Annotated in this window: 52 protein-coding genes and 1 other annotated feature; of the genes, 14 read left to right on the top strand and 38 right to left on the bottom strand. The window is 39.4% G+C overall.

Annotated elements, in window-relative coordinates:
* Positions 1 to 606 precede the first annotated feature (606 nt).
* Positions 607 to 1,068 (bottom strand): YtxH domain-containing protein, encoded by a 462-nt coding sequence (locus NON16_RS22225; protein WP_257351589.1) that lies wholly within the window; start codon positions 1,066 to 1,068, stop codon positions 607 to 609.
* 2 nt (positions 1,069 to 1,070) lie between these two features.
* The gene (locus NON16_RS22220) at positions 1,071 to 1,526 is read right to left on the bottom strand and encodes a DUF948 domain-containing protein (protein ID WP_257351588.1); all 456 of its coding nucleotides are present in this window, start codon (positions 1,524 to 1,526) and stop codon (positions 1,071 to 1,073) included.
* Positions 1,527 to 1,894: 368 nt separating this feature from the next.
* Between NON16_RS22220 and NON16_RS22215 the strand changes: the two genes are divergently transcribed.
* The gene (locus NON16_RS22215; RefSeq protein ID WP_257351587.1) at positions 1,895 to 3,010 is read left to right on the top strand and encodes an aminopeptidase; all 1,116 of its coding nucleotides are present in this window, start codon (positions 1,895 to 1,897) and stop codon (positions 3,008 to 3,010) included.
* A gap of 161 nt (positions 3,011 to 3,171) precedes the next feature.
* On the opposite strand, the gene murC is transcribed toward NON16_RS22215, so the two are convergent.
* From murC to NON16_RS22180, 7 genes are all read right to left on the bottom strand, one after another.
* Entirely contained in the window at positions 3,172 to 4,473 is a 1,302-nt protein-coding gene (gene murC / locus NON16_RS22210) for a UDP-N-acetylmuramate--L-alanine ligase (protein WP_257351586.1), read from the bottom strand.
* 274 nt (positions 4,474 to 4,747) lie between these two features.
* Entirely contained in the window at positions 4,748 to 5,845 is a 1,098-nt protein-coding gene (locus tag NON16_RS22205) for a nicotinate phosphoribosyltransferase (RefSeq protein ID WP_257351594.1), read from the bottom strand.
* A gap of 117 nt (positions 5,846 to 5,962) precedes the next feature.
* Complete coding sequence (locus NON16_RS22200; protein ID WP_257351585.1) at positions 5,963 to 8,416, bottom strand: DNA translocase FtsK; 2,454 nt, start codon at positions 8,414 to 8,416, stop codon at positions 5,963 to 5,965.
* Positions 8,417 to 8,643: 227 nt separating this feature from the next.
* Positions 8,644 to 9,258 carry a YtpR family tRNA-binding protein gene (gene ytpR / locus NON16_RS22195; protein WP_257351593.1) on the bottom strand — a complete coding sequence of 205 codons (615 nt, stop codon included), beginning with the start codon at positions 9,256 to 9,258 and terminating at the stop codon, positions 8,644 to 8,646.
* A 31-nt stretch (positions 9,259 to 9,289) separates the two neighbouring features.
* Positions 9,290 to 10,084 (bottom strand): DUF1444 domain-containing protein, encoded by a 795-nt coding sequence (locus tag NON16_RS22190; protein WP_372508863.1) that lies wholly within the window; start codon positions 10,082 to 10,084, stop codon positions 9,290 to 9,292.
* 140 nt (positions 10,085 to 10,224) lie between these two features.
* On the bottom strand, positions 10,225 to 10,638 hold the full coding sequence (gene queF, locus NON16_RS22185; RefSeq protein WP_257351584.1) for a preQ(1) synthase: 414 nt from the start codon (positions 10,636 to 10,638) through the stop codon (positions 10,225 to 10,227).
* Between the two features lie 81 nt (positions 10,639 to 10,719).
* Positions 10,720 to 11,034, bottom strand: a complete 315-nt coding sequence (locus tag NON16_RS22180) for a thioredoxin family protein (RefSeq protein WP_257351583.1) — start codon at positions 11,032 to 11,034, stop codon at positions 10,720 to 10,722.
* Positions 11,035 to 11,298: 264 nt separating this feature from the next.
* Here NON16_RS22180 and NON16_RS22175 point away from each other — a divergent pair, with 264 nt between their 5' ends.
* Positions 11,299 to 13,455, top strand: coding sequence for a methyl-accepting chemotaxis protein (locus NON16_RS22175; RefSeq protein ID WP_257351582.1), 2,157 nt, complete (start codon positions 11,299 to 11,301; stop codon positions 13,453 to 13,455).
* 333 nt (positions 13,456 to 13,788) lie between these two features.
* On the opposite strand, the gene mltG is transcribed toward NON16_RS22175, so the two are convergent.
* Positions 13,789 to 14,793: an endolytic transglycosylase MltG gene (gene mltG, locus NON16_RS22170; protein ID WP_257351581.1), complete on the bottom strand. Its 1,005-nt coding sequence runs from the start codon at positions 14,791 to 14,793 to the stop codon at positions 13,789 to 13,791.
* Positions 14,794 to 14,973: 180 nt separating this feature from the next.
* Between mltG and NON16_RS22165 the strand changes: the two genes are divergently transcribed.
* Positions 14,974 to 15,420 (top strand): YtoQ family protein, encoded by a 447-nt coding sequence (locus tag NON16_RS22165; protein WP_257351580.1) that lies wholly within the window; start codon positions 14,974 to 14,976, stop codon positions 15,418 to 15,420.
* 38 nt (positions 15,421 to 15,458) lie between these two features.
* Here NON16_RS22165 and NON16_RS22160 read toward each other — a convergent pair whose 3' ends face one another.
* The 5 genes from NON16_RS22160 to queD form a co-directional block, all read right to left on the bottom strand.
* A complete protein-coding gene (locus NON16_RS22160) occupies positions 15,459 to 15,965 on the bottom strand; it encodes a DUF84 family protein (protein ID WP_257351579.1) in 507 nt (168 codons plus the stop codon).
* A gap of 25 nt (positions 15,966 to 15,990) precedes the next feature.
* On the bottom strand, positions 15,991 to 17,061 hold the full coding sequence (locus tag NON16_RS22155) for a M42 family metallopeptidase (protein ID WP_257351578.1): 1,071 nt from the start codon (positions 17,059 to 17,061) through the stop codon (positions 15,991 to 15,993).
* Between the two features lie 75 nt (positions 17,062 to 17,136).
* Positions 17,137 to 17,811 carry a 7-cyano-7-deazaguanine synthase QueC gene (queC, locus tag NON16_RS22150; protein ID WP_257351577.1) on the bottom strand — a complete coding sequence of 225 codons (675 nt, stop codon included), beginning with the start codon at positions 17,809 to 17,811 and terminating at the stop codon, positions 17,137 to 17,139.
* A 1-nt stretch (position 17,812) separates the two neighbouring features.
* Positions 17,813 to 18,544: a 7-carboxy-7-deazaguanine synthase QueE gene (locus tag NON16_RS22145; RefSeq protein ID WP_257351576.1), complete on the bottom strand. Its 732-nt coding sequence runs from the start codon at positions 18,542 to 18,544 to the stop codon at positions 17,813 to 17,815.
* Positions 18,537 to 19,013 (bottom strand): 6-carboxytetrahydropterin synthase QueD, encoded by a 477-nt coding sequence (queD, locus tag NON16_RS22140; protein ID WP_257351591.1) that lies wholly within the window; start codon positions 19,011 to 19,013, stop codon positions 18,537 to 18,539. Before queD ends, NON16_RS22145 begins: the two co-directional genes overlap by 8 nt.
* 322 nt (positions 19,014 to 19,335) lie before the next feature.
* Here queD and NON16_RS22135 point away from each other — a divergent pair, with 322 nt between their 5' ends.
* The gene (locus NON16_RS22135) at positions 19,336 to 19,626 is read left to right on the top strand and encodes a PepSY domain-containing protein (RefSeq protein WP_257351575.1); all 291 of its coding nucleotides are present in this window, start codon (positions 19,336 to 19,338) and stop codon (positions 19,624 to 19,626) included.
* A gap of 55 nt (positions 19,627 to 19,681) precedes the next feature.
* On the opposite strand, the gene NON16_RS22130 is transcribed toward NON16_RS22135, so the two are convergent.
* From NON16_RS22130 to trmB, 3 genes are all read right to left on the bottom strand, one after another.
* Positions 19,682 to 20,239, bottom strand: a complete 558-nt coding sequence (locus NON16_RS22130) for a hypothetical protein (protein WP_257351574.1) — start codon at positions 20,237 to 20,239, stop codon at positions 19,682 to 19,684.
* A 154-nt stretch (positions 20,240 to 20,393) separates the two neighbouring features.
* A complete protein-coding gene (locus tag NON16_RS22125) occupies positions 20,394 to 21,236 on the bottom strand; it encodes a YtnP family quorum-quenching lactonase (protein WP_257351573.1) in 843 nt (280 codons plus the stop codon).
* A 133-nt stretch (positions 21,237 to 21,369) separates the two neighbouring features.
* Complete coding sequence (gene trmB, locus NON16_RS22120; protein ID WP_257351572.1) at positions 21,370 to 22,017, bottom strand: tRNA (guanosine(46)-N7)-methyltransferase TrmB; 648 nt, start codon at positions 22,015 to 22,017, stop codon at positions 21,370 to 21,372.
* 288 nt (positions 22,018 to 22,305) lie between these two features.
* On the opposite strand from trmB, the gene NON16_RS22115 reads away from it, so the two are divergent.
* From NON16_RS22115 to NON16_RS22110, 3 genes are all read left to right on the top strand, one after another.
* The gene (locus NON16_RS22115; protein WP_257351571.1) at positions 22,306 to 22,473 is read left to right on the top strand and encodes a hypothetical protein; all 168 of its coding nucleotides are present in this window, start codon (positions 22,306 to 22,308) and stop codon (positions 22,471 to 22,473) included.
* Positions 22,474 to 22,854: 381 nt separating this feature from the next.
* Positions 22,855 to 22,941, top strand: coding sequence for a cytochrome bd oxidase small subunit CydS family protein (gene cydS / locus NON16_RS25760; RefSeq protein ID WP_372508866.1), 87 nt, complete (start codon positions 22,855 to 22,857; stop codon positions 22,939 to 22,941).
* 60 nt (positions 22,942 to 23,001) lie between these two features.
* A complete protein-coding gene (locus NON16_RS22110; RefSeq protein ID WP_257351570.1) occupies positions 23,002 to 23,277 on the top strand; it encodes a YtzH-like family protein in 276 nt (91 codons plus the stop codon).
* Between the two features lie 37 nt (positions 23,278 to 23,314).
* On the opposite strand, the gene NON16_RS22105 is transcribed toward NON16_RS22110, so the two are convergent.
* The 5 genes from NON16_RS22105 to thpR all read right to left on the bottom strand — a co-directional run bounded on the left by NON16_RS22105 (position 23,315) and on the right by thpR (position 26,914).
* On the bottom strand, positions 23,315 to 24,106 hold the full coding sequence (locus NON16_RS22105; protein ID WP_257351569.1) for a phosphotransferase family protein: 792 nt from the start codon (positions 24,104 to 24,106) through the stop codon (positions 23,315 to 23,317).
* Positions 24,107 to 24,292: 186 nt separating this feature from the next.
* Positions 24,293 to 25,186 (bottom strand): hypothetical protein, encoded by an 894-nt coding sequence (locus NON16_RS22100; RefSeq protein WP_257351568.1) that lies wholly within the window; start codon positions 25,184 to 25,186, stop codon positions 24,293 to 24,295.
* 97 nt (positions 25,187 to 25,283) lie between these two features.
* Positions 25,284 to 25,973: an LrgB family protein gene (locus NON16_RS22095; protein WP_257351567.1), complete on the bottom strand. Its 690-nt coding sequence runs from the start codon at positions 25,971 to 25,973 to the stop codon at positions 25,284 to 25,286.
* Positions 25,966 to 26,343: a CidA/LrgA family protein gene (locus NON16_RS22090; RefSeq protein WP_257351566.1), complete on the bottom strand. Its 378-nt coding sequence runs from the start codon at positions 26,341 to 26,343 to the stop codon at positions 25,966 to 25,968. The genes NON16_RS22095 and NON16_RS22090 overlap by 8 nt, the downstream gene beginning before the upstream one ends.
* The gene (gene thpR, locus NON16_RS22085) at positions 26,333 to 26,914 is read right to left on the bottom strand and encodes an RNA 2',3'-cyclic phosphodiesterase (RefSeq protein ID WP_257351565.1); all 582 of its coding nucleotides are present in this window, start codon (positions 26,912 to 26,914) and stop codon (positions 26,333 to 26,335) included. The genes NON16_RS22090 and thpR overlap by 11 nt, the downstream gene beginning before the upstream one ends.
* Positions 26,915 to 27,101: 187 nt before the next feature.
* On the opposite strand from thpR, the gene cysK reads away from it, so the two are divergent.
* A complete protein-coding gene (gene cysK / locus NON16_RS22080) occupies positions 27,102 to 28,040 on the top strand; it encodes a cysteine synthase A (protein ID WP_257351564.1) in 939 nt (312 codons plus the stop codon).
* 47 nt (positions 28,041 to 28,087) lie between these two features.
* Here cysK and NON16_RS22075 read toward each other — a convergent pair whose 3' ends face one another.
* From NON16_RS22075 to NON16_RS22065, 3 genes are read right to left on the bottom strand one after another with little or no spacing between them, the layout of a single operon-like run.
* Positions 28,088 to 29,236 carry an MFS transporter gene (locus tag NON16_RS22075; RefSeq protein WP_257351563.1) on the bottom strand — a complete coding sequence of 383 codons (1,149 nt, stop codon included), beginning with the start codon at positions 29,234 to 29,236 and terminating at the stop codon, positions 28,088 to 28,090.
* A gap of 38 nt (positions 29,237 to 29,274) precedes the next feature.
* Positions 29,275 to 30,684, bottom strand: coding sequence for a dipeptidase PepV (gene pepV, locus NON16_RS22070; protein ID WP_257351562.1), 1,410 nt, complete (start codon positions 30,682 to 30,684; stop codon positions 29,275 to 29,277).
* 17 nt (positions 30,685 to 30,701) lie between these two features.
* A complete protein-coding gene (locus NON16_RS22065; RefSeq protein ID WP_257351561.1) occupies positions 30,702 to 31,721 on the bottom strand; it encodes an ion channel in 1,020 nt (339 codons plus the stop codon).
* A gap of 377 nt (positions 31,722 to 32,098) precedes the next feature.
* Between NON16_RS22065 and NON16_RS22060 the strand changes: the two genes are divergently transcribed.
* Positions 32,099 to 32,317: a DeoR family transcriptional regulator gene (locus tag NON16_RS22060; RefSeq protein WP_257351560.1), complete on the top strand. Its 219-nt coding sequence runs from the start codon at positions 32,099 to 32,101 to the stop codon at positions 32,315 to 32,317.
* Between the two features lie 635 nt (positions 32,318 to 32,952).
* Here the strand turns inward: NON16_RS22060 and NON16_RS22055 are convergent.
* Together NON16_RS22055 and NON16_RS22050 are read right to left on the bottom strand one after the other, a co-directional pair.
* Positions 32,953 to 33,588: a PRC-barrel domain-containing protein gene (locus tag NON16_RS22055; RefSeq protein WP_257351559.1), complete on the bottom strand. Its 636-nt coding sequence runs from the start codon at positions 33,586 to 33,588 to the stop codon at positions 32,953 to 32,955.
* Between the two features lie 81 nt (positions 33,589 to 33,669).
* Positions 33,670 to 34,392, bottom strand: coding sequence for a pseudouridine synthase (locus NON16_RS22050; protein ID WP_257351558.1), 723 nt, complete (start codon positions 34,390 to 34,392; stop codon positions 33,670 to 33,672).
* Positions 34,393 to 34,486: 94 nt separating this feature from the next.
* Between NON16_RS22050 and NON16_RS22045 the strand changes: the two genes are divergently transcribed.
* Positions 34,487 to 34,924, top strand: a complete 438-nt coding sequence (locus NON16_RS22045; protein WP_257351557.1) for a DUF6884 domain-containing protein — start codon at positions 34,487 to 34,489, stop codon at positions 34,922 to 34,924.
* 140 nt (positions 34,925 to 35,064) lie between these two features.
* Here NON16_RS22045 and NON16_RS22040 read toward each other — a convergent pair whose 3' ends face one another.
* Positions 35,065 to 36,699 carry a putative polysaccharide biosynthesis protein gene (locus NON16_RS22040; RefSeq protein WP_257351556.1) on the bottom strand — a complete coding sequence of 545 codons (1,635 nt, stop codon included), beginning with the start codon at positions 36,697 to 36,699 and terminating at the stop codon, positions 35,065 to 35,067.
* 178 nt (positions 36,700 to 36,877) lie between these two features.
* On the opposite strand from NON16_RS22040, the gene NON16_RS22035 reads away from it, so the two are divergent.
* A complete protein-coding gene (locus NON16_RS22035) occupies positions 36,878 to 38,137 on the top strand; it encodes a BaiN/RdsA family NAD(P)/FAD-dependent oxidoreductase (protein WP_257351555.1) in 1,260 nt (419 codons plus the stop codon).
* A 35-nt stretch (positions 38,138 to 38,172) separates the two neighbouring features.
* Here NON16_RS22035 and NON16_RS22030 read toward each other — a convergent pair whose 3' ends face one another.
* The 6 genes from NON16_RS22030 to NON16_RS22005 all read right to left on the bottom strand — a co-directional run bounded on the left by NON16_RS22030 (position 38,173) and on the right by NON16_RS22005 (position 43,980).
* The gene (locus NON16_RS22030; protein ID WP_257351554.1) at positions 38,173 to 38,652 is read right to left on the bottom strand and encodes an NUDIX hydrolase; all 480 of its coding nucleotides are present in this window, start codon (positions 38,650 to 38,652) and stop codon (positions 38,173 to 38,175) included.
* A 46-nt stretch (positions 38,653 to 38,698) separates the two neighbouring features.
* Positions 38,699 to 38,881: a sporulation protein Cse60 gene (locus NON16_RS22025; RefSeq protein WP_372508865.1), complete on the bottom strand. Its 183-nt coding sequence runs from the start codon at positions 38,879 to 38,881 to the stop codon at positions 38,699 to 38,701.
* Between the two features lie 116 nt (positions 38,882 to 38,997).
* Positions 38,998 to 39,336, bottom strand: a complete 339-nt coding sequence (locus NON16_RS22020; RefSeq protein ID WP_257351552.1) for a rhodanese-like domain-containing protein — start codon at positions 39,334 to 39,336, stop codon at positions 38,998 to 39,000.
* A 59-nt stretch (positions 39,337 to 39,395) separates the two neighbouring features.
* The gene (locus NON16_RS22015; protein WP_257351551.1) at positions 39,396 to 39,704 is read right to left on the bottom strand and encodes a rhodanese-like domain-containing protein; all 309 of its coding nucleotides are present in this window, start codon (positions 39,702 to 39,704) and stop codon (positions 39,396 to 39,398) included.
* Positions 39,705 to 40,243: 539 nt separating this feature from the next.
* Positions 40,244 to 42,661: a leucine--tRNA ligase gene (gene leuS, locus NON16_RS22010; protein ID WP_257351550.1), complete on the bottom strand. Its 2,418-nt coding sequence runs from the start codon at positions 42,659 to 42,661 to the stop codon at positions 40,244 to 40,246.
* Between the two features lie 535 nt (positions 42,662 to 43,196).
* Positions 43,197 to 43,433: a binding site (T-box leader), on the bottom strand.
* A 109-nt stretch (positions 43,434 to 43,542) separates the two neighbouring features.
* Positions 43,543 to 43,980 (bottom strand): phosphatase PAP2 family protein, encoded by a 438-nt coding sequence (locus NON16_RS22005; RefSeq protein WP_257351590.1) that lies wholly within the window; start codon positions 43,978 to 43,980, stop codon positions 43,543 to 43,545.
* A 562-nt stretch (positions 43,981 to 44,542) separates the two neighbouring features.
* On the opposite strand from NON16_RS22005, the gene mnmM reads away from it, so the two are divergent.
* Positions 44,543 to 45,115 (top strand): tRNA 5-(aminomethyl)-2-thiouridylate-methyltransferase MnmM, encoded by a 573-nt coding sequence (gene mnmM / locus NON16_RS22000; RefSeq protein WP_257351549.1) that lies wholly within the window; start codon positions 44,543 to 44,545, stop codon positions 45,113 to 45,115.
* A gap of 74 nt (positions 45,116 to 45,189) precedes the next feature.
* On the opposite strand, the gene NON16_RS21995 is transcribed toward mnmM, so the two are convergent.
* Both NON16_RS21995 and NON16_RS21990 read right to left on the bottom strand, forming a co-directional pair.
* Positions 45,190 to 46,254, bottom strand: a complete 1,065-nt coding sequence (locus NON16_RS21995; protein WP_257351548.1) for a tetraprenyl-beta-curcumene synthase family protein — start codon at positions 46,252 to 46,254, stop codon at positions 45,190 to 45,192.
* 144 nt (positions 46,255 to 46,398) lie between these two features.
* On the bottom strand, positions 46,399 to 47,178 hold the full coding sequence (locus tag NON16_RS21990) for an alpha/beta hydrolase (protein WP_257351547.1): 780 nt from the start codon (positions 47,176 to 47,178) through the stop codon (positions 46,399 to 46,401).
* Positions 47,179 to 47,260: 82 nt separating this feature from the next.
* On the opposite strand from NON16_RS21990, the gene NON16_RS21985 reads away from it, so the two are divergent.
* The gene (locus NON16_RS21985) at positions 47,261 to 47,779 is read left to right on the top strand and encodes a gamma carbonic anhydrase (RefSeq protein WP_372508864.1); all 519 of its coding nucleotides are present in this window, start codon (positions 47,261 to 47,263) and stop codon (positions 47,777 to 47,779) included.
* Between the two features lie 6 nt (positions 47,780 to 47,785).
* On the opposite strand, the gene NON16_RS21980 is transcribed toward NON16_RS21985, so the two are convergent.
* Complete coding sequence (locus tag NON16_RS21980) at positions 47,786 to 48,154, bottom strand: VOC family protein (RefSeq protein ID WP_257351545.1); 369 nt, start codon at positions 48,152 to 48,154, stop codon at positions 47,786 to 47,788.
* A gap of 194 nt (positions 48,155 to 48,348) precedes the next feature.
* Here NON16_RS21980 and NON16_RS21975 point away from each other — a divergent pair, with 194 nt between their 5' ends.
* A complete protein-coding gene (locus tag NON16_RS21975) occupies positions 48,349 to 48,876 on the top strand; it encodes a phosphatase PAP2 family protein (RefSeq protein WP_257351544.1) in 528 nt (175 codons plus the stop codon).
* The last annotated feature ends 211 nt before the right edge of the window (positions 48,877 to 49,087 follow it).

Here is a 49,087-nt window from a genome sequence, read left to right as displayed (position 1 = left end):
TCCCGTATATAAGTTTTCGGGGCTCCATCCCTTCAGCCATTTGGTTTTCGGCCCACTGTCTTGCTGTCTACGCTTAAAGATAGGAGTTACCTCCAACCCTCCAAGACTCGCTACAGGTGAATGGCTAGTTCTTACCTGATGGGGTTCCCACCCATTATGGAATATCACCTATGCTCGGACGCTCTATACTTTCTTACCTTGTAAGAAAAGCGTAAACGCCCTGTTCAGGTATGATAAAGAAAACTAGGTCAGCGCCAAGCATAGCGAAGGCGATTGCCTAAGTTGCGCTTATGCTTGCAAGTGCAAGCGCTGGAGATTCTGCAGCACAACACGCTATTTGTGTTTGTGAAAGAAGCGAAGCAACCTCGAACACCTGAGCTTCGAAGCTAGACATTACCTCTCTGCAGCAAATTTTTTATGCTTTCTTAACATGTGAGAAAAAGGATGACCCTATTTTTAGAGCCACCCCTAGATCTCAATTATTTTGTTGTTCTATAATCTTTTCTAAATTAGAGTAGGTTATTCCCCAATGTGAATCATGGGAAAAAGGGTACATTCTTATTAATACCATCAAATTCTTCCCAGGTTGAAATTTTTTTCATTACTTTACTTTGCGCCGGATGGCTGATGCTTTTGCTCTGAGTTTGTTTCCAGTGAATTCATCTCAGAATTTGGAGTTTGCATTGCATCCTCAATTGCATCGGCTTTACCTTCGTTATACTCTTCTTGTAGTTCTGCTACATCTGACTTTTTACTTTTCCACTTATCAAAGTCATCACGAACATTGGTTGAAAAGTCTTTCACACGCGTTGCCGCTTGGTTCGTTTGATCTGTAACTACTTGCGCTATGTTGGATGACTTTTCCTTTGCACGAGTCGCGACATCTGAACTCTTATCTTTAATCATTGAAGCTTGGTCATTCAAGTTCGTGCGGAGTTCCTTGCCAGATTTCGGAGCAAGCATTAATGCCGTAGCAGCACCCACGATTCCTCCTACAAGTGTACCGATCAAGAAATCCTTAGTATCAATTGAAGATGATTGGTTTTGATTAGTTTGTTCTGTTGTCATAATTAACGTCCTCCCCTATTTATTGGATCTGTTGTACCATCCATTTTGTTGTTCTTACGCTTCCATTTTTCCCATATATCCATAGCGGCATTGCTCCATTGAACGACCTGAGAAACTTTTTCGGATTGCCGTTCACCTTCTCTAGCAATTCGCCCTGATACTGTTTTAACAGAATGACTGACATTGGATATACTATCCCCAATCTCCCTTACTGACTGAAATAAAGAATTGAGTGATTCTGACTTGTGCTGGACATCTTCAGCCAAACGATTCGTCTTATGTAAGAGTTCTGTAGTTTCCTTTGTCACGCCATCCAACTGCTTTTCCAATCCATCAACTGTACCCGCCACGTTTGTGAGAGTTTGCTGAAGTGATTTCAGTGTTCGCGAAATAAAGACAACCAATACTGCAAATGCTATTGCAATCAGTGCTACACTTAAATATAAAATTATTTCCATGTCAAATTACCACCTCCTGTATATTATACCTTTTCCCAATATAGCTATTCATTAAACCTTTAATCTATATAAGAGAAATTCTCCACAGTCTATAAACAATCCTCCTACCTTTTTTCCTATTTTAAAGAAAACTTGGCTAGCGCAGGCGATCGCCTTAGTCCATAAAGGGATGACCTAAGGGTCTGGCATTAAACAATAAAAAGTATTTTTAACTTTCTTACTTGTTAGAAAACCTTACTGGTCCTTCTTCCAAATCAGATGCAAGCGATTTCAGTCAAAGTATTGTAAAATGGAAAAGGGGCAATATTTCGACGATATTCTAAACTGAATATTCTAGATAGCACGAATTATTGAAAGGAGATTAACAAATGAGAGATTCACGTATTCAAACACTAGCAAATAATATCATTACATATTCAACGAACCTTCAACAAGGTGAGAAAGTCTTAATTGAAAACACAGGGTACCAAAAAGAGCTTGTGAACGCTTTAGTTGAAGAGGTTTATAAAGCTGGTGGACATCCATTCGTTACAATTAAAGACGAAACAACACAACGTGCCCTGCTAATGAATGCAACCGAGGAACAATTAGAAGCGCAGGCAAGGTATGAAAGAGCCATTATGAGTGAAATGGACGCTTATGTTGCTATTCGATCAGGAGACAATATTTCAGAACTTTCAGATGTCCCTTCGGAAAACACTGCATTGTATCAGAAAAAGGTATATACGCCCGTTCACCATGCTATACGAATCCCGAAGACGAAATGGACTGTATTACGCTACCCGAATGCTTCAATGGCCCAGTTGGCGGATATGAGTTCAACAGTATTTGAAGATCTTTACTTTAACGTTTGTAATCTTGATTATAGTAAAATGTTAGATGCTATGAAACCACTAGCTGATTTAATGGATCGCACGGATAAAGTAAACATTAAAGGACCCGGTACAGACTTATCTTTTTCAATAAAAGATATACCATCTAACAAATCCGCAGGTCATCACAACTTACCTGATGGAGAGGTTTACACAGCGCCTGTCCGAGAATCAGTTAATGGTACTGTTACCTTTAATACACCTTCGCCTTATCAAGGCTTCGTCTACGAGCAGATCAGTCTTACCTTTAAGGATGGGAAAGTTATTGAGGCAATTGCAAATGACACTGAACGAATCAATCGAGTTTTGGATACAGATGAAGGTGCACGCTTTGTGGGTGAATTCGCAATAGGCGTCAACCCTTACATTCAGCATCCAATGAAGGATATCCTATTTGACGAAAAAATTGATGGAAGCTTCCACTTTACTCCTGGACAGTGCTATGAACAAGCTTTCAATGGCAATAGTTCTGGCATCCATTGGGACATGGTTTCTATCCAACGACCCGAATATGGCGGCGGTGAAATCTATTTTGACGGTGTACTTATTCGAAAGGATGGACGCTTTGTCATCCCAGAGCTTGAACCACTAAACCCTGAGAAATTAAAATAACGCGGGTTACGTATAGGGACAAAAGCCACTTAAATATTAGATTAAAGTGGCTTTTGTCCCTTTTTTAAATAGAAAGTATTTTTATACTTTCTTAACGTGCGAGAAAAAGGCTGACCCAATGGATTCTATTACGAATCATGGATCAGCCTCTTTTTGGTTGTTTATGAAGCAAGTTGACTTTCATATGCCTTCTGATATTTCTGTATATCTCCAGCTCCCATAAACAGTAATACACTGTTGCCATGCCCTGTCAAACAGTCAATAGTATCTTCACTAATAATATGTGAATTTTGAATACGCTCTTGGAGATTTTCAATCCGCAAATCACCTGCATTCTCCCTCGCAGATCCAAAGATATCACACAGATAAACAGCATCGGCCTGACTTAAACTATCAGCAAACTCGTTCAAAAACGTTTGTGTCCGAGTAAATGTATGAGGTTGAAAAATTGCTACTACTTCTTTATCTGGATACTTTTGCTTTGCTGATTCAATCGTCGCTTTAATTTCTGTTGGATGATGTGCATAATCATCAATCAGTACTTGTCGACCGACAACTTTTTCGCTAAATCGGCGCTTTACACCTTTAAATGACTTAAGCTGTTGTTGAATAATACTAACCTCAACCTGCTCATAGTGACAAAGAGCGATTACTGCCAAAGCATTTAAGACATTGTGCTTTCCAAAGCCCGGAATAGAAAATGTTTCATAGAATGAATTACGAACAAAGACATCAAATGTAGTGCCCTCTGGGCTTACTTGAATGTTTCCTGCTTGGAAGTCATTGTTATCGTTCATACCATAAAAGAGCATTGGCACCTTTGCCTGCATTTGATGTAAATAAGGGTCATCCCCACAAGCAATAATCCCTTTTTGAACCTGTAATGCCATTGACTGAAATGCATCAAAAACATCATTCACATCTTTAAAATAATCAGGGTGATCAAAATCAACATTCGTCATGATCGCGTAGGATGGTTCGTAAGATAAGAAATGCCTACGATACTCACATGCTTCAAACACGAAATATTCGCTGTTTTCCATCCCTTTTCCTGATCCGTCTCCAATTAAATAGGAAGTCGGATTCGCTGCTTCAAGAACATGAGCTAATAGACCTGTCGTAGATGTCTTTCCATGAGAACCAGTCACAGCTACACTTGTAAATTTCTTAACAAATTCACCGAGAAAATGATGATATCGATAAATGGGCAATCCCAATTCTTTTGCTCTTACAATTTCCTTATGCTCATCAGGGAAAGCATTTCCTGCAATAATCACCTGATCTGCTTTAATATTTTCTTTATCAAAGGAAGATATAGCTATATTTCGTTCTTCCAACGCTTGCTGGGTAAAGATATGTTGTTTAATATCGGAACCCTGTACATTATAGTTCATATCATGCAGGATTTGTGCTAAAGGGCTCATACCAGTCCCTTTAATACCAACAAAATGGTATGTTGTCATAAAACGAACCTCCAACTAGTCTGGAATCGCTGCACATAATTTTGTTGTTATTATATGCCTTGATCATTCATTTGGGGCTTGTTGCCCCCTAATCATTCTTAACATAGGTTGTAAATTGAAGTTCGACTGTTAATAAAGTGCTTCAACTAGATACGTAATATCCTCTTATAATGTCAAACTAACTACATCCTGTTAACCTTAATAATTATAGCAGAAACATAATAGAACTACCAACCTCGACTGGATTGCTTTCATAAAAGTGAGGTCAGATCGCTCAATCCACCTTTTCCAGCCTTGGATTTGGGCGGTGTTTTCTGCCTTTCTTTGCCTCTTCTTCTCCATTTAAAAGAACGTTGTCCCCAGTAAATCCGATATGAATATTCAGAAGCGAGCTTCCCACGCCATAAATATCAACCGGAACCTGACATTCTTCAAAGCTGCGAATTCGTTCCTCATTAAATCCACCGCTTACTACAATTTTGACATGATTGTATCCTTCTTCATCTAGTGCATCTCTTAATGCAAAGATTAATTCGGTATTCACTCCGCGAGGATCGAACTTGCCAAGGACATCCTGGTTTCTCCAAAAGTACTGATCCACTAGTGTGCGTGATGTATCAATGCGTACGCCCTTCAATTTTTCGCCAAACTCACGAGCTACTTTTAATGAGTCCGTCACAACATCATTATTGTAGTCTACCAAGGTAATCAAATCATCTTCAGGGAATTCTTCATGGTAGGCATGTGATGCCGCCACAACATCCCCCCTAAACAACTGGAGTAGTGCATGTGGCATTGTCCCCATTCCTCTTTTCCCCCACCATTCATTCATCGCATGGGTGGCTTGTGCTGTGGAACCACCGATGTAAGAGGCGTATCCATCCCCTGCTTGTTGGGTATAATGATCATCCCTGTCACCCATGAAGATCACTGGCTTTTGAACCCCTGATGTACTTGCAGCTTTTACGACATTATAAACATTCGTGGCAACAGAAGTTCTCCTTGTCAGGATGCCATCAATAATCCCTTCCAAATAACCGAACTTTTGATACGGGCCAGTAATCGTTAATACCGTTTCATAGGGTTCTATTCTATCTCCATCTTTAAGTGAAAAAATTTCTAACGTGTCCGGATCTTTTACGAATGTTTTTATTAACGCAATAGCCTCATCGGTGCCGCACAATACTGCATTTTTCTTTTGAAAAAACTGCATGGTAACACGATTTTGCGGTTTATGATTTTCAGCAATTTGACACGTTTTCAGAAAATACACAGCAGAAAACCAACCGTCGCCAACACGCTCATCAAATTTGAATGTACGGTTGCTTAACCGTTTGATTTTGCCTTGCATTTTTAATTCGATTTCCTTGATGTCCATTCTCTTGCACCTATTCCTTTACTAACTCAGATCAAGTAATATGGGGTCTTATTTAAAGTCCATTTATCTATCATATAGAACGGTAAGAAATTATACAAGTACCGTACTTATTTAATAGGTGATCTCTTCATCAGCTTGATTGTAAAATTCCTGTTTAGAAACAAGCACATTCCGAGGTTTACTTCCCATTGCTTCTGATACGATTCCCTTTGATTCCATCATATCGATTAATCTTGCTGCTCGATTAAATCCAACACGGAAGCGCCTTTGCAACGCTGATGAAGATGCCGCTCCCTGCTCCAAAACAAATTCGCAAGCTTCATCAAAGAGTTCATCATCCTGTTCAAATGTAAGATTGGATTGTACGAGCTCTTCTTTCTCAAACAGGTAGGATGGGGCTTTCTGTCTTTTCACATGCTCTGTAATTCGTTCAATCTCATCATCTGATACAAAGTTCCCTTGGATTCGAACCGGTTTGGAGACACCATTACCAAGAAGCAACATATCCCCTCGACCTAAGAGCTTTTCCGCTCCCCCTGTATCGATAATCGTTCTGGAGTCAACTTGTGAAGAGACTGCAAAAGCCACACGAGTTGGGATATTCGACTTTATAAGACCTGTAATAACATCTACTGATGGACGTTGTGTTGCTAATAAAAGGTGAATTCCACAAGCACGTGCCTTTTGTGCAATCCGGCAAATAGCATCCTCAACATCCTGTGGTGAAACCATCATTAGATCAGCAAGCTCATCGATTACAACAACAATATAAGGTAACTTTTGATCCAAAGTGCCTTTTTCTTTAACCAGTTTGTTATAGCGCTCCATATCACGTACCCCAGTGGTAGCAAACAACTCATAACGACGTTCCATTTCTTCAACTGCCCATTTTAATCCTAGAGTTGCTTCTTTTGCATCTGTTATTACAGGTGTGACTAGATGTGGCAAGCTATTATAAGGAGCGAGTTCTACCATTTTCGGATCAATTAATAATAAACGTACGTCATCGGGGTGGGCTTTAAACAAAATACTTATTAGTAATGAATTGATACAGACACTTTTACCAGACCCTGTTGCACCAGCAATTAAACCATGAGGCATTTTTTGCAAGTCGGTAATAACGGGCTTCCCTGAGATGTCAAGTCCAAGTGCAACCGATAAAGTCGAGTGATTTTCTTTGAAAATAGGATGTGTTACGATTTCTCGTAATGATACTGGTTTACTTACTTTATTTGGAACTTCAATCCCAATTGCATTTCGACCTGGAATTGGTGCTTCCATGCGAATATCCTTAGCTGCCAAACTTAGCTTAATATCATCCGAGAGATTCGTTATTTTGTTAACTTTCACTCCCGGAGCAGGCTGAACCTCAATCCTTGTTACGGAAGGGCCTTTTGTTGCACCGATAACATTCGCTTTTACATTAAAGTTGGTTAAAGTGGATTGCAATAATTCCTTTTGTTCATGCAACCAAAGCTCATCATTGTCCTCTTGAACTTCTTTCGCATCTAGCAGGGATGTTGTTGGAAATTGATAGTGCTGTTCTTGAGTTGTATGCGTTTGTTTCGGTTGTGGGTTATTCACTGGTGCTGTGCGCTTACGATCCTTTTGAAGCATCATCACATTAAAGGGTAATAAGCTTTTCTTCTTTTCCTTTTCATCTAGGTTCCGCTCGACTCGCCTATTCGAGGCCGTTTTTTGTTCTTCCCCTTGGATGTTCGTTACCTTTTCCTCTTCGTCTTTTATCGATTTAGTAACCTTGGAATAGGTGTCTTGTTCCAATCTGCTCGACGGTGGTGGGGCTTCTTCCTTGCTATGGGTTTCATCCACGTAAGATTGTTCTTTGGATGGTTTTTCCCCGTTAGATTGTTCTTCATAATGAGAAGATAGCTCGTAAGGTGAAGACTCTTTATGGATTATTGCTCTCTCTTTGTAACATCGTTCTTCCTCATCTTCTCTATGTTCCTCATGAACAACATCTATTTCTGCTGTATCAAATTGACCATTGTTACCTTCATTGTGTTCTTGTTCGACCGGTTCTTCTTGCTTATCATCGTATGACTCCGTCAGAAGCGTCGGGAATGGATCGAGAGTGTTTGTTGGATCATCATTTTGAGTATTAACAGCATTTGGTTCTTCTACCTCTTCATCACTAACTGGAGGAAAAACCTCAGGACGTTTTTGAAAACCATATACAGGTGAAGGAATTTCACTCGGTTTAAAATTGACACCGGTGAACTTTTCACGTGGTTGCCTATCGTGATTATTCGGTTCTGAATTTGACTTTTTGTACGTTTCACGTTGTACTTTTTTCTTTTGCGACTTCGGTTGGTATGTATACTTTCTTTTCTCTTTCTCATCTGGAATTAAAGGAAAACGGAAATTTCCTTCCTTGGGATACTGGTGCACAAATTTAGGTTCAAATAGGCGCGAACTATCTTCAATTCGACCTACCGATTTTGATCTCCGCTGTGAACGAGTTTGTTGCTCATACCCATTATCATCTAGTTCCTCTTCATCACTTTCAATCAGGAAGTTTTTCATTTTTTTAAACCAATTGGACATATCAGCATTCACCTTTGCTTCAAAATTTCAAGATCATTTCGCTTTTACGATAGAACATACTTTTTATATGTTCTATTGTAAAAGGTACTACAAGATTATCGAATATCCTGCGTGAATTTAAGGGGGACTAGTATAGAACAAATCAAAAGAATCACTTAACTTCCTTACAATAGGTAAATACATAGTAGAAAACAACCAGAGTATTCCCCATGGTTGTTTGATATCGTTTAGTTCTTTTTTAAAGTAAACTCAGATCCTGTTGGATACCCCTCTTCTAGTACGAGGATTCCCTTTTCCTTTGGTGCATTTGGTAGGTTCAGCTCTTTGGCAGAACAAATCATTCCTGAGGATTTCACACCGCGCAATTCCGCTTCTTTTATAAGTAATCCTCCAGGCATTACTGCTCCAACTCTTGCAACAACAACATTTTGACCTGTATCGACGTTTGGTGCACCACATACAATCTGTAATGTTTCATCTCCGATATCGACCTGACAAACGTTAAGTTTATCTGCATCAGAATGTTTTTCCATTGATTTTACATGTCCGACAATGAATAGTGGACGCGGGTCGAATTCCAACGTTTCATTATAACCAGATGCATTCAGCAAGTTGTTAATTGATTGAACAAGTTCATCGGTTACGTCAATTACCCCGTTTCCTTCAATTGCGAAATGTTTCGTAGCACTGAATATATTAAAGCCGACAGTCCGATTATCCTCATTGTCATAAAGTCGCACTACATCACCGCTTTGCGAGTGATTTTTGTTCTTGATTTCGGCTCCGTTTGTCGTAACAAATAATACGTCACCCACTCCATTAGGGTTAAAGTAAACGTTCAACATTGAACTTTCTCCTTTCACTATTCCCGAGTCAGTCATTAGGCTTGTTCTTCGCAAGGATAAAGATTGGTTCAAGTTCGCCCTCTTCATATAGAAATGGTAATGCAGTGATCGGAACTCGACCGTTCGTGAAGAAGTGCATCGCCATTTGCCCAAGAATATCATATCCTTGTTCGTTTTCGATATCAGCAAAAATGAGTACATCCTGATGTGGAACAGCAATAGCAAGTGTGCCTTTTACTTTTTGTTTCATATCATCGAGCAATTGCTGCTTCAGGATTCGACTGGCATCATAGCCATCATTCTTATTAAGAAAATAAAACGTATTTCCAGCTACTACATCCTTTTTCATTGTATCATCTAGTGATCGTAGGTTAAAACGTCCGATTTCCCTCAATTGGCTCCGGTTCCAGCCTTCTTTTGAAAGCATTGCTTCGGATACCAACCGATACGATTTTCCAAGATCCTGTGCGTAAAATATTCTAGTTTCCGCAGTGTGCTCTTCGAAAATAAGCGGTTCCCCATTATTCTCAGTTGGAAATGATGTCGACCGAATGACAGGAAAAATAGCTCGTTGTCCCTCATCCAACGATTGATCATGATTCATTACTGTGAAAACCTCATTCACATGATAGATAATTTCGTCAATTGCCGCTTCTTTACGCTCTTCATATTTTGCTGTTAAGCCAGGAAGTGAGAGTGTGATTCCTTTTCCAGTAGACTTTTCTTCTATCCGTAACGTCTTTTCTTTTGCGTCATAATGTAGAGTTCGTTCTGGTGTTTCAAGCTTACTAACGAGAATTCGCTTTAATTCAATCGGTTCCAAACGAGACCCTCCCTCTGATTGTTACTGATCATACATTTTAATGACTTTATTAAATTGTAACTTCTGAAAGCATTTATACTTTCTTAACGTGAAAAAAGGGATAGATAGCGGTAAAGCCGTCATCCACCCCCTAAAAGCCCTTATTTTTTATATTCTGCTACAACCTCTGTCCCAAGACCTCCACGAGCGTTCCAGGTTGCTGTAATCTTTAACTCTTTTGGATCCAAAAGGTTTACAAGGTCTTCAAGCATGCGATTGGTTGCATGCTCCTGATAGATCCCAACGTTTCTGTAAGATGTAAGATAGTATTTTAAGGACTTCATTTCCACAAGGTTTTCATTCGGTACGTAGCTAATATTGATATCCGCAAAATCTGGAAGTCCTGACCATGGACAAACGGATGTAAATTCGTTTGTCGGGATCGTTACAAGTGTATCTTTCCCTACATACTCATAAGGGATTGTTTCTAATATATGAACGAGGATTACATCTTCATTTTCAATATCAAAACGTATTCCTTCGTATTTACTGTGGTCTACATCTACTTTTGCCACAAAGCTCACCCTTTCTTTATCAGCTGGATCACTTAATATCCAATATTTAATTTTACCACTTGGGCAAGTAAAAGTCACTGCTTATACAAGGGAATCAATGAAGTTTCTAATCTGTTCTTTCGTCTTACGATCCTTGTTGACAAGGCGGCCAATTTCTACCCCATTATCAAAAGCAAGAAAGCTAGGAATACCAAAAATATCCATATTTTGACAATGCTCAATATGTTCATCACGGTCTACATAGAAAAACGTGTAATCTGAGAATTGGTTTTCAATTTCAGGCATCACAGGTTTAATAATGACACAGTCCGGGCACCAATCTGCTGAGAACATGACAATTGCCTTGTTTGCACGAATCGCTTGATCGAATTCCTGTTTGTTTTGTATCGTTTTCATTCTGAAACCTCCATTTTAAATTCACATTTGAAAGGGAATGAATTAGTAGCTAGAAGTTAAAAGCATCCTATCCCAAATTTAAATTTATCGCAAAGTAGTTAAGATTTCTTACCACACTACGATAATAAAAGTAGCAGGTTGTTCAAACCTATCTAAGTTAAGTTCCCACTTCATTATATATTAGGCTTTATATATGTAAAGACAAATAAGGGGATTTGAATAGTTAGTCAAATTTGAACGCAACAGGAATAAGGGGGTAAAAGGATGATACAGAAATTAAAGAATCTAAAGCTTTCCATCAAAAAGAAGGTTCAACTCTTGCTCGCAATGGCAGTCATCGGACTAGTTATTTTATTTGCATTTACGATGTTTTATGTTTTCTCAACCGAAAACATGAGTGAAAAGAAGGAAAAACTACAAGATTTGACGACTAGGACCAAAACGCTAGGTGAGGATTTCTCATACATTCGTAAGCTTGAACAAGAGTATTTACGGACAAAAAGAAAGGGAGTTTCACAGGAAATTGGAACGAAACTCTCCGGTCTACAAAAGGATATCCAAGGACTAAAGGAACAAAATGGTGAATTTTCCAAGGACTTTACCCAAATAGAAGAGCAAGTAAAAGCATATAAAAGTTCATTCGGAGATTCATCAATGCTTGTGAGTGATATTGATAGTATGCAAGGTATCTTAGAGGAAAAGGCAGCAGCAATGGAAAAATTGCTTACATCTGTAGATACTGGTCTTCTAAATGAGTTCTATGAATTGAGGATTTTAGAGAAGGAATATTTTTTGACAGGTACATCAACGGCATTAAATCGTTTTAAGGATCAAGGGGAAAAGCTTCGAGGAGCGGTTAAATCAAGTGAAATCACATCTGAAGCTGAAAAATCCTTTAGTTCAAACTATTTATCTTATACAAGTTCAGTAGATACGGTCCAAGGATACAGAGGTCAAATTGAAAAGTCAGTTGTAGATTTTGAAGAAATTGGAACAAACCTTGGTCAATCTATAGAAAAAGTCGAAAAGGGTGTTGTAAAAGTAACCAAAGGACTCAATGAAGAACAGGACCGTTTTGGTACAATATTGCTATGGACGCTCATCATTCTTAGTGTACTTATTCTTGCTGGAATGCTTTTCCTAGGTGTGTGGCTTATTCGTACCATTACATCTTCTATTACAAGCCTAAAAGAGGGAGCAACCATTATCGGTAAAGGTAACCTTGCCCACCGTGTTCAGGTCGACCAAAACGATGAGATGGGGGAACTTGCCACGACGTTTAATCGGATGGCAGATAAGATGCAAAAAGCGATGCAAGAAGTACAGAGCGCTTCTGTTCAACTCTCATCTTCATCGCAGCATTTAGCTACTATTTCAGAAGAAACAACCGCTCAAACGGAAGAGGTAAACGAAGCGATTCAACAAGTTTCACAAGGTGCACAGGTACAAGCAGATCATTTATTTGAAAGTACCCAATTAATTGAAAAGGTAACAAGCTCAATTGATGAAACAGCCTATTATAGCATGCAAATAAGCAATGATTCTCAAGCTACAGAGGAAGAAGGGAAAGAAGGTCTAAAGGTAGTTAATCAGCTTGATCGGAGTTCAAATGAGTTCTTAAATCTTGCAAATCATCTTATTCAGCAAGTTCAAGAGGCGAACCAACACTCTCAGCAAATCGGTTCAATTGTTGACACGATTAAGGATATTGCAGGGAGCACGGATTTACTCGCTTTAAATGCTGCTATAGAATCAGCACGTGCAGGGGATGCCGGTCGAGGCTTTGCCGTTGTTGCCCAAGAGGTTCGAAAGCTTGCTGAGCGATCGAAGTCAGAGGCTCAAAACATTTATCAATTAATAACATTGATGTCAGAGCTAATGGAAAGTCTCTCCAAGGAAGCTTCTCAATTTAACCGGTATCGTACAGAGCAAGAAACGTCAGTATCACGCACAAAACAAGCCTTTACTAAAATTGTTGATAATGTAACAGCAATTAATAGTCGGATTCAGCAAGCTAGAAAGGCAATTAGTGAAGTTCAAACATCAAATGTTGCTTTGACCGAAAAACTTCAAGAGATAAGTGCGATATCTCAAGAATCCGTGGCAGCCTCTGAACAAGTCAGCGCTTCAAGTATCCACCAAAAAGAAGCGATTGGTGAAGTTTCCCACGCAGCTAATGAGCTACAACAAATTGCACTGTTACTTCAAGAAGAAGTCGATCAATTTAATTTAATTAATGAAATGATCGAGAATGATACCATCTTTGAACACAATAACAAGGACGATTCCACAGTAATAGCTGAAGATGGCACTTTCCCCCAACACGATGAAGTTGCTGCATCTGAAGAAGAATCTTTAAAAGGTATTATTCATCAAGAACATGAACAAGCAAAAGTCACTGAAAAGAAAAACCACTATTAAAAGATAAACTTATCTAAAGGGGCTGACACTACTGGAATTCACAACATTTCATCAAAAATGTTGTGAAAGTGGATGTCAGATCCCTATTTTACACGTTNGCTGACACTACTGGAATTCACAACATTTCATCAAAAATGTTGTGAAAGTGGATGTCAGATCCCTATTTTACACGTTAAGAAAGTATAAAAGTTTGCGGCATGGATGTAATGTCTAGCTTCAGCGCCCAACCACTTGGATCACTTCAGGCCTCCTGCGGCGGCAACAGCCTCCTCGTCGGTCTTCCAGTGACCTTCGTGGCTAAGCAGGGCGCTTGCGCTTTTCTTATAATCGATCTTACCAATTTCCTTCGTGTGAGGTATATCGTTGATGTTCTTTAAACGTTTTGGAGAAGTGATGTGTTCCAGTGCCGTCCCCTTTAACTACGAAGAAATAAAAATTATGTTGCTTAGCATTTACAACAGCCTTTAACGATGCCTTTCCAGGATTACTAATTGGTCCAGGAGGAAGTCCTTTATTAAGGTACGTATTATAAGGACTTTTAACTTTCAAATCCTTAAATAGTAGCCTTTCTTTTGGTTTGTCAAGGACATATTGAACAGTGGCACACGATTGTAATTTCCACTGATCCTCTAATCGGTTAATAAACACCCCTGCAATGACGGGTCTTTCTTTTGCAACAACCGCCTCTCTCTCAACGATTGATGCTAAAGTTACCCATTCATGAAGACTAAGCTCCTTAGGGGTTTCAAACTGATCTTTCACCTCTTGAAAACGATTTAACATTTTTACAATGACCTTTTCAGGACGACTATCTTTCGGTAGGTAATACGTATCTGGGAACAGAAAGCCTTCAAGCTTGTATTGGGTTCCTTCGTGTTTTTTTACTTTTTCAATGAGTGGATGAGAAATGCCTTCTCCGGTTTTTACAGCTTTTAAAAATGCTTTTTCACTTGTGATTCCCTTTTTCTCTAACCGTGTGGCAATTTGTTCGACAGTAAACCCTTCTGGAATAACTACTTCTTGCCCCTTTTCTACCGGAGACCTTACAAGCTCACTATAAATTTCTGAGTATGATAAGTCACCAGATATCACATGTTTTCCAGGTTTAATTTTATTATCAGAACCAATGATTTTTCCATATAACATGAAAAATGTTTTATTTTTTATAATTTCCATTTCCTCTAACTCTTCAGCAACACTTGTTAACCCTGCTCCTTTATCTACCTTTATCGTCTGTACTTGATCCGAAGAATAAGGAGTGAGTTCAAAAACCAACCAGCCAATGAGTGCTGTACACAATAGAGCGAAAGAAAGTAAGATCCATTTTTTCCGAATCATATCGAACCCCTTAATTCCTTAATTCCTTAATTCCAACTTTTATTCAGCCTTCCCATGAAGATAGGTAGTCATTCATACAGTAAAGAAGCCATATCAATTTTCCTTCCTTCAACCTCATGGTAATATGAATAATAAGAGTATTTAATCAATTTTTCAACATCATTTAAAGGAGTTGATTTGATGAATGTAACGGTATACTTAGCAGGACAAATTCATGACGATTGGCGAGAAGTAGTAAAGCAGAAGGCAGAAGAAAAGAATTTGCCATTATCCTTTGTTGGACCAATGACTAATCATGATCGATCTGATGACATCGGGGAAGAGATACTTGGGGAACAACCAAATAAGGTATATAAAGATGATAAAGCATCCGATTTCAACAATTTACGAACACAAATCCTGCTTTCAAAAGCAGATGTGGTAGTCGCATTATTTGGTGAAAAATATAAGCAATGGAATACGGCAATGGACGCGTCAACAGCACTTGCTTTACAGAAACCCCTTATACTCGTACGCCCTGAATCCTTACACCATCCTTTAAAGGAGTTAGCAAACAAGGCTACTGTGACCGTTGAGACAGTTGATCAAGCATTACAAGCACTTTCCTATGTATTTGAAGAAAAATAACATATAAAAAAAGAGGGGATCCCCTCTTTTTTATATGTTCATTTTTGATAAAACTGATATTGGCCTACCAGCAATTTTACAATATGGGCAAACATTTCATCCCTTGTAACCCAGCCGTCTGTAAAAATACCAATCGCACCTTCCTGTTTGCGGACATCCTTGTTATCCGTGTAATCGGCCATAACGTCTCCAAGTTCCCTGCCCATTCGAACGGGCTGTGCAATATCTTTTGGCAAAAGAATCTTAGCACCACTTGCTACAAAATCCATTTTGTCTTTTGTCACTAAGGCACCCCAGTTGCATAGGAACATGCCCTCTTTGGTATCGACTACACCGCCCTCTAATCCCAATCCGAGATCATATCCATGTGTAATACAGTTTGTTGCCCGATTAAGAGCACCTTTGCGGGTTTCTGAATCTGAAGAGGGTTGAGCGGAAACGAAAGATGAAGCATCAATCGCATCAATTGTCCAACCAAGAAGATTGGTCACTTCCTGTACAGCACGAATTTTTGCTGGATTTTTAGAACCAACAGCGACTTTCAACTTGCTCTCCCCTTTTCATAAAATATTAAGTATTGATAATCTGGTCAACTGTAGCTCGGTCAGAGTGTTTTACTAGTTTAATTAAGAGTTCTTTTGCGGCTTCATAATCATCAACGTGAATCATTGACGCTGAAGTATGAATGTAACGAGAGCAAATTCCGATTACTGCTGATGGTACACCGTTATTGGAAATATGGACACTCCCTGCATCTGTACCACCCTGTGAAATAAAGTATTGGTATGGAATGTCATTCGATTCGGCAGTATCAAGGATAAATTCTCTCATGCCTTTATGGGTGATCATTGTGCGATCCAGAATCCGAAGCAATGCCCCTTGTCCGAGCTGACCGAAGGCTTCTTTATCACCACTAGCGTCGTTGGCGGGACTTGCATCTAGCGCATAAAAAAGATCTGGCTTGATAAGGTTTGCAGCAGTCTTAGAACCACGCAGGCCAACTTCTTCCTGAACAGTAGCCCCGGAGTATAAGTTGTTAGGTAGCTCTGAGCCCTTTAATTCCTTCATTAATTCGATCGCAAGTCCAACTCCATAACGGTTGTCCCATGCTTTGGCAAGGATTTTCTTCTTGTTTGCCATTGGAGTGAACGGGCAGATAGGAACAATTTGTTGACCGGGGCGTACTCCAATTGCCTTTGCGTCATCGCGATTATCCGCACCGATATCAATATACATTTGCTTCATAGGCATTGGTTTCGAACGCTGTGATTCTTCAAGAAGGTGTGGAGGTGTTGAACCAATTACACCAACGATTGGTCCACGATCCGTCATAACCTGTACACGTTGTGCTAATAATACTTGGCTCCACCAGCCTCCAAGCGTCTCGAAACGAAGCATCCCATTAGGAGTAATTTGTGTAACCATAAAACCGACTTCGTCCATGTGGCCAGCGACCATGATCTTAGGGCTGTTCTCTTCACCTTTTTTTACCCCGAAAACACTTCCTAGACCATCCTGGATAATTTCATCAGATACCGGTTCAAGCTCTGAGCGTACAAACTTACGAACATCATGCTCAAACCCTGGGGCACCTTGTAATTCCGTCAATGTTTGAAATAGCTTTAAGGTTTCTTCTTTCATGGTTTCTCCCTTCCATTTGCCAGAAAATTTCTACATTCACTATTGTAACTTAAGTTTCTGACAACTGCTATTCCTTCACCTTTTTGCGTAAAGAATAGGATCTTCTTTGTCCGCTTCTTCAAATCCTTTTAAACGTAAACGGCAGCTATCACACTCACCACAAGCCTTTTCTTCACCAAGGTAGCATGAAGTAGTTAATTCATACGGTACCGCTAAACGTACGCCCTCTTCAATCGTTTCCTTTTTTGTAAGGTGCATTAATGGTGCCTGGATCACGAGGTTGTCGCCGGATGTTCCCGCTTTCGTTGCAAGGTTAACCGTCTTACCCATACTGCTGATAAATTCTGGTCGGCAATCCGGATAGCCACTATAGTCAACCGCAGATACCCCAATATAAATCGCCTCTGCCCCAATTACTTCCGCATAAGCACTAGCCAAGGCTAAAAAAATCATGTTTCTCGCTGGCACGTATGTTGACGGAACTTCTTCTTCAACCCCGTCCGTTCTTACTTCCATAGACTCATCGGTCAGAGCGCTACCACCAATATGTTGGAGGAATTGCACGTCGACTATTCTGTGTTCAGGAGCATCATAAAAGTGCGCTACTTTTTCAGCTTGCTCAACCTCACGATTATGTCTCTGCCCATAATGGAATGTAATTGGATAAAGATCATAGCCTTTTTCCTTTGCGATTCCCATACAAGTAGTACTATCAAGACCGCCACTTAATACAATGACTGCTTTTTTCACGTTAGACACCTCTTTTATTTGGATCCCAAATGATTTTGTGCATTTGTAAACTCAATTTCACATCCGGCAGTGGTTCGGAAAGAATTTTTTTGACGAGCTTTTCTGGTGGCATCGTTTCCCATACGGGACTGTACAGCACTTGACCTTTTTTATGATGCTCCTTGACAACAGACGTAGCGACAGTAAAGTCTTCATCACTTCCAATGACGAACTTTATTTCATCTTTTGTCTGTAACAAATCAAAGTTCGAATAAATCATCCGGGTCATTTCACCTGATTCCGGCAGTTTAAAGTCCATGATAAACCGTGCTTTTTGGTTCACTTGCTTATGATGCTTCCGCAATTTTTCAAAAAGGGTTAAATCGATTGCACCATTTGTTTCAATGTGTACATCTTCAATCTGATCAAGCTCACACATAGCTTGCAGAAGTGCAGCCGATTTTTCAAGATGTATAAGGGGTTCACCACCGGTAAAACAAATTCGACGACTAGAAAATTCCTTGATTCGATCAATAATTTCTTCAATAGTCGCTTCAAATTCATGCTTAGAGGGTGCATAGCTATAGTCCGTATCACACCAAGAGCATCTAAGGTTACAGTGGAATACGCGGACAAAAATGGTAGGGAAGCCCGCCATGTTCCCTTCTCCTTCAACCGTTTCAAATATTTCAACCATCGGCAGCTTCCAATTTATATATTCTGATTGATCAGGTATGATCCATTTGTTACTCATTTTCCATCCACTCTCGTTTTAAAGTTGCATAGCTTGTTGGCGTTTCATAAAGCTTTAATTCTTCAATTCTGGTTCCCTGTTCACTATATTTTTCTGAACGTAATCGACGATCTAGTTGCTCCCAGATCCAAACAATCATGTTTTCTGCTGTAGTATTCATGTTAGGGAGCACTTCATTTAAATAGCGATGATCCAACCAAACATCAATTTCTTCTTTAAAAAATTGCTTAATTTCTCCAAAATCAACCGTGATACCGATATCGTTTACATACCCGCTTATGGTGATGACAAGCTTATACGTATGACCGTGTAAGCTTTTGCACTTTCCTTCATAGCAATGGAGGTGGTGTGCCGCATCAAATGTAAACTCCTTCGTTACCGCCACGCGCTTGTGATGGTATTTAAGCTCATGTCGATGTATATCTTTATCAATTTGTTGGGCCTTTTTTGGTATTTGAAAGTCCATAATCGGCCTCCTCTTTTAATAGTTACTAATAAATATTGTTACATACAAAAGAACTGACTCAACACCAGATATCCATTTTCTCCAACAATACTAATTGCATTTCTACTTAACGAAATGCAAACTAGTGGAGCAAACAGACTCTGAGGAGCCAGTCCTTGAATAAATAAATTATACTTTTTATTATTCATGCTCCCTAGTTTTGTTTAAGGAGGGGGGGGAATTACGAACCCTCTATTCTATACTATTCGAAAAGTTTGTTATACTAATACTGATGTTCAAAAAGTGTCCAAATTAACCATAACCCGTTGAAAGGAGAGTTTTCTGATTGAAAACATCAACTATATTTGGGGCTGCACTTGGTTTTTGTGCTGGCGTCATCATTACAAAGCAGGTTTCTGCAAGGCCGATTTCACCTGAGCTTGCACTAAAGCAAGTAAAGCAAAAGTTTCCTGAGAAAATCGACGGCTCATGGATTTATACGATTAAGGAAACGGCAACCCTCAATAATCTAAATTATAACGTATTTAAAGGCGGGTTAACATCCATGGAACAGCATTATGAGTTTCTCGTCGACGCCGAGACAGGTGCGGTCCTTGATCTATATCAATCAAAGTAAACATGTAAAGAAAACTTGGCAAAGCCAAGTTTTCTTTAACTTATAATCTAGTAGATTAATTAAACGTATGATGTTGGTTATACAGGTTATTTTTGATCATGTAACGTGATGTTGAATAAACTTGCTTTCCCCAAATATACATAAAGAAAGCCGGAACAATTAGCAACAATGAATGTAGGAATAGAATCCATCCAAGGTTCATTTGTTTTCCAAGGTGCTCGAACTGATCTGAATATGCTGTTAAGCCTTTATCCTTAAGTTTGCCTACTTCAGTCGCTGTTAGCATAACACCTTCTGTTGCATTGAAATAAACCGTTTCTTTGTGATCAAAAGTAAAGATATTATCTCGGACAGTTTGGAAGTCTGCTAGAGCGGCATACACCGTTATAGGTCCTTCCGCTTCTTTACCTTCTTCTGCTGGTGGAGTCACCTCGAACTTTTCAACCGTTGACAGATCAACTGTTCCATTCTTGAAGTCATAATACTCATCTTTCAAAAATTTTACCGTTGCTTTCTCCATGCCTTCTGGTTGTTCTTCAGCAGCAAATACACTTGTTGCTCCAGTTATTAACAGAGTTAAAACCATCATGATGGCTGTAAATTGCTTCATCATTTCTGCATTCCCTCCCAAATTATAAGCCAATATATATAATACACTAATAGTGCTGTTAAAATCTATGATAATTGTAACAGGTTTTCGTAAAAAATGTGACGGTTTTCACCATCCATTTTATTACAATTTTGATTCCGTTTAATACAATGACCTTTTACAACTCCCGTTTAACGAAATCTATGATTTTCCCCTTATCGTCAAACTTCACAGCTCGATAGACCGCATCATGATAAAACGTGAACCATGCACCGTCAGTCATCCCTTTATTCGTCCATTTTTGCTTATGCGTAATTGATGTCATCGGGTAATCATCGTATGCAAGGACCCAAAGGACATTCTGGTGAGCGTGGGTCGGCATGATATCTGCCATATGAATATAAGATTCACTCCCTTGGCTGAAATGCACAATCGAGTGCCCATCACTGTGGCCACCCGTATGTACCATCTCCAATCCAGGTAATACTTGAAGTTCATCTTTGAATGTATGAACCTGTTGTTCGATTCCCTTCCAGTTCATCTCCCAATATGTATTTTTCGAACGAATATTTGGGTTCCTTAGTTCAATCCATTCCGTTTCAGATATATAAATCGTTGCATTTTTGAACGTTGGAACGAATTGACCACCATTAGGTTTTGTCAAACCGCACGCATGATCAAAATGCATGTGTGTCATTAATACGATATCGATATCATCTGTTGTAAGGTTGAAATTGGACAATTCACGATCAATACTAGACTCCTCTGTAACACCGTAATTTCTGCGTTGTTTTTCGTTCAGCTTGTTATTTCCGATCCCAGACTCAATTAATATATTTTTACCCTGATATTGAAAAAAAATAGGATCTGTACGGAGTTCGATTTGGTTCTTATCATTATATGGATATTTGTTTTCCCATAGAGGTTTTGGGACAACTCCAAACATTGCTCCTCCGTCCATATGAGTAACACCACCATTCAACCAGTGAAGCGTAATCTCGCCGATTTGAAGCGTTTCCATGTATGACCACTCCTCTACTCTCTCGTTTTCTTACAAGTAAGTAGGCTAAAGCTTGGCCTTCACTAAGCTTAACCTTGCCATGTTTTCTTTATTGTAGCATATTGACTAAATGTTTCGAGCTTAGCTGCTCACATCAATCTTTGCCTCGATAAACTGCCTCACAGCGATAAATACGATTCCCTATTGCTGAAAACTTTTCTTCATATTCTGTCATCACATTTCCAGACCAAGCACTACGATGTAAATCAAGCGAGATATTCTGAATGAGCATTTCGTATTTAGAGAAGCTGTACAACGAATATTCAAACAGATACTGATTGTCCGTCTTTAAATGGACTTCCCCTTTTGGAATTAATATGGTTTCATATGCATTTAAAAACGTTTCAAAAGTTAACCGACGTTTTTCATGGCGGTTTTTTGGCCAAGGATCTGAAAAGTTTAAATATACCCTTTGCACCTCGTTTAATGCAAAATAATCTTTAAGGTCGATCGCATTTATATTCATAAGATGAATATTATCCAATTCAGTATCTGCTACTTTATCAATTGCTGATACAATAATACTTTTCTGACGTTCAATCCCAATAAAATTGATATCTGGATAGCGCTCGGCCATTCCACAAATAAATTGCCCTTTCCCAGTTCCTACTTCAATATGAATCGGATTATCGTTTCCGAAAACCTCTTTCCATCGCCCTTTCCAATTCTCAGGATTAGGTACTACAATCTTCGAATAATGATCAATTTTATCTTGTGCCCACGGTTTGTTTCTTAGTCGCATATTTTCAATACCCTTTCTGAACGTATGTTTTGCCCTAGTCATTTTATCATGATTTGTTGAATTTGTTATAGGTGTTCCTTATTTTACATTATTAATCCTCAATTATAGAGTATATGAGCGATAAACAGAGCAATTCTTTATCTTAGTGCTCTCAGCTATATTAACGTCATTACAACCGCTTAGACTACACGACAAACAGATTCTACTCGTTAGGTTAGTAAACGCTTTCAGGGGTATGATATTACTTGTGTGACACGTTAAAAAAATAGGAGTGAGCTTAACAAATCCATGACGATTCTAAAAAAAGCTGCTGCCAAAACAGCAGAAATCTCCGTATTAACAGTATTCAGCGGTCTATTCGCAGGTTATGCACTTGTTATTTATCCAATCGAACGAATTGCGCTTAAACAAAATACGAGAGCACAAAAAGTGAAGATCAAATACGCGTCTCAATAATAAAGTAGACTAAATATAAAGAAAACAGTACGATTAATGGGTTGACTTAAATAAAGTCAGCTCATTTTTATTACACGTTTCCAAGTTTTCTTTATGAGTAAAGAAAGTATAAAAGTTTGCGGCATGGATGTAATGTCCAGCTTCAGCGCCCAACCACTTGGATCACTTCAGGCCTCCTGTGGCGACAACACACTGAAGTACTCCATGTATATTCCCACGCAGGGCCGAACTTGTTTGGGCCGGGCCTCCTCGTCGGTCTTCCAGTAACCTTCGTGGCTAAGCAGGGCGCTTGCGCTTTTCTTATCTTGGTATAATAAAGATTGTTTTCCATCGGAAGGTTTGAGAAAATAAAAGGAATACGTTAAACAAAGGTGGATTAGTATGGCAAACTTTTTGATTTTTTGGGCGCCACCACTCGTACTTTTAATCGGCATCGCTATTCTATTTACATGGGGAGCAAAGAAATAACTGGATAAACTAGTGGTATTAACAGCATCCTATAGAAAAAGCACGAAAGGTTGATGGTTAATGCCATTGCAAACGAACGACCAATTTACACTATTGGTTGATATATTACGTACGCATCAGCTTGATCATTGTGGGTCACATTCCGAGTGCCAACAATTAGAACGTCTTACAAACTCCCTGCTCCAAAATCCAAATACTCCACCAGAATTAAAAGATACGTTATTATCTATTCAAGCTTATAGCCAAGCAGGTGGTGAATCAGAGTCTGTAGACGATCATGTTCTTGGACATGAGGATTACTTAATGCATTGGATGAGTACATTAGATTCCAGATAATAAATAAAAACCACCCGTAATCACGGGTGGTTTTTATTTATTTTTGAAGAAAGTAATGATTCAAATTCAGTAAAAAGTCTTTCCAATAATCAGCCTGTTCACTTTGTCCACGTTCCAAATGCCAGAATATTGACTCAATGGTTTGAGCAACAATGTACCAATGCATGCGACCTTCAAGTGAATTTGTCAAAGGCACCCCATATGAGCGTAGCCACTCTTCCCATTGAGAGTCAGGAATGTACCAATAAAGTAACATCGCTAGATCAAGAGCAGGGTCGGCAATGATCGCTCCATCCCAATCAATTAAGAACATCCGATTGTCCTCGTTCAACAGCCAGTTGTTATGATTCACATCTCCGTGACAAACGACGTACTGCTCTGTCACTACATTATCAACATTTTCCCTTAAATATGTTAGGAAAGGTTTCATTTCTTGATGATATATTGAATAATTATTGGATTTAGCTTCGATTTCTGTAAAAACCTCTGCAGGTGTTACTGGATGCTTTCCCAACCGGTGTAACATCGAAACCAATTCTTGTGAACGATGAATTTTGGAGAGCAGTTTTGAAACTAAATCCTTATTCATTTCTGTTGCCTTTAGTTCACGACCATTGAGCCAGTGTTGGGCAGTAATCACATCTCCGTTTTCCAAACGCTTTGTCCAAAGAAGTTTTGGAACAATTCCTTCTGCCGATAGTACAGCAAGGAAAGGTGAAGAATTCCGCTTAAGGAAAATCTTTTCTTCTCCATATTGAGCGATATAAGCTTCGCCGGTTGCGCCGCCTGCTGGCTTAACCTGCCAGCCGCTTCCTAGAATATGTTTCAATGAGTTCACCTTCGTTTTCATCATTCTACCTATAATATCGGCAAGATGTGTTTAATTTCTATGCAAATAAAGATAAATCAGTACAGATACAATATTCTAACACATAACCTTGAATTTTCGAAGTCTAACCATAATATAATAAAAATTAAAAGCTTTTTCATATGGTGCCACTCTCTTTCAATGATCTTAATCCCAATTGTTCTTAGAGTCCCATTCAGGCCGTTTATATGAGCTACTCACACCATGTTCTATGATTGCCTTTGCGGCTTTGAGCTGTTTGAACTTTATCGGACTAGGCTGTCTTTTAAGCCTTAAATGCCAATCTTTAAAAGTTCGTTGGTCAATTATCTTGATATAGGAAGGGGTTGTGTCATTGTTTATAATGCCTTCTTTTGCTACAAGTGTGTAATGAACCTTTAGATCCAATAACGTTAAATTGACGCACCTATCAAGAAAATAATTCATTCTTTGGATTGCTGGAACTGGACTAATCATTTGTTGGGATTGCTTAGCTTCCACTGAACTCCAAAAGCGTCCTTTTGTTCCAGTAACAATCGTATCCGTGCTAATATCAATAAAGACAAGGCAATGAACAGAGTCAGGTCCGATTAGAATAACATCAAGTTGTGTGGCTGCATTTTTCATTTGTAATATTGGCTTATATAGGAGGAGATAATTATCTGGTAGTTCTGTTAATAGAAATTTCAAACAAGAATCTGATGGAGTGCTGTGTGATAGTCGAGACTTCTCCGTTAGCGTAGAACTAGCCCATTTTAATTGGAAACGAAAAATTTCGTCCATAAATTGTGTTTTCAATTCTTCTATACTTGAAATATCGGCCTTTATGTAGAAATTCTCAAGAAGTATTTCAGGTTGCTCAGACCTTTTTCTCCACCATTTTTTATCGTCAACAGGTTCCTGAGGATCTCGTGATGATACAGTACTGTTAATTCGGTCTTCCCAATTTGTTTTGACCCGTTCCCATCGATCTCTTTTTAATCGTGTATATTGACCTGTATAACGAAATACATCTGCCTCATACCGCGAAATACAGTCTTCTAGTTTAAGTAGTTGTGCCAAGTTTATCCCCCGCTTTAGCATAGCCTGAGCCTTAGTCCCTAAAGGGATGACCTAAAGGCACTTGCTTTATTCTATAGAAAGGTATTTGAATACCTTCTTAACTTGTAAAATAGACAAATAGCGGAACCAGAACAGATGCAAACAATGCAGAAAGAGTCATTGCCACGGAGCTTACAGCAGCTGCACGTTCCCCGTATTCCAATGACTTCGCTGTCCCAATTGCGTGTGATCCGGCTCCTAAGCTGATTCCCTTCCCGAGGTCGCTTCTTATTTTCACCCATTTAAAAAGGTATGGAGCTAGAATTACACCGCCGATTCCAGCAACCATTACAAATACGACTGCAATTGCGGGAGTTCCGCCTGAAACTTGTGCAATTTCCATGGCAACTGGTGTAGTTACAGACTTCGGTAATAAAGACGTTCGGATCGATTCGGGTACCCCTAATAACCAAGCGAAGCCAAACCCGGTCATAATCCCAACACACACTCCTACAAAAATACCAATCAACAACGGAAGACTATAGCATTTAATCATTGCACGTTGTTGATACAGCGGAAAGGCAAGTGCCACAACAGCTGGTCCAAGCAGTTCATCGATCCACTGAGCGCCATCCATGTATCGTTGGTAAGGCATACCAAAAGCTATTAAAATAATGATAATTACAAGTGTTGTCGTTAATATTGGCATCATAAATGGATAGGTAACACGTCTATAACCATAACGAGCCCCAATATAGATTAGAATTGTTCCCACTGAAGCAAGCATTGTTAATACGGTATTAGTCATTTGAATACTTTGTTTTTGACATAACGTATTCAAAGATTTTCGCAGAAATAATCATTACTAGGACCGTGCTTACGAGTACAGCTGGGATTAGTAATAGTCCTTTCCCTTGAAAAAAATAGTCGTATTGCATTACTCCTACAGTTACGGGAACGAAAAATAACGTTAAGTGCTTCAATAAAAATCTAGACCCCTTCTCTATTATGAAAACCGGAATTAATTTAAGACTCAGAAGTGAAAATAAAAGCAAAAAACCAATAATACTTCCAGGGAGAGGTAAGGAAAGGTTAACTTGAAGCCAAACCCCTACCCGATAAATGCCATATAAAAGTACAACTTGAACAGCAATCTTCAAAAAGGGTTTAACACTCATTCGTTGGCGTGTGCTCCAATTTAAATTTGTGAAGGGGCACGTACATAGGCTGTCGACTTGGTTGAATTTCATAAAGGATTAGTTCATCCACCTGCCACTTTAGTGAGTCAAGAAGTGCAGGTTCCGGAATTTCCTTTAATGATACGACTTGTTCTGCCGCACCACTCCATCTTTTACCGATTGTAATATGTGGTCGAAATGGCCTTTTTTCAATGTTAAATCCAGTTTTTCGGCATGTGGTTGCGACATCCTTTTGCAAGAAGGAAAGCTGTTCAGACGATTCCATACCGAGCCAAAATACACGTGGAGCCGATATGTTTCCAAATACACCTGGTTTATCTACCTTTAATTGAAATGGTTTGTGAAGTTGGATTTGTTGACCTAGTTCTCTTTTCAAAGCATCTACTTGTTGTTCTGATGTAGTGCCAAGAAATGCGAGGGTGATATGGTAGTCCCCTTTACCCGTCCATTTTTTCAGCGGAAGTTCTGGTTGTACTCGTGCTGAATACTCAAATAACCGTTGCTGAATCCTTTCAGGTAGAGGCACAGCCATAAATGTATGTTTTTCCATCGTTACCTCCATATCAGGTTTCTCTTAAGTTTATCAAAAACAGCGAATGACTTATATATTTTCCTCCTATAATGGAGGAAGATATAAAATCCACATTCAATAAAACGGATAAGTAGAGCGGAATACTAGGTTTTGATATACTACTAATAGTACCTTTATTATTGAACGTCGAAGGAAGTGTTTATGTATGCAAGTTGTCAATAACATCTCTGGACTAATTGGAGATACACCATTTGTAAAATTAAACCGTTTGGCTGACCCGAATGGCGCTGACGTCTATGTGAAGCTTGAATCCTTCAATCCGAGTGGCAGTATTAAGGACAGAGCAGCTTTTAACATGATTAATGAAGCAGAGAAACAAGGGTTATTAGCAGAAGGTTCAACAATCATTGAACCTACATCTGGGAATACAGGAATTGGCTTGGCGATGAATGCAGCTGCAAAAGGCTACAAAGCAATGATCGTAATGCCAGACACAATGACAAACGAACGGATTAACCTTTTAAAAGCATACGGTGCACAAGTAGTGTTAACACCTGGGGACGAAAAAATGCCTGGAGCGATTGCAAAGGCTAAAGAATTAGTAGATAAAATACCGAATAGTTTTATGCCGATGCAATTTGAAAACCCAGCGAATCCGGATGCTCATCGAAATACAACAGCAATTGAGGTAATAGAAGCAGCTAAAGAAATCGGTAAGAACTTTAAAATGTTCGTTTCGCCTGCAGGTACAGGTGGGACCATTACTGGAACAGGTGAAACCTTAAAAAAACATTTACCTAACCTTCATATTAAAGTCGTTGAACCAGAAGGATCACCTGTGTTATCAGGAGGTAAGCCTGGAAAGCATAAATTAGTCGGTACAAGTCCAGGCTTTATTCCAGCGATTCTTAATCAGGATGTATATGATGAAATTCAACAAGTTTCTGATCTAGAAGCGTACGAAATGACTCGCAAACTAGCCCGTGAGGAAGGAATATTGGTAGGTCCTTCTTCAGGTGCAGCTGTCCATGGAGCACTACAAGCTGCAAAAAAATTGACACCCGATGATGTTGTTATCTCCATAACATGCGACTCAGGAGAACGTTACCTATCAAGTGATCTGTTTGATTTTACAAAAGATTAAATAATAAAAACAGGGTGACTGTTAGCTGTCACCCTGTTTTTATTTTATCAAGTAAATTTAAAGTTGATAAGTAGAAGGATAATTCCAATAAACGTCATGATTCCGAAGAATAAGTACATCGCAAATAGCGAATAGGTATCATAAATGATTCCGCCGAAAAACGTGCAGAACCAGCTTCCGAGTCCATTTCCCATCGAGCTATACAAAGCTACTGCGGTCGCCTTCACATCATCTGGTGCGATTTCACGGACATACTGGAGCGCTGCGGGGATAAAGAGTCCGATTGAAAATCCTTGTGCAATAGTCGTCGCATAGACAACCGATAATGTCGGCTCCGTAAAATAAAACACCCAGCGCAGCGCGGAGATCAAAGCCGCTGATACGAGAATTTTTTCAATTCCTACCTTTCGTATCCAATTGCCTGAAAATTTCATGAAGGGTGCCTCACTCCCTGCAGCAAGGAGGAATGCAACCCCAACCCCAGCAAGTGTTCCACCGAGTTCTTGAATATATAACCCAAAGTAAAAGTTATTCGAAAAAATCGGTCCAAAAACCGAAAATGTCGTGATCAAAAATAAAGTGAATTTAGGCATCCGTAACAACTTCGAAATACCTGTCCGCAAATCCACCTGAATCGAATTACTCTCTTTAGGCATGGACAGAACAAAGATCATACATAAAATCAATACACCAGCAAAGCAATAAAATATGATTTTAAGACCCGCTGTTTCCGCAAGAGAGCCCATTACGTAAACAGCAAGTGCAAAACCCAGTGCTCCCCACAAACGGAAGTTCCCGTAATCTTTATTCGTCACCATCACATAATTCAGCGTGATACTATCTGATACAGGGACAATCGCACTTTGGAAAACAGCAAGCAAAATAGAGAAAACAATAAATCCGCTATACGTATCCAAAAAAGCAAAAGGAATTGCAAGTATGCCAGTTAAGCAAAGTGCTAACAGCAAAACACCACGGGGCTTTCTCGTATAATCACAAATAATACCCCATAGCGGCTGTGCAATAATCATGACGACCGGACTGATCGACATGATAGCACCAATTTCAGTTCCTGATAAATGAATGTCCTGTTTTAGATACACACTCAACAATGGGAATAACGTTCCGAATCCAAAAAAGATAAACAAATAAAATAAACTTATATTAACGGATGTTCGATCTAAGGCTCGGTACATAGTAGTTTCTCCTAAGATTCATGCTAGTCTAGTTTTCTTTATTTCGCTAGTTCATAGATAGCTTCTGCATAAATAGCCGCAGCTTTTAAAATATTTTCCACATCTACATATTCATCTTTTTGATGGGCGAGTTCTTCTTCACCTGGGAACAATGCTCCGAATGCTACTCCTGCTTCTAAAGATCGTGCGTACGTTCCACCTCCGATTGAAATCAAATAACCTTCTTCGCCCGTTTGTTTTTCATAGACATTTAGAAGTGTCTTAATTAATGGATGATCTTTTGGAACATGGTGTGGAGTAAGATGTTCAATTTCGTTTAATTCATAGCCGTACTGTTTCCCCACAGAAGTCAATTTTCTCTGAGTTGATTCAAAATCATGCTTTACAGGGTAACGGAGGTTAAGGCCAAATATGCCTCCGTCTGTTGTGGTATACGTCATGATTCCCGTATTTAATGTGAGTGGTCCTGTAATATCGTCGCTATCTTTAATCTCTAACTTATTCCCTTCCGTGTCCCCTGTTAAGTAACCGTTAGCGAGTTCTATAAAGTTCTGTCCACCTTGATCAAAGGAATAGCGAGATAGGAAGTTTAATAAAAATAAGCCTGCATTCTTTCCTTTCTCAGGTGCACTACCGTGAACCGATTGTCCTTCAAGGTGAAAAATAAAGCGCTTATTTTCAACAGAAAGTTTTCCAATCAACTGAAGCTCATTCAGGTACTCCTTATACTCTGCTGCGATCTCCTCTATCTCTACATTTCCTTCGAGTACTGCCTCGGCTTGATCAGGTACCATATTCAGCCTTCTTCCTGACTGAAAGGACAGCAGCCTAACATCTCCTTCGTTAGTTTCTGAGCTTTTCACCTGCCTCCATTCGCAATCAAACAAGCCCTTTTCAGCATAAATAATTGGAAAATCAGCATCTGGAGCAAAACCGATTGTAGGCATTTCTTCATGTTTAAAATAATGCTTTACACACTGCCAGTTACTTTCCTCGTCCGTTCCGATTATCATCCGAACACGTTTAGTTAGCTTCAAGCCGAGTTCATTGATTATTTTCATAGCATAGTAAGCGGCCATAGTTGGTCCTTTATCATCAATCGCACCACGTGCATAAATCTTCCCATCTCGTAGCTCGGCAGCAAATGGATCCGAACTCCATCCGTCACCTTCTGGAACGACGTCAATGTGACAGAGTACCCCAACAAGCTCGTCCCCTTCACCAAATTCAAGATGAGCAGCATATCCATCTAAGTCTTTACTCCTGAAACCGTCTGCCTCTCCTGTTTCTAGTAAGAAATCAAGTCCTTTACGAATTCCTTCTCCAAATGGCGCCCCTTCTTTCGCAGTATCCGGATCTAGAACACTTTTAATTTGTAAAAAAGAGCGTAAATCTTCAATAAAACCCTCTTTGCGGTTTTCTACTTCTTGCTTCCAATTAATCATCATCCATTATCCTCCTTGCTCTATGCTTTACTTTGGATGGCTTCATAGATTGTTTCATCACAAATTACGAATAACCTTGAGTATGAGGTAATCTGATCATCCAATCTGCGGTTAATATCCATTTTATCCCCATCAGCAATTAAGGTCGCCCCCTCCTTAAAAAGCTCATCAAACGCATCTCGATACGTCTTCCAATGTGGGCGAACCTTAATCTCATAAAGGTTATCTCCAATACCTCTGCTCATTAGCTGGCTATAGATTTTCGAAATACCATGCGTAATTGCTGACCGTACTGCAAGTCGAGAAATCGTTTCGTGTGAAAGGATAAATTCATCTACCTTCACATGGCGGAAATTTTTAATATGGGATTCACTCATAATCTCAACCGTACTATGAATATCTGGGGATAGCCTTTCAATCGATGTTACAATGAGAAGGGTTTTCCCGTCCGTCAATAATGGATCCTCAATCGAATCGTCCGCAAATAGCAATACCGCTTTAGCCTCGGAGAGATTAGCTTGTAGTAATATATTTTCTTGAGCAGGATCCCCTTGTATGTAATGAACACTTTCATGTAAATAAGGTGTTTTGCCTAAACGATCAATAATCACAATTTCCTGTTGAAAATCCTCAGAGTTCAAGATTTCCTCAATAGCAAACCTCGCTTTTTGTGACCATCCAATAATAACAATATGACCTTCCTGTTTATAAGTCAAAAGCCCTTCCTCCTTTCGCCTTCTGAACATCCCGAATCCATCAACAACCTTTCCAATTACGACCCCAATTAGTCCGATGCCAACAATGTATAGAAAGATCGCATACAGCCTACCTCCAACTGAACTTGGGTAAAAGTCGCCATAACCAACTGTCGTAACAGTCGTCATAACCCACCAAAATGCATCAAATGGATTCGCAAATGTTTCCGGCTCTATCGCAACCATCATGTATGTACTGAATAAAATTAATAAAATACTTGTTGTAAACAATGCCCACGTATTTAGTTTGATAATTTTGACCCAAATTCGTTTAAAAACAAACATAAAATCCCCCTTTCTAACTATTATTATCACATATTTTGGTATACTATCTTTGAATTATTGACAGAATTATTATACAATATTTTTAACTAGGAGGTGGGGATTTGGAGCAAACTTACATCCACTCGAAAAGATGAACTGGAGTGGAATTGAGAAGGCCTTTCGAGTACAAAGCCTTTTTAAAATGTTAAATTTGCAAATTGTCTATGCCGGATTTTTTCAAGGATATTGTGCCGTAATTCATCGAATCCTAGCGTAATTGTATTAAGTTATCTCTTCTATAATAAAAAGTTTGAATATTTTAACAAATCATCAATACTATTTTAACAACCTATGGATATACTAGGAATAAGGATTGTTAAAAAGTAAGGAGTGGTTGTTTGAGTCCATCGACTGAACGTATGTTGAACCGTGTCAAGGCCATTTACATTTTTATTTATGAAAGAGGAACGGTAACAACACAACAGCTTGTCGACGAGTTTGGAACAACACAACGAACGATTCAGCGAGATCTAAATGTGCTAACATATAATAACCTCGTATCAAGCCCCACTCGTGGAAAGTGGGAAGCGACCTCCAAGAAAGTCAAATTTGCCTGAACATAAGAAAAGTGCAAGCGCCCTGCTTAGCCACGAAGGTCACTGGAAGACCGACGAGGAGGCTGTTGCCGCCGCAGGAGGCCTGAAGTGATCCAAGTGGTTGGGCGCTGAAGCTGGACATTACATCCATGCCGCAAACTTTTATACTTTCTTTACTCATAAGAAAAGCGCAAGCGCCCTGCTTAGCCACAAGGTCACTGGAAGACCGACGAGGAGGCTGTTGCCGCCGCAGGAGGCCTGAAGTGATCCAAGTGGTTGGGCGCTGAAGCTGGACATTACATCCATGCCGCAAACTTTTATACTTTCTTTACTCATAAGAAAAGCGCAAGCGCCCTGCTTAGCCACAAGGTCACTGGAAGACCGACGAGGAGGCTCGGCCCAAACGAGTTCGGCCCTGCGTGGGAATATACATGAAGTACTTCAGTGTGTTGCCGCCGCAGGAGGCCTGAAGTGATCCAAGTGGTTGGGCGCTGAAGCTAGACATTGCCTCTTTGCATCAAAATTCAACGTCGAGCGTATGCGAAGACGATTGCATAGTCTCTTACTCAATAAGGAAAAGGATTGGCTCAAATACTTGTTTGAGTCAATCCTTTTCAAATGTTTTCAGCAGTCTTTTAGCCATTTCATCATGGAGTTTATTTTTTTAAATTCTTCACATCTTCAACGAGCAGTTCTTTTAAATGGTCGCTTATAATGACCTCATCTTTGGACCAGTCAATTGTACCTTCAAGTGGCATAAATTTATTTTCTTCTGACATTAAACGCGCCCAAAATCCTTCGGCAAGAGATACTCCGACCACTTTTTTCATATTCCAGTCAATGATTACATCCTTTACCTTACCTAGAGAATCACCGCTTTGTGTTAGTACTTTCTTTTCCATTAAACCGGTCGCCGCAATTGAATTTATTGGATCATGTGCCTGTCGATCAAGACCCGTTACGATAACCTTATCATTAAGAATTTCCTCGATGTGATTAAACGGGATGTAGAAGGTTTCCTTCGTAAAGTTTCTTGTTATACTATCATCTGACGTAATCGGAGGCGTGTTCATTCCCATATATCCACCAGCGCTTTGAGTCACATTCGCCATTGAAGGCTCAACACTATGATCCCGATCACCCTCAGCAGGTCTCTTTTCTACATATAAAATATAATCCAATTCAAAATTATGTTTTTCAAGAAGAATGTCCCCTACCGTATGCTTGGTTGCTTCCTCACTATCCTTGTATCCAATCTTCTTACCTAATAGTTCTCTTCCTAGAATTAGCATGAGCAAACTCTCCTTTTTCACCTTAAATTTGGTGTTAGTGTTTAATACCCCACTCATCGGGAATTCAAACAATATGGAGATTTAATGACTAGGAGAGTCCATTTCCAAGGCTTCGAGTTCTTCTATATTAAGAGCACGATATTCACCTAAAGAAAGATTTTCATCCAAGCATAGAGAGCCCATTTTAATTCGCTTCAAATAAACAACTTGCTTATCTACTGCTTCAAACATTCGTTTCACTTGATGATATTTGCCTTCTGTAATCGTCAATTCAATTTCTGATCTTTCATTACTGACAAGGATCGTTAATTCAGCTGGTTTAGTAACGTATCCATCATCTAGGGTAACCCCTTGTGAAAACATCTGTTGATCTGTTGCTGTCACCCTTCCCTTCACTATTGCGAAATAGGTTTTCGGTACATGTTTGTTTGGTGATAATAAACGGTGCGTCAACTGACCATCATTCGTGAGCAAAAGAAGGCCTTCTGTATCTTTATCAAGACGACCGACTGGAAATGGAGAAAATGCTGCCTCATCTTCTTCCAACAAATCGAGTACCGTCCTGTGAGACACGTCCTCGGTTGCAGAAATGACATCCCCGGGTTTGTTCATCATTAGATAGATATGTTCTATGTACTTCACCTCATCGCCTGCAACTGCAATTAAGTCGGAATCCGTATTCACATGTTTCTTTGCATCTTTAATCGGCGTCCCATTAACGGTTATTAGACCTTTCTTGAGTAGCTTCTTAACCTCTTTACGACTTCCATAATTCATATTGGCAAGCAGTTTATCTATGCGCAAAACAAATCGACCTCCTAATTTGTAAATATGTGGCTTAATCCTTTGCGGAAAGGGTATAATAAGTAATAAAAATAGTGCAAAAGGAGGGGTACCATTGAAACATAAAATTGGGCTTTTAGCCACGGGTAGAAAAAAATTAGACCATTCAGCACCAGTAATCGAGTTTTATACAAGTCCATTATTTCAAAAATCGGTTCAATATGCTCAAAAGCAGTATGACCGCTTTTATTTTTATAATGCCAAAGATGGTCTCTTATTACCAGGTGATAAATTAGAACCGTACGACCTTTCAATTAAAACATTTTCAATTATGGAGAAAAAAGTCTGGGCTAGAAAAGTTATCGAAGTCTTTAAAAAGTATGAATCTCCCGATAAGGTCAATGTTTACCTGCATGGAGGGAAAGTGTACCGAGATCATCTCGAACCCCAGCTCGAACAAAAAGGCTATCATTATGAAATTCCAATGAAAGGTCTTGGCATTGGCCAACAGTTGGCTTGGTTTGATAAACAGTTAAAAGAATCAAAGGACTAATCCATTACTCTTTATATAAAGAAAACTTGGCAAAGCCAAGCCTTTGGCGCCGGCTGAGCCTTAGTTGCGCTTATACTATAGAAAGTATTTTTATACTTTCTTAACGTGCATGAAAAGAAAGAAGGCCTCATAAAGACCTTCTATCGCTTAGATCGCGCTCTCTTTTTTCGAAGGAAACGATTGAGACGATCACCAAAAATATGTTGTAGGAGTCCAGAAAAATGACTCATATACAAATAGACTCCCGCACCTGCGGCTACCCCGGTTAACAATACGGTCACAGATGTAAAGAACTCTTTATAATCCGTGCCAACCATACTCTCGACTGCCCACTTGGTTAATACAACCGCACTAACCATCAGAGCAACGAACATTCCGATCAAAATCGTTCGTTTAAAAACAGGCTTAAAGCTATAATTTGTCTGTCTACGAATGATGATGAGATTTATTGTAATCGAAAGTAGATATCCAAGGTTTGTACAAATGACTGCACCAGCAATCCCGAAATTAGCAATGAATATATAGTTTAGACTGATTTTTACGAGAACCCCAGCTAACAGACTGTAAACCGCGAATCTTTGTTGATTGATTCCTTGAAGAATTGCAGCTGTCACCGTAAAAAGTGCAAACAAGATTGCCGTCGGTGCATACCACGTAAGTACATATCCACCAATACCAATAAAATTTTCAAACAATACGGAATAAGCGGGTAACCCCAATAAGGATAGCCCAACTCCAGCAGGAATCGTAAGGAACAAGACAATTTCAAACGTTTTCGTGATTTGTTGTTGCATTGTGCTAAAATCTTTTTTTGTATATAAATTGGTAATTAACGGGATGACTGTTAATGCGAGCCCTGTCGATAAGGAGACAGGAATCATAATTAACTTTTGTGAGTATGTTTGCATGATCGCATAATAATTTTCTGCTGTATCTTGTGTGTAACCAAGCCCATGTTGCAACGCATTGTTTATTGTAAACATATCGATTGTTGAATAGATTGGTATAGCTAGTCCGACTGCTACAAATGGAACCGCATACTGAATCAATTCTTTGTACATCTTAACTAATGGTACTTTGTGATTCTTACTGTTTTTCATTAGCTTGTCCAAGTGGGGCTTTCGTTTCTTCCAATACCAAACCAAGATCAACAGGGAAGCTAATGCGGAAATGAATGCAGCAAACGTAGCATAGCCAACAGCTGTACTCACATCGCCTTTAAATACAATTACAATGAGAAATGCACTAATTAAAATAAACCCGACACGGACGATCTGTTCGACAACCTGAGACAAAGCTGTTGGTCCCATCGATTGGAACCCTTGAAAATAGCCGCGGATCAAACTCATTGAAGGGACGATGATGAGAGCAGTTGAAACTAGTTGAATCACCATTTTCACATCTTCTACGGAGTTCCCTTTCACACCATTATTACCGACAAGTAAACCTGCAACCCATTCTGCTAAGAAAAACAAAGCTAGAAATGCAAGAATACCACTTAATGACATTAATACTAAACCAGATCTCATCAGTCTCCGTCCAGTTATATAGTCATCTAACGCGTTATATTTGGAAACAAACTTTGAAACAGCTAAAGGCAAGCCCAGTGTCGCTACACTAAGTATGATTGCATAAGGAGTGTAGGCATATCCGTATAATGCTCCTCCTTCTGTTCCTACAAGCCACTCAAATGGTATAACGAAAATAAGTCCAAGAAATTTTGAAAAGAAAGTAGCCGCTGTAAGAATCAGCGTACCACGTAATAACTTTGACATAGATTGTCCCTTCTCCCAGTTTCCTAACATCTAATCTTATGTATTTTACCATAGTATCTACGCATTCGCTAAACGCTTTTCATATCACTTATTTATCTAGAACCACAACTACCATTTTCTTTTTCCCGATAAAAGTGGTATCTTTCTGTTTAGATATTAAAAAGCAGGTGTTGATGAAATGAACTACGACGTAATCATCATCGGTGGTGGACCTTCTGGGCTGATGGCAGCTGTTGCTAGTGCCTCAAATGGTTCTAAGGTTTTACTCGTCGATAAAGGAACCAAACTTGGAAAAAAGCTTGCGATCTCTGGAGGCGGTCGTTGTAATGTTACGAACCGCCTCCCTATTGATGAAATTATTAAGCATATCCCAGGCAACGGTAGATTCCTATACAGTGCATTTACCATTTTTAATAACGAAAGCATCATCAAATTCTTTGAAGGGTTGGGAATCCAGTTAAAAGAAGAAGACCATGGCCGTATGTTCCCCACAACTGATAAAGCCCAATCGGTTGTCGATGCAATGCTTAAGAAAATTCGAGAGCTTGGTGTTGAGATCCGAACAAATACGGCTGTCAAACAAGTGATTTATGATAACCAAAATGTAAAAGGAATTAAAGTGGGCGGGGAAGAGATCATTAAGTCAAAAGCGGTCATCATTGCGGTTGGTGGTAAATCAGTTCCGCATACTGGCTCCACTGGTGACGGGTATGCATGGGCAAAGGCTGCTGGTCATACGATTACCGAATTGTACCCGACAGAAGTACCTATCACCTCTAAGGAACCATTCATCAAGGAAAAAACGTTGCAAGGATTATCCTTACGTGATGTAGGGTTAAGTGTTCTGAAACCTAACGGCAAACCAATCATCACTCATCGGATGGATATGATTTTTACTCACTTCGGAATCTCAGGACCAGCAGTATTGAGATGCAGTCAGTTCGTCGTTAAAGCTCTGAAAAAGAGTAAGGAGAACACTGTGACGATGGAAATTGACCTTATGCCTGATCAAAACCAAGAAGAAATTTTTCAAGAAGCCGTGCAGATTCTTAAAAGCGAACCAAAAAAGGCAATTAAGAATGCTTTAAAAGGTTGGATACCTGAACGTTATTTGCACTTCTTACTGGAGCAGGCGGGGATCGACTTGAATACAGTATATGATCAATTATCGCATCGATTATTGCGTTATTTTGCGGGATTGATAAAAGGATTCCGCTTGAAAGTAAACGGGACCCTATCCATTGAAAAGGCATTTGTAACCGGAGGCGGCGTTTCAACGAAGGAAATCGAGCCAAAAACGATGCGCTCAAAAATTATCAACGGACTCTACTTTTGTGGAGAAATTCTGGATATACACGGATACACAGGGGGCTACAATATTACGTCTGCCTTTGTGACAGGGCATCTAGCTGGAACGAATGCAGCTAACGAACAATAAAGTGAACCCATACTAATAAATGGAGCTACCAACAGTTATTTTTGTAGGGGCTCCATCTTTTTAACACCACTTAACTTCCCACTATGGTAATAACAGTGGTATTCTGCCGGTTCTTCACCTTTTAACATGTCTGGGAGAAAGTATCGGATATTGCTCACTACCCCATAGTTATCTGATTCGAGTACCCATTTGATCGGCTTCCAATCAAGTAGTCCCTCATCCACTTTAACTGGAGTCGGATAGGATGTTTCTTTTTCAAGATAAACGATGTAAACGTACATTCCACCGATGAATTGATAATCGAACTCCCATTGAACCGTCCCAGTAAACCCTGGTGCTTCAATTAACAAACCTGTTTCTTCTTCTACCTCACGAATAATACATTCCTCGGGTGTTTCTCCTTCATGGATTTTACCACCTACACCATTCCATAACCCTTTGTTTGGTGCTTTATATCGATTAAGCATCAGCACCTCTGTACCCTTTACAATGAAACAAATCGTATATAGAAACATTCAAATACACCCAAATCTCATTTTCTACCAGTTTATCATAAGAAGGTTATTCCCTGTAGAGAATCATCGCTGAAAAGCTATAAACCGTTTCAACCTCTTCACTATACTCATCCACTGCCATCGAAACCTGATAACGAACATCGATCACGTTGGATTCATGGACATTTACTAAAAAGGCATTGATTTCTTCTTCAAGATCTTCTTCATGTTCAGCCTCAAATAATTTCACCTTCAACAAAAAGCACCTCCAACGAATGAACGTCTATTAAGACGTACAATTCTGCCAGAAGTGCTTAATTTCCTTTGACGAAAATCTACTAGTTTTGTCAGTTTATTGTTCCAGGGTCAATGCTTTCTTAAAGTGTAATAGATAAACCGTTTCGTTCTCCTCTTTAAAATCCGGGTAGCCATTACCGCTGCCAGCTTGGATTCTGCTATGACAATAATATCCTTATCACAAACCACTTCTTCCTTCGTTGTCCGAGATAAATAAGAAAGAGGAATATTTTTCGTTACATTATCAAATGGATTTCGGTATGAAGAATGATAATCCCTTACATCAATCTTGCAAAAATCGTGCTGGTTGATGCATTCCTGTTGAACAGACTTAAGCGTCATGTATGGGATTAAATAGGAGAAAATGACATAAACCGCCAAGAGCATCAGGGTCATTTCCAATACCATTACGCTTATCTCCCTTCAATTGTGTGTTTAAAAAGGAGGACAACATCCTCTTCCAACTGTTACTTGGTCTCGCCTTCCCATTCAAGCATGCCACCAACCATATTTCTAACCTTATAACCTTGGTCCTCTAAATATAAGCATGCATTTTCACTTCGACGTCCTGAGCGGCAAACAATGATATGTTCTGTCTCTTTTTCGATTTCATTTAAACGTTCAGGAATTTCCATCAAACGAATATGATGGGCCGCTGGAATTATTCCCGACTCAACCTCTTCATCCTCACGCACATCAATAATTGATATCGTTTTTCCTTCTTTCAAAAGCTTTTCTACTTCTGAAGGCGTTATAGTTTGAACGCTTTGTTCCATATTGATCCGTCCTTTCAATCTATGCTCATCCAATGTTTTAGTTTCTACGTTCCTCATTTTACGAACTATAAATGGAAAAGTAAAGAAATTGATTTTGTAGATTGGAGGCCATAAGTCAAATCGTGATAGTCTTTTGTTTTTTCTATAAAAGACAATATTTGATATATAAAAAAACTACATTTTGCCTATTATCCTGGTGTCCCAAATCTTTTAGATGAATTATTCTCAGTTTGGATGAATTCCAGGGTTTCCGGATGAATTCTTCTCAGTTTGGATGAATTTCAGATTGTCCGGATGAATTATTCCGAATACAGCTGTTAAATTTACATGTTTTTCATTAAATGTGATCTTCTTGTACTCTTGAAGAAGAGTCATTGCTACTTTTAACGCTAAATGGCCTTAGACAGATCTCTAATATGTAAAATCACCAAGCTAAAGAACATTTCTAATCAAAAGTTATCGACATCTTAAGAATTTTATAGTTTCCTGGTCAGCAATAAAAAAGAAGCTGACGGAAAATTCCGGCAGCTTCTTTGAATTTAATTTGCGACGATGTTCACTAATTTCCCTGGTACAGCTATTACTTTTCGAACTGTTTTTCCTTCGACGCTTTCTTTGATCTTTTCATCTGTTAATGCGATTTCTTCCATCTGCTCTTTGTTGGCATCAGCTGGTACGAGTAACTTAGCACGAACTTTACCATTGATCTGAACAACGATTTCTACTTCGTTTTCAGTTAACTTGCTTTCGTCGAATGTTGGCCAATCTGCATAAGTCACTGTTCCCGTATGCCCTAACCTTTCCCAAAGCTCTTCACAAATATGAGGTGCCACTGGAGAAAGCATCTTAACAAATCCTTCAATGAAGGATTTTGGTAATGTTTCTTGCTTGTAGGCATCATTGATAAACACCATCATTTGAGAAATACCAACATTAAACCGTAGCTCTGCAAAGTCCTCCGTTACTTTTTTCACTGTTTGATGATACACACGTTCAAAGCCTTCGGATGCTTGAGTGTCTTTGATTTTGTCTGAAAGGGATCCGTCTTCTTCAACGAACAATCTCCAAACCCGGTCAAGGAAACGACGGGAACCATCCAATCCATTTTCAGACCATGCAATAGAGGCATCTAAAGGACCCATAAACATTTCATAAAGGCGGAGGGTATCTGCACCATGGCTTTTTACGATGTCATCTGGGTTAACGACATTGCCCTTTGATTTACTCATCTTCTCGTTGTTTTCCCCGAGAATCATTCCTTGGTTGTAGAGACGTTGGAATGGCTCCTTCGTCGGAACAACGCCTACATCATACAATACCTTATGCCAAAAACGAGCATACAATAGGTGAAGGACCGCATGTTCAGCTCCGCCAATATATAGATCGACAGGTAACCAATGCTTTACTTTTTCTGGTGCCGCGACTTGTTCTTTATTATCGGGATCCATGTAACGAAGATAATACCAGCAGCTACCTGCCCACTGCGGCATCGTGTTCGTTTCACGACGACCTTTTTTCCCTGTTTCAGGATCTACAACATTGACCCATTCTTCCACATTAGCAAGTGGTGATTCCCCAGTTCCAGATGGTTGAATATTATCAATTTTAGGAAGTGTCAACGGCAACTCTTCTTCTGGAACCGCGCTCATCGTACCATCTTCCCAATGGATGATCGGAATCGGTTCTCCCCAATAACGTTGGCGACTAAATAACCAGTCCCGAAGACGATACGTAACTTTACGCTCACCTTTATTGTTCTTTTCAAGCCATTGAACCATTGCTTCTATTGCATCCGTTTTATTCATCCCATTTAAAAACTCAGAGTTGACGATTTCCCCGTCCTCTGTAAATGCTTCCTTGGTAACATCGCCGCCTTTGACCACCTCAACAATAGGAAGCTCAAATTTGGTTGCAAATTCATAATCACGTTCATCATGTCCTGGAACAGCCATTATTGCACCCGTTCCATAGCTTGCCAACACATAATCCGCAATCCAAATCGGAGTTTTATGACCATTCACTGGATTGACAGCATAAGCACCAGTGAATACACCTGTCTTTTCTTTTGAAAGCTCGGTACGCTCTAAATCACTTTTCGTCTCGATTTCTTTTTTATAAGCATGAACGGCATCCTTTTGTTCAGCAGTCGTTATTTCATCAACAAACGAGTGTTCAGGAGCAAGTACCATATACGTTGTACCAAACAATGTGTCAGGGCGCGTCGTAAATACCTTAATTGTTTTGTCAGAGCCTACAACATCAAATGTGATCTCCGCACCTTCAGATCGGCCAATCCAATTCCGCTGCATATCTTTTAAGCTGTCTGGCCAATCAAGCTCAACAAGATCTTCTAATAAACGATCGGCGTATGCTGTAATCTTTAACATCCACTGCTTCATCGGTTTTCGAATGACCGGATGACCACCACGTTCACTTTTACCATCAATTACTTCTTCATTTGCAAGTACCGTTCCAAGTTCAGGACACCAATTCACCGGAACTTCATCAACATAGGCAAGGCCTTTTTTATAAAGCTGCAAAAAGATCCACTGTGTCCATTTATAATAGTCGGGATCGGTAGTGTTTACTTCACGATCCCAATCATAGGAGAAACCTAGCTCCTGAATCTGACGGCGGAACGTATTGATATTCTGTTCTGTAAACTCAGCTGGGTCATTTCCGGTATCCAACGCATATTGCTCTGCTGGGAGCCCGAATGCATCCCACCCAATTGGATGAAGCACATTATAACCTTGCATCCGCTTCATTCGCGCGACAATATCTGTAGCTGTGTACCCTTCAGGATGCCCGACATGAAGACCAGCCCCAGATGGATAAGGAAACATATCCAATGCATAGAATTTCTTTTTGTTTGGTTCAAATTCTGTCTTGAATGTTTTATTTTCATTCCAATAACTCTGCCACTTTTTCTCAATTTTTTGATGATGAAAAGACATTACAGCCACTCCCACTCATAATTTTTTAAGTATGGTTTTCTTTTTTTGCTAAGTACATGTTTAATCTTGACCCTCGCTAACTTAGATTAACTCGGTAAGGGTTTTTCTCGCGGAAAATAGGTATTATACCGCTAAAAGTGTAAATGTGCCGCGATGCTCCTAAATATGCCGCGGAAACAACACTTTTTGCCGCGGAAGGCTTAACTCTTGACAAAACTTATCTTAACACAGAGATCTGAAGCTCAACTTCCTCGAAATCTTGGTGGTTTAGAAGCAAGAAGTTCAAGGCAGCGCAGTGTCGAGACTCGGAGCTTGGTTAAGTCAAGTGAGAATCGTAGGCATAAGCTAACGAAGAAATTCGAAGCTTATAAACCGCCCTCTGGCAAAGGAGAAACAAGAAGTTCAAGGCAACGAAGTTTCGAGGATCGCAGCGTAGTTAATCTACGTGAGAACCGGAGAAACGAGTTAACGCAGAAATTCGCAGTTTATCATTTGTCAGAAATAAATAAAACCTCCCGCCACTGATAAAAAACACATCAGGGACGAGAGGTTGAATACACATAACCTTCCCGCGGTACCACCCGCATTAGCACACTAATACGAAATAGTGTTACTCACTTTGGCTCCTTATCGCGGAGAAACGATAAACGCTACTTTTGGTTCACGTTTATGGCTCTGAGGCGAGTTCAAATAACTTTCGGGTTGGCTTTCACCGTCCGCCAACTCTCTTTATACCGTTGCCTATCTTACTAGTCCTCTTCTTAGCCTTATAATTTATAAAGATTTTAATTTGTATTTTATGCACGTTCTCAGAATTTGTCAAGTTTTTTCTGAAAATAGGTTCTTATCATGTTATACGGATTTCTCTGTTTGTATACGTTTTAACGTGTTTTTCTTTGGCGTTGAGGCGCTGATATTTTTAAAAGAAGCATAGATAAAAGGAGCCAGACACCACCGGCAGCAAAACCTGCGATCACGTCACTTGGAAAATGGACGCCTAGATATACGCGACTTAATCCAATTAAAAGAACTAGGAACCCCGAAATGTATAGAATATAATTTTTCTTTACCCCGCTACGACTAAAATAGACCCATAGTAAATAGCCAAGAAATCCGAAAAAAGCGGCTGAATTCATTGAGTGGCCACTTGGAAAACTAAACCCACCAGCATCTAATAAAGGGGTATGGTCTGGCCTTGTCCGATCATAAATGTTCTTCAGAAACCGGTTCATTAACCGTACACCCATCAAATTAAAAAGTAAAATTAGTGCGAGGTGAGGTGACCGATTCACAAAAAAATGAATTACTAAAACAATCATAAGTGGAATAGACACATAACCCGAACCCACATATGTAAGAAAGATAAAAAAAGGAGTCAACCAATCTGATCGAAGGTTCCAAACAAACTCCATAATCACCCTATCAAAAGTCGTTAATCTATCATGAGAAAATCCAAGTATAATAAAAAGGATCACTAAAAATGTCGCTATAATGAATGTGAACCAGTACCATTTGCGATGATTATGTTCAGCGGTGATCTGTTCCAGTTCTCCCACTCCCTTCAAAGTTCTTGTCTTTTTTCACTTCATATGCTTGCTATTTAAGGATTATTCCCAAATTTCCATAAAAGAAAACTTGAATCCAAAGGACCTGAATAATTCTTTTTTTACACGTTAAGAAAGTATAAAAAATACTTTCTATAGTATAAGCGCAACTACGGCGAAGGCTTGGCGCTAGCCAAGTTTTCTTTATATAATTGAAAACCACTTCTATTCCCTTGGTTCTAATTGGCTACCTGCTCACATCATGCTAAAATGCTATTAGTATCAAAAAGTTTGAGCTTTATCACGAAATATATATTCACGCTGAGGTGCTTGTCCTATGAACTTGGAACGTGTTTTACCATTTGTAAAAAAGCTGTTACAAAACGTAATTGAGGATGGGGATATAGTAATCGACGCGACCGTTGGAAATGGACACGACACCCTTTTCCTTGCCGATTTAGTTGGACCAAATGGGATGGTATACGGGTTTGATGTGCAAAAAAAAGCTATTGAGGCTACGAACCGATTGCTCGCTGACTATGGTTATACAAGGCAGATCACTTTATTTCACGAAAGTCATGCACACGTTAAACGAAACATACCAGTAGAAGAACATGGCACGATAAAATCGGCGATCTTCAACCTCGGCTACTTGCCAGGCAGCGATAAAAAAGTGATTACACGCCCAGATTCCACCCTTCAAGCGATACAAGGGCTGTTAGAAATAATCGCTGTAGGCGGTTTGATTATTGTCGTTGTTTATCATGGACACGAAGGCGGGAAAGAGGAAAAAGATGCTTTATTAAGCTACCTTAGCAACCTCGATCAGAAAGTAGCACACGTCCTTCGCTACCAGTTTATTAATCAGAAAAATGATCCCCCATTTCTTATAGCCATTGAAAAACACTAATTACTTAAGAAAGCGGAAGACTTTAGAAAAAAGGGATTGGCCTAAAATATGGTCAATTCCTTTTAATATCATCATTATGCTTTAATTTTCCGATACATCATACTGTTCCAATAATAATAATAGGCTGTCATTCCACCTGCTCGCATTAATCTCTTCGTTACAGTACGAACATCCTTTTGAGCACGGACCTTTTCATCTGATGCATAGATACCTAGAAGACCTCTAGTGACAAGTGAATGAAACCTTGCATGAGGCAGTTCTTTCGTTGACTTGTCTGCCATTTGGAAGAAATGCAACAACCGAGTCACCATTTCGTTTTCATCGTCATAATAAAAGCAGAAATTCAAGTCCCCGCCAGCTCGATCTTCCTCTTGATCAATTAAATAATCCATCATAATATGGAGTCCTTGTATCCATGGGAAATAACCGTTCTTCACCTTATTAGCCCAGTCTGGTTGAAAACCATCATGTGTCGCGTATGATATGAGACAAAAAATCCCGATTGTGGAGCCTGCACATGCAGAAAACTCATACCAACTCATTGGAGGAAGAGTATTTTTATTTTGATCAAACCAATCCTTTAGTCGTGGTACCCGCTCATCCTTTTTCACATGCTTATGTACCTGTAAATTACAGTAATGATCAGCAAGCTCTTTAAGCGTATCCTCGATATGTGGAAATCCTGGCAAATTCACCAGAACTGTCTGACACGTTTGGACGAGATCATGCAAATAACCACCATCATCTTGTTCTTCTCGGTGCAAGTAATAGTTTTCTAGTGATGCCTCAGGCTTCAATGCATGAGGCATCGACCGATGAAGCTGCTCGAAATCGAGAGGATCCAAAGATGTGCTCCGATCACAGAGGTTGTCCAAATAATCACTGATTGTCTGATAGGCAACAATAAATTTGATGACATCCTTCTGTCGTGTTGGACCATTGGATAACAGAGAATAGATCCCACCACCTTCGCAGTGGAAGGTTTTCGAACTAATGCTCGCCAATGCCTGTGTTCTCAACTCTTCATTCGGAATGTGTTCCGCTCTCTCCCTCCAATAGTTCAATTCTTCATGAACATAAGGTAGAACATCTTTATAGACCCGCTTCATCAACGTCCACGGTTGTGAAGGAACATTCATACCATCACTCCTTCTGATAATGATATTGTGAGTTAAAAAAGTATAAAACTGTGTTGCACAGATGTAATGTTTAGCTCCAACTCCCAGGTGCTCGAGGTCGATTCGATTCTTCCACAAACATCCTAACCGTTTTAATAGTCATCTCTACTTTACGTGGAGCTTAATCAAATGATTCAAATAATGAAAAACCTGATCTCTTTCAGGTTCATTAAGGACTTCGTGATAAAGATCCGGCCACTCCTTAAACGATTTTTCCATTATGGGAAGATTGTCAAACCATTCTCTAACCTTCCATTTATCAACAATTAAATCATTACCCGCTTGTACAAGTATCACGGGGATCTCAGGAAATTGATCAGTTGATTGGTGAGCACGTTTTATCGCCGTAACCAGTTCCCGATACCATCTTACGGAAACCTTTTTAACTAGAAGCGCATCCTCAGCGTCACGCTTCCTAATTTCCTCAGACCTTGTTCCATTGCTTAAGCCTTGATCAGCACTAATAAGTAAACCGGGATACACCTTATTCATAAGTTTCGATATCGTACTCATTGTTATTGAGGGCTTATGAATGATACCTAGACATGGGGATGAAAGAACCAGCGCATTTACATTAAGTTGCTTTTCAGTTAAAGCTCGTATAACAGCCAAGCCACCCATGCTATGACCAAACAAAATAACAGGTAAATTAAACTCTTGAGCTTTTAGAACCCAAGATTCAATGGCTTCAATATATACGTTAAAGGAATCGATATGTCCACGTTTCCTTCTGGTTGTCCCTTGTCCTGGGAGATCCCCCATAACAACATGGAAACCATTCGATACCCACTGAGATTTAAGCCATTCATACCTTCCGTGATGTTCTCCGGCACCATGTACAATCACAACCACTGCTTTTGCCTTTTCTGATTCCCAAATCCACATTATTAGTTCCCCCTTTTCTTCTTCATAAAAATACGCTAAACTTCAAATGGCTCTATTAATAATTATTTTATGAAAGAGGATGATGTGTTTGATTTATTCATATAAAGGTATAAAACCAAAAATTGATTCTACAGTTTTTATTGCAGACGGCGCAATTGTTTCTGGTGATGTTTCCATTGAAGAACAGTCCACCATCTGGTTCAATACCGTCATTCGAGGGGACGTAGCACCTACTCATATCGGTAAAAGAGTGAACATTCAAGATTTATCTATGCTTCACCAGAGCCCAAATAACCCTCTAATTCTTGAGGATGATGTTACCGTTGGGCATCAGGTTACGCTACATAGTTGTATAATTCGCAAAAAGGCTTTAATCGGTATGGGATCACTGATTCTCGATGGTGCAGAAATCGGTAAAGGTGCATTTATCGGTGCAGGTAGTCTTGTTCCACCAGGTAAAAAAATCCCACCCAACACATTAGCATTCGGCAGACCTGCAAAAGTGGTTCGCACCCTCAATGACGAAGACTTAAAGGATATGGAACGCATCCGAACAGAATACGTCGAACGCGGCCAGGAGTATAAGAACGTCCATGATTGAACTTATCTAAGCATTAAATTCAATAATATTCCCATCGGGGTCTTGTACAAAAACTTGATGCCAGCCGGTCTTACTGGTTGGCTTATTCAAATAAGGAATATCGGAGTCTTCAAACCGTTTAATTAACTCAACAATTGATTCAACTCGTATAGCAAAATGTGCACTTCTACTATTCAAAATTGTATTAGACTCATTGGAAAGTGATTCATTTACGATTAAATGGAGCTGTGTTTCTCCAATTTGGTACCATACACCTTCAAATTCAAAGTCGGGTCGTTGTGAACTAGGGTTTAGTTGTAACAACTTCTCATAAAAATCCCGAGCTTTTTTTAGATTTTTCACCTCTAACGAAACATGGTGTAATCGTTTGTACATCGCCTTCACTTCCCTGTATTTGTATTGATCTATTCATACTTACTTTTCCCATTTTATCACCCACTTTTAGAAATGTATAATTTCACCCTTTTCTCCGTAAAAATCTCTACAGAAAGTTTACATTGACTTGATATCCCCCTCATATTTACCCTGTATGCTTTGAATAAATAAGAAAATAGAAAAGGTGATCATAGGTGACCAAGGTTTTCAATTGGCTGCATAAGAGGGAATGTTCAATCTTCCATTGGATAAACGGAAAATGGCAATATAGAATCTTAAGTATGTATTTTAAATCGATATCAAATCTGGGAGGAGCAACCTTTTCCATTAGTATTTGTATCCTTTTATTATTAGTTTCATCTGAAGGATTAAAAACAGCAGCAATACAAAGTCTTTTTGCTCTTTTCATTAGTCATGTACCTGTTCAAATCAGTAAGAAAACCTACCCTCGAAAACGACCTTATCAAGTCTTCCCAAATACGGTGACTATTTCACGACTTCTCGAGGATCATTCTTTTCCCTCCGGACATACCACTGCTATTTTTGCAGTAACGACTCCGCTCATCTTATGGAATCCATTACTTGGAATCGCCTTACTTCCCCTATCGTTTTCGGTAGCATTATCTCGCATCTATCTTGGTCTTCACTATCCGTCTGATGTAATCACGGGCATGTTGTTGGGGATTTGTAGTGCTATACTTCTGCAGCAATTACCCATCTAATTAACCTTTCAATTTACAAGTAGATTGTGAAAAGACTCTCCCGATAATGTCGAGGTCACTGAAAAAGTTCCATAAATGATGAAAAGGTATAATTCCTTGTATGTATCGAGGGAATTATACCTTTTTTACTGTATAATTTAAGTATCAAATTTTAGTGGGTGGATACGATGATACGGAAACAACTATCTCTTCCATTAAGTTCTTATACGGA

This window comes from Pseudalkalibacillus decolorationis, assembly GCF_024609785.1.
Lineage (GTDB): Bacteria > Bacillota > Bacilli > Bacillales > Fictibacillaceae > Pseudalkalibacillus > Pseudalkalibacillus decolorationis.
Note: the sequence above shows the minus strand (reverse complement) of the source record. Positions and strands in the feature narration are given on the sequence as shown.

What these genes read in the sequence shown, in the direction of transcription:
- mltG (WP_257351581.1), bottom strand. Translation starts at nt 14,793, where the DNA reads ATGATTCGGAAAAAATGGATCTTACTTTCTTTCGCTCTATTGTGTACA.
- NON16_RS21985 (WP_372508864.1), top strand. Translation starts at nt 47,261, where the DNA reads ATGTGTTTGATTTATTCATATAAAGGTATAAAACCAAAAATTGATTCT.
- NON16_RS22055 (WP_257351559.1), bottom strand. Translation starts at nt 33,588, where the DNA reads ATGCTAATTCTAGGAAGAGAACTATTAGGTAAGAAGATTGGATACAAG.
- NON16_RS22110 (WP_257351570.1), top strand. Translation starts at nt 23,002, where the DNA reads ATGCCATTGCAAACGAACGACCAATTTACACTATTGGTTGATATATTA.
- NON16_RS22005 (WP_257351590.1), bottom strand. Translation starts at nt 43,980, where the DNA reads ATGATTGTTTTAGTAATTCATTTTTTTGTGAATCGGTCACCTCACCTC.
- NON16_RS22035 (WP_257351555.1), top strand. Translation starts at nt 36,878, where the DNA reads ATGAACTACGACGTAATCATCATCGGTGGTGGACCTTCTGGGCTGATG.
- NON16_RS22145 (WP_257351576.1), bottom strand. Translation starts at nt 18,544, where the DNA reads ATGAGTAACAAATGGATCATACCTGATCAATCAGAATATATAAATTGG.
- NON16_RS22020 (WP_257351552.1), bottom strand. Translation starts at nt 39,336, where the DNA reads ATGGTATTGGAAATGACCCTGATGCTCTTGGCGGTTTATGTCATTTTC.
- NON16_RS22215 (WP_257351587.1), top strand. Translation starts at nt 1,895, where the DNA reads ATGAGAGATTCACGTATTCAAACACTAGCAAATAATATCATTACATAT.
- murC (WP_257351586.1), bottom strand. Translation starts at nt 4,473, where the DNA reads ATGACAACATACCATTTTGTTGGTATTAAAGGGACTGGTATGAGCCCT.
- NON16_RS22030 (WP_257351554.1), bottom strand. Translation starts at nt 38,652, where the DNA reads ATGTTTCTATATACGATTTGTTTCATTGTAAAGGGTACAGAGGTGCTG.
- NON16_RS22130 (WP_257351574.1), bottom strand. Translation starts at nt 20,239, where the DNA reads ATGATGAAGCAATTTACAGCCATCATGATGGTTTTAACTCTGTTAATA.
- leuS (WP_257351550.1), bottom strand. Translation starts at nt 42,661, where the DNA reads ATGTCTTTTCATCATCAAAAAATTGAGAAAAAGTGGCAGAGTTATTGG.
- NON16_RS22015 (WP_257351551.1), bottom strand. Translation starts at nt 39,704, where the DNA reads ATGGAACAAAGCGTTCAAACTATAACGCCTTCAGAAGTAGAAAAGCTT.
- NON16_RS22040 (WP_257351556.1), bottom strand. Translation starts at nt 36,699, where the DNA reads ATGTCAAAGTTATTACGTGGTACGCTGATTCTTACAGCGGCTACTTTC.
- NON16_RS21980 (WP_257351545.1), bottom strand. Translation starts at nt 48,154, where the DNA reads ATGTACAAACGATTACACCATGTTTCGTTAGAGGTGAAAAATCTAAAA.
- trmB (WP_257351572.1), bottom strand. Translation starts at nt 22,017, where the DNA reads ATGCGACTAAGAAACAAACCGTGGGCACAAGATAAAATTGATCATTAT.
- NON16_RS22165 (WP_257351580.1), top strand. Translation starts at nt 14,974, where the DNA reads ATGAATGTAACGGTATACTTAGCAGGACAAATTCATGACGATTGGCGA.
- NON16_RS22095 (WP_257351567.1), bottom strand. Translation starts at nt 25,973, where the DNA reads ATGACTAATACCGTATTAACAATGCTTGCTTCAGTGGGAACAATTCTA.
- NON16_RS22200 (WP_257351585.1), bottom strand. Translation starts at nt 8,416, where the DNA reads ATGTCCAATTGGTTTAAAAAAATGAAAAACTTCCTGATTGAAAGTGAT.
- cysK (WP_257351564.1), top strand. Translation starts at nt 27,102, where the DNA reads ATGCAAGTTGTCAATAACATCTCTGGACTAATTGGAGATACACCATTT.
- thpR (WP_257351565.1), bottom strand. Translation starts at nt 26,914, where the DNA reads ATGGAAAAACATACATTTATGGCTGTGCCTCTACCTGAAAGGATTCAG.
- NON16_RS22180 (WP_257351583.1), bottom strand. Translation starts at nt 11,034, where the DNA reads ATGAAAACGATACAAAACAAACAGGAATTCGATCAAGCGATTCGTGCA.
- NON16_RS22225 (WP_257351589.1), bottom strand. Translation starts at nt 1,068, where the DNA reads ATGACAACAGAACAAACTAATCAAAACCAATCATCTTCAATTGATACT.
- NON16_RS22075 (WP_257351563.1), bottom strand. Translation starts at nt 29,236, where the DNA reads ATGTACCGAGCCTTAGATCGAACATCCGTTAATATAAGTTTATTTTAT.
- NON16_RS22155 (WP_257351578.1), bottom strand. Translation starts at nt 17,061, where the DNA reads ATGAAAGAAGAAACCTTAAAGCTATTTCAAACATTGACGGAATTACAA.
- pepV (WP_257351562.1), bottom strand. Translation starts at nt 30,684, where the DNA reads ATGATGATTAATTGGAAGCAAGAAGTAGAAAACCGCAAAGAGGGTTTT.
- NON16_RS22220 (WP_257351588.1), bottom strand. Translation starts at nt 1,526, where the DNA reads ATGGAAATAATTTTATATTTAAGTGTAGCACTGATTGCAATAGCATTT.
- NON16_RS22115 (WP_257351571.1), top strand. Translation starts at nt 22,306, where the DNA reads ATGACGATTCTAAAAAAAGCTGCTGCCAAAACAGCAGAAATCTCCGTA.
- cydS (WP_372508866.1), top strand. Translation starts at nt 22,855, where the DNA reads ATGGCAAACTTTTTGATTTTTTGGGCGCCACCACTCGTACTTTTAATC.
- NON16_RS22065 (WP_257351561.1), bottom strand. Translation starts at nt 31,721, where the DNA reads ATGTTTGTTTTTAAACGAATTTGGGTCAAAATTATCAAACTAAATACG.
- NON16_RS21990 (WP_257351547.1), bottom strand. Translation starts at nt 47,178, where the DNA reads ATGTGGATTTGGGAATCAGAAAAGGCAAAAGCAGTGGTTGTGATTGTA.
- NON16_RS21995 (WP_257351548.1), bottom strand. Translation starts at nt 46,254, where the DNA reads ATGAATGTTCCTTCACAACCGTGGACGTTGATGAAGCGGGTCTATAAA.
- NON16_RS22125 (WP_257351573.1), bottom strand. Translation starts at nt 21,236, where the DNA reads ATGGAAACGCTTCAAATCGGCGAGATTACGCTTCACTGGTTGAATGGT.
- NON16_RS22175 (WP_257351582.1), top strand. Translation starts at nt 11,299, where the DNA reads ATGATACAGAAATTAAAGAATCTAAAGCTTTCCATCAAAAAGAAGGTT.
- NON16_RS22090 (WP_257351566.1), bottom strand. Translation starts at nt 26,343, where the DNA reads ATGAGTGTTAAACCCTTTTTGAAGATTGCTGTTCAAGTTGTACTTTTA.
- mnmM (WP_257351549.1), top strand. Translation starts at nt 44,543, where the DNA reads ATGAACTTGGAACGTGTTTTACCATTTGTAAAAAAGCTGTTACAAAAC.